The 57,671-nt window shown below is 42.9% G+C and carries 57 protein-coding genes and 1 other RNA gene (2 of these 58 running past the window's edge); 26 read left to right on the top strand and 32 right to left on the bottom strand.

The features are described from left to right. From J1N51_RS12075 to rsmI, 4 genes are all read right to left on the bottom strand, one after another. Positions 1 to 476 carry the 5' portion of a TraB/GumN family protein gene (locus J1N51_RS12075; protein WP_208831515.1) on the bottom strand. Its footprint begins 415 nt before the window's first position, so only the first 476 of its 891 coding nucleotides appear in the window; its start codon is at positions 474 to 476; its stop codon lies off the left edge, out of view. A 38-nt stretch (positions 477 to 514) separates the two neighbouring features. After that, a complete protein-coding gene (locus J1N51_RS12070) occupies positions 515 to 6,028 on the bottom strand; it encodes a PQQ-like beta-propeller repeat protein (RefSeq protein WP_208831514.1) in 5,514 nt (1,837 codons plus the stop codon). A 130-nt stretch (positions 6,029 to 6,158) separates the two neighbouring features. After that, positions 6,159 to 6,573, bottom strand: an RNA gene (rnpB, locus tag J1N51_RS12065) — RNase P RNA component class A. A 55-nt stretch (positions 6,574 to 6,628) separates the two neighbouring features. Beyond that, positions 6,629 to 7,465: a 16S rRNA (cytidine(1402)-2'-O)-methyltransferase gene (gene rsmI / locus J1N51_RS12060; RefSeq protein WP_208833420.1), complete on the bottom strand. Its 837-nt coding sequence runs from the start codon at positions 7,463 to 7,465 to the stop codon at positions 6,629 to 6,631. Positions 7,466 to 7,586: 121 nt separating this feature from the next. Between rsmI and J1N51_RS12055 the strand changes: the two genes are divergently transcribed. Genes J1N51_RS12055 through dolP form a run of 4 tightly spaced genes read left to right on the top strand, consistent with a single transcriptional unit; the run spans position 7,587 to position 10,941 of the window. After that, positions 7,587 to 9,434 (top strand): penicillin-binding protein activator, encoded by a 1,848-nt coding sequence (locus J1N51_RS12055; protein ID WP_208831513.1) that lies wholly within the window; start codon positions 7,587 to 7,589, stop codon positions 9,432 to 9,434. Beyond that, a complete protein-coding gene (locus J1N51_RS12050; RefSeq protein ID WP_208831512.1) occupies positions 9,406 to 9,783 on the top strand; it encodes a YraN family protein in 378 nt (125 codons plus the stop codon). Before J1N51_RS12055 ends, J1N51_RS12050 begins: the two co-directional genes overlap by 29 nt. Then, positions 9,780 to 10,367 carry a D-sedoheptulose-7-phosphate isomerase gene (locus J1N51_RS12045; protein ID WP_208831511.1) on the top strand — a complete coding sequence of 196 codons (588 nt, stop codon included), beginning with the start codon at positions 9,780 to 9,782 and terminating at the stop codon, positions 10,365 to 10,367. The genes J1N51_RS12050 and J1N51_RS12045 overlap by 4 nt, the downstream gene beginning before the upstream one ends. Positions 10,368 to 10,380: 13 nt before the next feature. Further along, complete coding sequence (dolP, locus tag J1N51_RS12040) at positions 10,381 to 10,941, top strand: division/outer membrane stress-associated lipid-binding lipoprotein (protein ID WP_208831510.1); 561 nt, start codon at positions 10,381 to 10,383, stop codon at positions 10,939 to 10,941. A 66-nt stretch (positions 10,942 to 11,007) separates the two neighbouring features. On the opposite strand, the gene J1N51_RS12035 is transcribed toward dolP, so the two are convergent. The 8 genes from J1N51_RS12035 to zapE all read right to left on the bottom strand — a co-directional run bounded on the left by J1N51_RS12035 (position 11,008) and on the right by zapE (position 17,215). Further along, positions 11,008 to 11,496, bottom strand: coding sequence for a ClpXP protease specificity-enhancing factor (locus J1N51_RS12035; RefSeq protein ID WP_208831509.1), 489 nt, complete (start codon positions 11,494 to 11,496; stop codon positions 11,008 to 11,010). Positions 11,497 to 11,513: 17 nt separating this feature from the next. Beyond that, positions 11,514 to 12,137 carry a stringent starvation protein SspA gene (sspA, locus tag J1N51_RS12030; protein WP_208831508.1) on the bottom strand — a complete coding sequence of 208 codons (624 nt, stop codon included), beginning with the start codon at positions 12,135 to 12,137 and terminating at the stop codon, positions 11,514 to 11,516. 131 nt (positions 12,138 to 12,268) lie between these two features. Next, positions 12,269 to 13,018: a cytochrome c1 gene (locus tag J1N51_RS12025; RefSeq protein ID WP_208831507.1), complete on the bottom strand. Its 750-nt coding sequence runs from the start codon at positions 13,016 to 13,018 to the stop codon at positions 12,269 to 12,271. Beyond that, the gene (locus J1N51_RS12020) at positions 13,018 to 14,286 is read right to left on the bottom strand and encodes a cytochrome b (protein ID WP_208831506.1); all 1,269 of its coding nucleotides are present in this window, start codon (positions 14,284 to 14,286) and stop codon (positions 13,018 to 13,020) included. The genes J1N51_RS12025 and J1N51_RS12020 overlap by 1 nt, the downstream gene beginning before the upstream one ends. Beyond that, the gene (gene petA, locus J1N51_RS12015; RefSeq protein ID WP_208831505.1) at positions 14,286 to 14,882 is read right to left on the bottom strand and encodes a ubiquinol-cytochrome c reductase iron-sulfur subunit; all 597 of its coding nucleotides are present in this window, start codon (positions 14,880 to 14,882) and stop codon (positions 14,286 to 14,288) included. The genes J1N51_RS12020 and petA overlap by 1 nt, the downstream gene beginning before the upstream one ends. A 210-nt stretch (positions 14,883 to 15,092) precedes the next feature. After that, positions 15,093 to 15,485: a 30S ribosomal protein S9 gene (rpsI, locus tag J1N51_RS12010; RefSeq protein ID WP_208831504.1), complete on the bottom strand. Its 393-nt coding sequence runs from the start codon at positions 15,483 to 15,485 to the stop codon at positions 15,093 to 15,095. Between the two features lie 12 nt (positions 15,486 to 15,497). After that, positions 15,498 to 15,926: a 50S ribosomal protein L13 gene (gene rplM / locus J1N51_RS12005; RefSeq protein WP_208831503.1), complete on the bottom strand. Its 429-nt coding sequence runs from the start codon at positions 15,924 to 15,926 to the stop codon at positions 15,498 to 15,500. Positions 15,927 to 16,111: 185 nt separating this feature from the next. Then, positions 16,112 to 17,215 (bottom strand): cell division protein ZapE, encoded by a 1,104-nt coding sequence (gene zapE / locus J1N51_RS12000; protein ID WP_208831502.1) that lies wholly within the window; start codon positions 17,213 to 17,215, stop codon positions 16,112 to 16,114. Positions 17,216 to 17,350: 135 nt separating this feature from the next. On the opposite strand from zapE, the gene J1N51_RS11995 reads away from it, so the two are divergent. The 3 genes from J1N51_RS11995 (at position 17,351) to J1N51_RS11985 (ending at position 20,446) form a co-directional block, all read left to right on the top strand. Beyond that, positions 17,351 to 17,791 carry a ZapG family protein gene (locus tag J1N51_RS11995; RefSeq protein ID WP_208831501.1) on the top strand — a complete coding sequence of 147 codons (441 nt, stop codon included), beginning with the start codon at positions 17,351 to 17,353 and terminating at the stop codon, positions 17,789 to 17,791. 101 nt (positions 17,792 to 17,892) lie between these two features. Then, entirely contained in the window at positions 17,893 to 19,266 is a 1,374-nt protein-coding gene (locus tag J1N51_RS11990; protein ID WP_208831500.1) for a DegQ family serine endoprotease, read from the top strand. Between the two features lie 118 nt (positions 19,267 to 19,384). Next, complete coding sequence (locus J1N51_RS11985; RefSeq protein WP_232842798.1) at positions 19,385 to 20,446, top strand: trypsin-like peptidase domain-containing protein; 1,062 nt, start codon at positions 19,385 to 19,387, stop codon at positions 20,444 to 20,446. Between the two features lie 85 nt (positions 20,447 to 20,531). Here J1N51_RS11985 and J1N51_RS11980 read toward each other — a convergent pair whose 3' ends face one another. From J1N51_RS11980 to ahpC, 4 genes are all read right to left on the bottom strand, one after another. Then, the gene (locus J1N51_RS11980; protein ID WP_208831499.1) at positions 20,532 to 20,990 is read right to left on the bottom strand and encodes a hypothetical protein; all 459 of its coding nucleotides are present in this window, start codon (positions 20,988 to 20,990) and stop codon (positions 20,532 to 20,534) included. Positions 20,991 to 21,036: 46 nt separating this feature from the next. Further along, the gene (locus J1N51_RS11975; protein ID WP_208831498.1) at positions 21,037 to 21,414 is read right to left on the bottom strand and encodes a hypothetical protein; all 378 of its coding nucleotides are present in this window, start codon (positions 21,412 to 21,414) and stop codon (positions 21,037 to 21,039) included. A 235-nt stretch (positions 21,415 to 21,649) separates the two neighbouring features. Beyond that, the gene (gene ahpF, locus J1N51_RS11970) at positions 21,650 to 23,224 is read right to left on the bottom strand and encodes an alkyl hydroperoxide reductase subunit F (RefSeq protein WP_208831497.1); all 1,575 of its coding nucleotides are present in this window, start codon (positions 23,222 to 23,224) and stop codon (positions 21,650 to 21,652) included. 57 nt (positions 23,225 to 23,281) lie between these two features. Further along, a complete protein-coding gene (ahpC, locus tag J1N51_RS11965; protein ID WP_232842797.1) occupies positions 23,282 to 23,845 on the bottom strand; it encodes an alkyl hydroperoxide reductase subunit C in 564 nt (187 codons plus the stop codon). Positions 23,846 to 24,064: 219 nt separating this feature from the next. Between ahpC and J1N51_RS11960 the strand changes: the two genes are divergently transcribed. Next, the gene (locus tag J1N51_RS11960) at positions 24,065 to 24,952 is read left to right on the top strand and encodes a hydrogen peroxide-inducible genes activator (RefSeq protein ID WP_208831496.1); all 888 of its coding nucleotides are present in this window, start codon (positions 24,065 to 24,067) and stop codon (positions 24,950 to 24,952) included. Positions 24,953 to 25,053: 101 nt separating this feature from the next. Here the strand turns inward: J1N51_RS11960 and murA are convergent, their stop codons facing one another. Genes murA through mlaF form a run of 7 tightly spaced genes read right to left on the bottom strand, consistent with a single transcriptional unit; the run spans position 25,054 to position 29,608 of the window. After that, on the bottom strand, positions 25,054 to 26,313 hold the full coding sequence (murA, locus tag J1N51_RS11955) for a UDP-N-acetylglucosamine 1-carboxyvinyltransferase (protein ID WP_208831495.1): 1,260 nt from the start codon (positions 26,311 to 26,313) through the stop codon (positions 25,054 to 25,056). Between the two features lie 11 nt (positions 26,314 to 26,324). Next, positions 26,325 to 26,582: a BolA family protein gene (locus tag J1N51_RS11950; RefSeq protein ID WP_208831494.1), complete on the bottom strand. Its 258-nt coding sequence runs from the start codon at positions 26,580 to 26,582 to the stop codon at positions 26,325 to 26,327. Positions 26,583 to 26,608: 26 nt separating this feature from the next. After that, positions 26,609 to 26,902 (bottom strand): STAS domain-containing protein, encoded by a 294-nt coding sequence (locus tag J1N51_RS11945; RefSeq protein ID WP_208831493.1) that lies wholly within the window; start codon positions 26,900 to 26,902, stop codon positions 26,609 to 26,611. Positions 26,903 to 26,905: 3 nt separating this feature from the next. Further along, positions 26,906 to 27,550, bottom strand: a complete 645-nt coding sequence (mlaC, locus tag J1N51_RS11940) for a phospholipid-binding protein MlaC (RefSeq protein WP_208831492.1) — start codon at positions 27,548 to 27,550, stop codon at positions 26,906 to 26,908. Between the two features lie 3 nt (positions 27,551 to 27,553). Next, complete coding sequence (mlaD, locus tag J1N51_RS11935; protein ID WP_208831491.1) at positions 27,554 to 28,024, bottom strand: outer membrane lipid asymmetry maintenance protein MlaD; 471 nt, start codon at positions 28,022 to 28,024, stop codon at positions 27,554 to 27,556. A gap of 16 nt (positions 28,025 to 28,040) precedes the next feature. Continuing rightward, positions 28,041 to 28,817, bottom strand: coding sequence for a lipid asymmetry maintenance ABC transporter permease subunit MlaE (gene mlaE, locus J1N51_RS11930; protein WP_208831490.1), 777 nt, complete (start codon positions 28,815 to 28,817; stop codon positions 28,041 to 28,043). Further along, positions 28,814 to 29,608: a phospholipid ABC transporter ATP-binding protein MlaF gene (mlaF, locus tag J1N51_RS11925; protein ID WP_208833417.1), complete on the bottom strand. Its 795-nt coding sequence runs from the start codon at positions 29,606 to 29,608 to the stop codon at positions 28,814 to 28,816. The genes mlaE and mlaF overlap by 4 nt, the downstream gene beginning before the upstream one ends. A 278-nt stretch (positions 29,609 to 29,886) precedes the next feature. On the opposite strand from mlaF, the gene J1N51_RS11920 reads away from it, so the two are divergent. The 13 genes from J1N51_RS11920 (at position 29,887) to J1N51_RS11860 (ending at position 40,139) form a co-directional block, all read left to right on the top strand. Then, positions 29,887 to 30,849 (top strand): calcium/sodium antiporter, encoded by a 963-nt coding sequence (locus J1N51_RS11920; protein WP_208831489.1) that lies wholly within the window; start codon positions 29,887 to 29,889, stop codon positions 30,847 to 30,849. A 15-nt stretch (positions 30,850 to 30,864) separates the two neighbouring features. Next, a complete protein-coding gene (locus J1N51_RS11915; protein WP_208831488.1) occupies positions 30,865 to 31,830 on the top strand; it encodes a KpsF/GutQ family sugar-phosphate isomerase in 966 nt (321 codons plus the stop codon). Continuing rightward, positions 31,830 to 32,396 (top strand): 3-deoxy-manno-octulosonate-8-phosphatase KdsC, encoded by a 567-nt coding sequence (gene kdsC / locus J1N51_RS11910; protein WP_208831487.1) that lies wholly within the window; start codon positions 31,830 to 31,832, stop codon positions 32,394 to 32,396. The genes J1N51_RS11915 and kdsC overlap by 1 nt, the downstream gene beginning before the upstream one ends. Further along, positions 32,396 to 32,947, top strand: a complete 552-nt coding sequence (gene lptC / locus J1N51_RS11905) for an LPS export ABC transporter periplasmic protein LptC (RefSeq protein ID WP_208831486.1) — start codon at positions 32,396 to 32,398, stop codon at positions 32,945 to 32,947. Before kdsC ends, lptC begins: the two co-directional genes overlap by 1 nt. After that, positions 32,947 to 33,462, top strand: coding sequence for a lipopolysaccharide transport periplasmic protein LptA (lptA, locus tag J1N51_RS11900; protein WP_208831485.1), 516 nt, complete (start codon positions 32,947 to 32,949; stop codon positions 33,460 to 33,462). Before lptC ends, lptA begins: the two co-directional genes overlap by 1 nt. Beyond that, positions 33,462 to 34,187, top strand: a complete 726-nt coding sequence (gene lptB, locus J1N51_RS11895; protein WP_208831484.1) for an LPS export ABC transporter ATP-binding protein — start codon at positions 33,462 to 33,464, stop codon at positions 34,185 to 34,187. The genes lptA and lptB overlap by 1 nt, the downstream gene beginning before the upstream one ends. 48 nt (positions 34,188 to 34,235) lie before the next feature. After that, positions 34,236 to 35,732 (top strand): RNA polymerase factor sigma-54, encoded by a 1,497-nt coding sequence (locus tag J1N51_RS11890; RefSeq protein ID WP_208831483.1) that lies wholly within the window; start codon positions 34,236 to 34,238, stop codon positions 35,730 to 35,732. Between the two features lie 33 nt (positions 35,733 to 35,765). Further along, positions 35,766 to 36,053 (top strand): ribosome hibernation promoting factor, encoded by a 288-nt coding sequence (gene hpf, locus J1N51_RS11885; protein WP_208831482.1) that lies wholly within the window; start codon positions 35,766 to 35,768, stop codon positions 36,051 to 36,053. A gap of 95 nt (positions 36,054 to 36,148) precedes the next feature. Further along, positions 36,149 to 36,601, top strand: coding sequence for a PTS IIA-like nitrogen regulatory protein PtsN (gene ptsN / locus J1N51_RS11880; protein WP_208831481.1), 453 nt, complete (start codon positions 36,149 to 36,151; stop codon positions 36,599 to 36,601). Between the two features lies 1 nt (position 36,602). Continuing rightward, positions 36,603 to 37,463, top strand: coding sequence for an RNase adapter RapZ (gene rapZ / locus J1N51_RS11875; protein WP_208831480.1), 861 nt, complete (start codon positions 36,603 to 36,605; stop codon positions 37,461 to 37,463). A gap of 36 nt (positions 37,464 to 37,499) precedes the next feature. Next, positions 37,500 to 37,772 carry an HPr family phosphocarrier protein gene (locus J1N51_RS11870; RefSeq protein WP_208831479.1) on the top strand — a complete coding sequence of 91 codons (273 nt, stop codon included), beginning with the start codon at positions 37,500 to 37,502 and terminating at the stop codon, positions 37,770 to 37,772. Positions 37,773 to 37,896: 124 nt separating this feature from the next. Continuing rightward, entirely contained in the window at positions 37,897 to 39,252 is a 1,356-nt protein-coding gene (mgtE, locus tag J1N51_RS11865) for a magnesium transporter (RefSeq protein WP_208831478.1), read from the top strand. A 29-nt stretch (positions 39,253 to 39,281) separates the two neighbouring features. Continuing rightward, entirely contained in the window at positions 39,282 to 40,139 is an 858-nt protein-coding gene (locus tag J1N51_RS11860) for a CvfB family protein (RefSeq protein ID WP_208831477.1), read from the top strand. Between the two features lie 13 nt (positions 40,140 to 40,152). Here J1N51_RS11860 and pmbA read toward each other — a convergent pair whose 3' ends face one another. After that, complete coding sequence (gene pmbA, locus J1N51_RS11855; protein ID WP_208831476.1) at positions 40,153 to 41,496, bottom strand: metalloprotease PmbA; 1,344 nt, start codon at positions 41,494 to 41,496, stop codon at positions 40,153 to 40,155. A gap of 88 nt (positions 41,497 to 41,584) precedes the next feature. Here pmbA and yjgA point away from each other — a divergent pair, with 88 nt between their 5' ends. Then, the gene (yjgA, locus tag J1N51_RS11850; protein ID WP_208831475.1) at positions 41,585 to 42,100 is read left to right on the top strand and encodes a ribosome biogenesis factor YjgA; all 516 of its coding nucleotides are present in this window, start codon (positions 41,585 to 41,587) and stop codon (positions 42,098 to 42,100) included. Positions 42,101 to 42,113: 13 nt separating this feature from the next. Continuing rightward, a complete protein-coding gene (locus J1N51_RS11845; protein ID WP_208831474.1) occupies positions 42,114 to 44,588 on the top strand; it encodes an Ig-like domain-containing protein in 2,475 nt (824 codons plus the stop codon). A 77-nt stretch (positions 44,589 to 44,665) separates the two neighbouring features. On the opposite strand, the gene tldD is transcribed toward J1N51_RS11845, so the two are convergent. The 4 genes from tldD to J1N51_RS11825 all read right to left on the bottom strand — a co-directional run bounded on the left by tldD (position 44,666) and on the right by J1N51_RS11825 (position 52,873). Then, positions 44,666 to 46,105, bottom strand: a complete 1,440-nt coding sequence (gene tldD / locus J1N51_RS11840; protein ID WP_208831473.1) for a metalloprotease TldD — start codon at positions 46,103 to 46,105, stop codon at positions 44,666 to 44,668. A 22-nt stretch (positions 46,106 to 46,127) separates the two neighbouring features. After that, positions 46,128 to 46,985: a carbon-nitrogen hydrolase family protein gene (locus J1N51_RS11835; protein WP_208831472.1), complete on the bottom strand. Its 858-nt coding sequence runs from the start codon at positions 46,983 to 46,985 to the stop codon at positions 46,128 to 46,130. A gap of 30 nt (positions 46,986 to 47,015) precedes the next feature. After that, positions 47,016 to 51,167 (bottom strand): YhdP family protein, encoded by a 4,152-nt coding sequence (locus tag J1N51_RS11830; RefSeq protein WP_208831471.1) that lies wholly within the window; start codon positions 51,165 to 51,167, stop codon positions 47,016 to 47,018. A 104-nt stretch (positions 51,168 to 51,271) separates the two neighbouring features. After that, on the bottom strand, positions 51,272 to 52,873 hold the full coding sequence (locus J1N51_RS11825; RefSeq protein WP_208831470.1) for an NAD(P)H-hydrate dehydratase: 1,602 nt from the start codon (positions 52,871 to 52,873) through the stop codon (positions 51,272 to 51,274). A gap of 12 nt (positions 52,874 to 52,885) precedes the next feature. Here J1N51_RS11825 and queG point away from each other — a divergent pair, with 12 nt between their 5' ends. Further along, on the top strand, positions 52,886 to 54,031 hold the full coding sequence (queG, locus tag J1N51_RS11820) for a tRNA epoxyqueuosine(34) reductase QueG (protein ID WP_208831469.1): 1,146 nt from the start codon (positions 52,886 to 52,888) through the stop codon (positions 54,029 to 54,031). Positions 54,032 to 54,125: 94 nt separating this feature from the next. Here queG and cspE read toward each other — a convergent pair whose 3' ends face one another. The 3 genes from cspE to amrB all read right to left on the bottom strand — a co-directional run bounded on the left by cspE (position 54,126) and on the right by amrB (position 55,525). Continuing rightward, entirely contained in the window at positions 54,126 to 54,335 is a 210-nt protein-coding gene (gene cspE / locus J1N51_RS11815) for a transcription antiterminator/RNA stability regulator CspE (RefSeq protein ID WP_155695803.1), read from the bottom strand. A gap of 241 nt (positions 54,336 to 54,576) precedes the next feature. After that, positions 54,577 to 54,762 carry a DUF1289 domain-containing protein gene (locus J1N51_RS11810; RefSeq protein ID WP_208831468.1) on the bottom strand — a complete coding sequence of 62 codons (186 nt, stop codon included), beginning with the start codon at positions 54,760 to 54,762 and terminating at the stop codon, positions 54,577 to 54,579. A gap of 34 nt (positions 54,763 to 54,796) precedes the next feature. Continuing rightward, positions 54,797 to 55,525, bottom strand: coding sequence for an AmmeMemoRadiSam system protein B (gene amrB / locus J1N51_RS11805; protein WP_208831467.1), 729 nt, complete (start codon positions 55,523 to 55,525; stop codon positions 54,797 to 54,799). A gap of 244 nt (positions 55,526 to 55,769) precedes the next feature. Here amrB and J1N51_RS11800 point away from each other — a divergent pair, with 244 nt between their 5' ends. Beyond that, positions 55,770 to 56,033: a GrxA family glutaredoxin gene (locus tag J1N51_RS11800; protein WP_208831466.1), complete on the top strand. Its 264-nt coding sequence runs from the start codon at positions 55,770 to 55,772 to the stop codon at positions 56,031 to 56,033. 90 nt (positions 56,034 to 56,123) lie between these two features. Beyond that, positions 56,124 to 57,425, top strand: coding sequence for an inosine/guanosine kinase (locus J1N51_RS11795; RefSeq protein WP_208831465.1), 1,302 nt, complete (start codon positions 56,124 to 56,126; stop codon positions 57,423 to 57,425). Positions 57,426 to 57,549: 124 nt separating this feature from the next. On the opposite strand, the gene pckA is transcribed toward J1N51_RS11795, so the two are convergent. Beyond that, on the bottom strand, positions 57,550 to 57,671 hold the 3' end of the coding sequence (gene pckA / locus J1N51_RS11790) for a phosphoenolpyruvate carboxykinase (ATP) (RefSeq protein WP_208831464.1). The gene runs 1,489 nt beyond the window's last position; the window shows 122 of its 1,611 coding nt (coding positions 1,490-1,611); the start codon falls outside the window, past its right edge — the gene reads right to left on this strand; it ends in the stop codon at positions 57,550 to 57,552.

Raw genomic sequence — 57,671 nt, 5'->3', positions numbered from 1 at the left:
GCATCCACGCCTTGTCCTGCAATACCAGCGCGTTGTGCTTCCATCATCACAATAACAGAAGCCAATGGGCCAGGTCTAAAACCCGCCATTTGCTCAAAGTTACCGCCGATACTGGCAAAATAGTCCGTCAATCGAGCCACTGTTTCTGGGGAAATGTGCTGTTTAATGTTTTCACCATTGTTATACATCATTCCCTGCATCAACTTTAATTGTGCTTGTTGATCAGTTGGATCCGGAAGTTTAGTTTCTAAAACAACAGCATCAGCTAGTTTATATGCTGCATCAAATTGACTTGGTAGAGGGAACTCAGAAACAGGTAAGATGTGAACTGTACCACCTACCAACACAGTATCTTCACCTTTTGATACTTTCCAAACCGAGCTCTGTGTTTGTTCAGCTTGAGCGCCAAATACAGCAACACTACTAACTAGAGTTGCGCCAATAATCTTTTTAAATGTTGTGGTCATTCCGTTCATTATAATTTCCTTTTTGTTACTGCAAATTAATGAATGTTTTATTCAAAAACAATATTATCAATGTAGATAGCATCATCACTTCTAGACACGCTACCGTCTTTCTTATATTCAAACTTTATGACATTGTGTCCAGCAGAAATATTTAATTGAAAGTTTTGCCAAGCTTCATGACTAATAATATTGCTTAAAACTAAAGTGCCATTCACATATACATTTAAGTTATCGCAACATGTTTCTGTCGAAGTTCTTACATCAAATGAAAACACGCCCTCGGCAAAAACATTTGTAAATTCTACCGCTGAGGTTTGGTAATCTGTAATTACCCCTGATTTAAGGCTCGAAATACCATCAGATGCATGTGCTTGTGTTGTTGACCATGCTGCATCACTCCCTTCTGACTCTACCCAGCCTGTAACTGCAGCTTCAAAAGACTCTGCATAACTTGTCAAAGCATCTGGTAGATCGTTTGGATCGTTTGGATCGGTATTAAAGATAGTAACTTCTTGATAATCGTTAAAACCATCAGCATCGGTATCAGCCAATACAGGGTTTGTGGACCACTCTATCACTTCTTCATAGTCACTCAAGCCTTCACCATCCGAATCAGCAAGATTTGGATTTGTATTGTGAACTTGAGTTTCATCGTAATCATCCAATCCGTCGCTGTCAGTATCGCTCATGGTTGGGTTGGTATGTAAGTCCCATTCCTGCACTGCGGTTAAAGCATCTCCATCCACGTCAGACGCATCATCTGTTGAATCATGTCGATCTAGCTGATACATCACTTCCCACCAATCAGGCATCGAATCACTGTCGCTGTCTAATTCTGGGTAACCAGCTACGAACGTACCAAACACATATACATTTTCAAAGCTTTGTAAATCTGTCGTCGTTATCAATGAAGGGGCGTTGGTATAACTACCAGGCAAAAAAATCTCTCCGTCAGACCTAACCTGTATATCAGCGTAAGCGCTTGATGGAATTGAAATTCTTGATTCGATTAAGCCGTTACTGGTGTATCGGATAATTTCATAACCATTAGTAACTAAAATCAAGTCGCCATTAGCCGCTACCCCTAGATATTGCGATGACACGACCGACTTAGTGGACTCCAACGCCATCGTCTCAGCATTAAATTGACTAACCTCAGAGCCTGTTAAGGCAAATAAATTACCTTGTTGATCAACGTCAAGGCTTATAACGAGAGAATCAGTTCCATAAAAAGATGAGCTTCCATCGCGTAAATCAAACCGAATAATGCCCAAGCGCGATCCACTTTCAACAACATACAAATAGTTGTCATAGGTGGCGACGGCTGTTTCCAGAACGCTCGTCCAGTCTGAAGAACTAAGTTCCTGCCAAGTGTGATTAAGAGGTTGATACACCATTACCACTGGCTTAGTGTCATTCACTCCTATATTTGCGATTCTGCTGTCAAATGTTACGACAAAGTCGCCGCGTTGGTATCTAATATTAGGGACGGTTAAAGTCCTAATTACTTCATTATTACTGTCAATGAACAGTAACTCACTGCCGCGCATCATGAATCTTTCAGCACCAGATTCCCACAACTCAGGTGGCGCTTCAAAACGAAGATTGTCTAAGTAAGTATTGCAATAAGATTGAATCTTCATTTCGATATCATGATGACCGTATGGAATTGGCGCTGTATACGTTTTCCAGCCAGACTCTAATGACGAAGTGTAATATTGCACTCCATCTACAAATAGAGAAACGTAAGTGCCACTAACATTACAGGTTTGATTGATATCAAAACTCAGATCCGTACCCAAGAAAAATCCACTAAACATTAAAGTTGTATCAGATTGTGTTAATAAGCTGTAGGTGCCATCACTTGCATCATCAGAGCTAATACTTACATTCGTGCTTGTATCTGATAGTGCAAATCCAATAGGTAATGCTTGGTCTTCAAATGAGTAAGAAACATTTGCCAAAGCTTGAGGATAATCATTTTCATTAGTTGGGTCTGTAGACGCAATAAACTCATTGATTGCATCAACTAAATCGCCATCAGTATCCGATGTAGCATCACTCGCATCCAACGGGTCTAATCCGTAGTTAACCTCCCAAGCATCTGGTAATCCATCGTCATCAGAATCTATGAGATCAGGGCGAGTACCCAAGTTAAAGATTTCTTCATAATCACTTAAACCATCTAAATCTGAATCGACTAAAGTCGGGTCTGAGTTATTTTGGTACTCAGCTAGGTTAGTGACACCGTCTTCATCAAAATCTTCCTCAGCGTCATTAGCGGCCCAATCCAAACCATACAGTTGCTCCCACCAATCTGGCAGACCATCTTCGTCTGAGTCACCACCAACGTTGAACGCAACTACATTACCGCTACTTATATTACCTACATATAACGCACCCTCTGCCCCCAAAGCGAGATAATCTCCACCAAAGTCGGCTGACCATAACACCTGTCCGGTCGTTGAGGACAATGCATATACTTTCCAATATGTTGCAATGAAAATGTGATTAACAGTAGCGACAATATTACTTCTGATACTGTTGGAGTCTGGCTTCCAGCTCCACTGGAGGCCACCGGTTACCTCGTTTACAGAATGTAATGAACCTTGACTTACGTAATAGACACTTTGATTTCCAACGGCGGGTAGTCCCGTAATCTCTCCATGACTTGACGTCCACAAGCTAGTTTGAGTTGCGATATCAACATTTTCTAAAGTATTACCAGAAAGTAGTATATTTCCATTTGTACCAAGTACTGGAGTTGTTTCATGGCGATTTGAGCTAACAGTAAACGCTTCAGATCCATCACTTCTGTGTCTGGCAATAACTCCACTATCGGTTGGATGGAAAACATAACTATCACTAACGGCCGGTTCCCACATATCTCCAGAAGAGGCATCATCAGTCGACCAAACGTCTGCACCAGAGTTAGCTTCTTTGACTAACATGCCACCATAGTAGCCACCGTTGACATAAATGTTGCCTTGGAAAATTGTAGGGGCGCTATAATTAGGCCACTGACTTTCATGCTCTGAGCGGAATACCTGTTCACCAGTTAAAGCATTGACTGCCCAAACAGCTGTATCACCGCGACCTCCACTATGCATAAACACCATATCGTTAGAAAAGCTCGGAGCACTAGCAAAATTCAGAGTACCAAAATCATATGTCCAAATTACGTCGCCATTGCGGGCGTCCAATGCCTTTAGCTCAGCAGTCGAATGACTGCCACCATTCACTGTATAAAGTCGCCCCTTACCCGAAGCAAAACCTTTAAAGTTGTAATCACTGGCTCCTTGCCAACGCAACGAGAAGTTTGCCTCATCTAACATGACAGGCTGATAGCCATTGTGGCTTGCTCCACCCTGTAACATTCCCCAGCTCGCTATTTGAGGATGGTCTTGATTATTATTCCAGTCCGTCCCTGCTAGTACCTCGTAGTAGTTACTGTACCTATCACCATCAGTGTCTTCTGTTGCATCTTGCCCATTTAACGGGTCTAGACCTGCATTAATTTCAATTGAATCACTCAGGCCATCAGAATCACTATCAACTAACGTCGGATTCGTTTGATGCGTCATAACTTCATCGTAGTCGCTTAGGCTGTCACCATCGGTGTCTGTCAGCAATGGTGAAGTACCGTGAGTATTGACTTCATCGCCATCTAATAGACCATCACCATCCGTATCGGCTAGATTAGGCTCAGTTCCAAACTCATATTCTTCAATGGCAGTTAAACCGTCTTGATCTAAGTCTTCATCAGGCTCAAAGTTTAAGCCATAACGTCTTTCCCAATAATCCGGAATGCCATCTTCATCAATGTCACCACCAACATCGATAGCAACTAACTCATCAAAAGCTTGAACAATTAGGGCACCCTCAGCAATCATCATAGGCCCTGACTTATTTTCTAAAGTCCATACAATCTTGTTAGCCGTCACGTCGATTGCGTACGTGTTAGACGTATCACGAGCAAAAACAATGTCATCAGCAACAATGAAGTCTCCCACTAACTGTGCGAAGTCTTCCCATTGAGACACTATTTCTCCTGTTGCCAGCGAGCGTATTTCTAGAAAACGGTTGTTGATAACTATCACTTTGTCTTCCGCGATAACTGGCTGACCAACAAAACCACCTGAGACCTCCCACGCGATAGTTTCACTTGCAAGATCAAAATGAATTAGTCGATTGTTGTGGACTGCCAATACGCTATTACCTGAAACAACCGGAGCCAGTTGCATACTCCACCCATTCCACTCAAAGTTAGGGTCGGCAATATTCGCTTCAACTGCACCACTTAAACGATTGATAATTGAAAGTTGAGGGCTGTGTTCTCCTGTATAAGACAACACATAGTCTTCTGTTACAGCCGGCGTGAATAGGTCATATTGGTTTTGCTCAACCCACCATAATTCCTCACCAGTTTCAGCGTCAATGGCATACACACCACCATAATAACCACCAGCCGTGTAAATCACACCGTCATATATAGTTGGAGCATAAAAGTTACTCCATTGGTCTTGAATAGACGTTTTGAAAAGTAAATCACCTGAGACCGCATCAAAGCACCATACAAAGGCATCACTATGCCCGCCTGTTACAACATACACTCTACCGTTGTCATATGAAGGTGGATTAGATGCTGTTAGGTTTTTACTCCATAGGAGGTCGCCAGTTCTCGCAGAAAAAGCAGATAATTTATTTTGAGCAGTAGTAAATACGTACCCATCAGCTGCTGCGCCTTGCTTTGAATATGATAAATCAACATATTTACTCCAGCGCTGATTGAAGTCACTGACATTTAAAGTATTGGTGATGTAGGCATTGTGAGACTTATTCCCTTGGTACATAGACCATGCAGGGATCGGTTCACCCATTGGCGTTGCGTCAGCATTATCGCCTGTACCGTCGTTGTCTGTATCTTTTGTTTCGCTTGGATCATTAGGGAAAGCATCAGCATTATCGCCTACGCCGTCACTATCTGAGTCGGCTGATTCGGTAGCATCATTTGGGAAGACATCGGCATTGTCTCCTACTCCATCACCGTCTGTATCAGTGGTTTCAGTTGCATCATTTGGGAATGCATCAGCGTTATCGCCGACACCATCACCGTCTGAGTCAGCTGATTCAGTTGCGTCAGTTGGAAACAGATCGGAATTGTCGCCTACTCCATCACCATCAGAGTCAACAGTTTCGGTTGCGTCATTAGGAAACGCATCTGCATTGTCACCAACGCCGTCACCATCTGAGTCAAGCGTTTCTGTAGCGTCGTTAGGGAAAACGTCGGCGTTATCACCTACACCATCGCCGTCTGAATCGGTCGTTTCAGCAGCATTATTTGGAAATGCATCAGCATTATCGCCGACGCCATCACCATCTGAGTCACGGGATTCCGAAGCGTCATTTGGAAATGCATCTGAAGAATCAGCTACCCCGTCACCATCAGTGTCGATGATTTGTCTTTCTGGGCCAGGATCAGAATCGCCACCAGATCCACCACAAGAAGCCAAAGAAAATACTAAAAAACTGCACAGAAATAATCGAAGAATCCGTTCCACAGCATTCATCCCTAAATTTATTGATATGATTTTTTTAAACTTGCTAACAATACAAAAATAATTACCAGTTATAAAGTAATTAATTTTTATACAATTTTAGGGAAAACTAACAAAGAAGGACTGATTGAAGGTTGCGAGATGACCATAAGCCGGGTTCTGTGCTTTAACTAGGTTAAAGTGACAATCATTCGTCTAGGCCAACAATCGCTCGTTGGCTCAAGCTTTCTACCCGGTCCCCGCACGGGCCGTGCGTTATTCTCAAAGGAACATGGGACCCTATTTGAAATTGCTCCGAGTGGAGTTTACCGTGCCACGAACTATTACTAGCCGCGCGGTGCGCTCTTACCGCACCCTTTCACCCTTACCTGTTCTACAAAAGTAGTCATCGGCGGTTTGCTCTCTGCTGCACTGGTCGTGGACTCGCGCCCCCCAGACGTTATCTGGCACTCTGCCCAATGGAGCCCGGACTTTCCTCCCCTTCGCCCGTCTGCCACTCAGTAAACTGAGCAGCACAACGACAAAGCAGCGATTGTCTGGTCATCTCGCGGCGCGGAGTATACACCAGTTTTGACTTTGATGCTAAAAAAGTCGCAGGTAACTTTAGTCTTGCCAGGTTAGGGCTAGTTTGTACAAATCGTTCTTTTTTAAGCCGTGAATATTGGCCGTAATAGCTGCGGCTTTTTTGGTTGGAAGTTCTTCCATTAAAGCCTTCATCAGTTGTTCTGCTTCGATTGATAGTGCCGACTCTTCTTTGTTCGGGGCCAACATCACAACCATCTCACCTTGTTGGCGATCCTTGTCTTCCTTAAACCAAGAGATGATCTCAGCTGGTGTGCCTTTGACAAAAGATTCAAAGTGTTTTGTTAACTCTTTGGCAACCACGACCTCTTTTTCTGCCCCAAGGCTTTCTTCGATGTACTCAAGCGTATCGATTATTCGGCGAGGACTTTCATAAAAGACCACTGTGAAGTCAGCGTTTTTATATTCAGCTAAGGTCGACAAACGCGCTTGCTGTTTTACCGGTAAAAAACCCGCAAACAAAAACTTATCCGTTGGCAGACCAGCCGCACATAAAGCCGTGATCACTGCGCTTGGACCTGGAATTGGAGTAACTTGGACACCTTGCTCTCTCGCTAGGTTAACTAAGTTATATCCAGGATCTGAAATAAGTGGAGTACCTGCATCGCTGATTAACGCAATGGACGCTCCCTGGTTTATTTGATCCAGCAATGATTGAGCTTTTTGTTTTTCGTTGTGGTCATGCAACGCAAAGGTTTTGGTCTTAATGCCAAAGTGACTCAAAAGTTTACCACTGTGTCGCGTGTCCTCAGCAGCAATAAGATCTACAGAATTGAGTACAGAAATCGCCCTTTCTGTAATATCCGAAAGGTTACCGATAGGTGTAGCGACTATGTATAAAGTACCGGGATTCGACATTGAGACCTCTTCTAAGCCGTTGTTTAAAGCAGTGTTCACTTGTATGATACCTTTTTACGCCAAGAACATATAATTTTTTGTGCACTGCTAATTAACCAAAACCTTTGATAAGGAAGCCCCTGTGACGCGTTTGATTGTTGTTTTTATTATGTTGTTCTTCTTGATTTCCTGTTCATCCGGGCCATCAAATCAACCTCAAACAATCCAAAAAGATCAAACAGACACAGTTCGTGAACGGGTCGACAAAAACAGTGACTATTACCTTCAGCAAGCGCAATTAGCCAATTCTAATCAGGACCGCCGCAGTCTTTATATTTTGGCCGCCAAACAGGCCATTTCAGAAGGCCAGTCGACGATTACTATCACAGCCATTTTAAACGCAGTTGATGAGACCCAATACAACTCAGTGGGATTAGATATAGAGCTCGCCAAGGCGTTGTTGTTTGTGGGTCAAACCGAACGTGCCAAAAACGTCATCACCAGAGTACAACAAGGAGCCCCATCACAGCGATTCGACCAAGCATTGAGAATATTAGGCGTCCAACTTAATGCTCAGCAGGGGTTTTCGCTTGAAGTCGTCAGAGAAACGTTTCAATTACAGTCCTTGTATCAAGGCCGTATCTCATCTTCAGATACTAGATTACTTTACACCCTATTATGGGAACATATTATGTCGGTACCCGTCTCGACCTTGAGACGATTCCAATACGACTTTGGCGAAGGTGCACAAGCATGGGTTGAATTGGTAGCAGTCATCAAAACCAATCTAGCAAATGCCACAGCACTTCCTCGTGAGCTCAACCGTTGGAAAAACTTATTTCCCAATACACTGGATTACCAGCTATTACCGCAGCAAGTTCAAAGCTTATTAAACGTAGAGCCATACGCTCCGCAGCGCTTTGCATTACTGTTGCCGCTATCCGGTAAACTTTCTAAGCAGGCAATGGCTATCCGAGATGGCTTCTTGTCAGCGATAGATTTTAATAACAGTTCAGACGTTTTGGTATTAGATACGGTACTATTAAACGTTGAAGAAATAGAACAACAAATCACCGAAAACCAAGTCGACTTTATCGTCGGACCATTAGAAAAAGAAACCATCATTGAATATGAAAACAGTGATGTACTGCGTACCCTACCTAGACTCAATTTAAATATTCCGGAAATCATGCCAACTTATGCAGGGCAAGAAGTATTACCTGCATATTACTACTCTTTGGCGCCAGAGGATGAGATTGAGCAAGCAATTGAGTATTTCTTAGAGCTGGGGGTTGATCGCCCTGCGGTGATTTATGCGGATAACACCCTGGGTCGCCGCCTATACGAGCGCTTCAATCAAGCTTGGTCACTAGCCACTGAAGAGCCTGTAGAAGCCATAGCCTTTAGAAACCGCTCAAAGCTTGGTGATGCTGTACAAGATTTGCTTGACGTTTCTGCCAGCGAGGCGCGCATTGCCGAAATGAAAAAGCTATTTGGCAATCAATTGGAAACCGAAGCTCGCAGTCGTACCGATATCGATGCGGTATATGTCATTGCCAACTCACAGCAAACACGACTCATAAAACCGTTTTTTGATGTGAGCATTAGCGCCTTTGGCAAACGCCTACCTATCTACGCATCTTCGCGCAGTTATTTAGTAGACGAAAGCGTATCTCAAAAGCGCGACCTCAATGGTCTAGTTTTTACTGAAATGCCGTGGTTAGTTCGTAATTCTGATCCTCAACTACACGACTTGTATGACAAAATTGGTGAACAACAAACCCAACTTAAAAAGTTGTTCGCGTTTGGCTACGATGCACACAAATTGGTGTTTGCGCTGAAGCAGCTAACAATTTTACAAGACCAACATATCCTTGGTCTTACTGGCGCATTGAGCGTGAATAGCAACAACACCATCAAACGACGCTTGAGTTGGTCTAAATACCAACAAGGAGCAATCGTTGAGCAATCCACACCACAACAAAATTAAAGACATCCACAAAAAGCGACTTGGCTCAGAATATGAACAACGGGCCAAGTCTCATCTGATTTCCTCAGGACTTGTCTTTATCGAGCAAAACTTTCGCTGTAAACTAGGCGAAATCGACTTAATTTTTTACGATGAAAAACAAGCAAGTTACGTCTTTGTAGAGGTTCGTTATCGCAATTCGATTCTATATGGTGGCGCGGCAGCCTCTGTCGACCACAAAAAGCAGCAAAAAGTAAAAAAATCAGCGATTTTTTATCTTCACAGACGTAATATAGTCGCCAACATTCGTTTTGATGTCGTGGCATTCGAACGCAATACACTTAACTGGATTGAAAGTGCTTTTTCATGAATGACAATAAGATAAAACAGCTTTATACCTCTAACATCCAAAACTTTATTGCCTCCGGCGAACAAAACGCCGACAACTTAGCATTGTCAGCGGCACTCATTGCTCAGACATTGTTGTCAGGTAACAAAGTTCTATGCTGTGCTGACAGCATGGCCAAAATGATGTCAGAGCATTTTGCTGGGATCTTAGTTAACTTTTATGAAATAGAGCGTCCATGTTTACCGGCAATTGCACTGACCGACTCGGTCCAACATTGTTCACCAGACAACATTGACTCCAATAGCTTTCACGACCGGTTTGCTCGACAAATTAGAGCCATTGGCAACGAGCAAGATATCCTAGTGGTTTTTTCCCTTAACAACAGGGAACCTTCTATCAAAGCCGCAGTCGAAGCTGCATTGACCCGGGACATTAAAGTGGTTGCATTTACTTCTGACGACGGCGGTGAAATCGCAGGATTGTTAGGTGATAACGACATCGAAATTAGATTGCCAACAAACAAACCGAGTCGCACCTTAGAAATTCAGTTATTTACGACTCATGTATTGTCAGAGCTCATTGATGAAGTCATTTTTTCAATGTAAGGAATAAAAACAAATGAAAAAAATCAGTCTTATCTTACTTACGATGTTTTCTTTGCAAGGCTGTATAGAGACGGCAATCGTCGCTAGTGCAGTGACGGCGGTTAGCTCTGCGAATGACCCTCGTTCTGTCGGCTCGCAAATAGACGACAACAATATTGAGCTTAAAGCTATGGTAAAGCTGATGAAAGACAATGAGATCAGTGACCAAACCAATATCAATGTCATTAGTTATAACGGTCATGTACTCGTTGTAGGCCAGGCTCCAACTCAAGTCTTGATCGACCGTATAGAATCTCAATTAAACGAGATCCCTAACATCACCAAAATTCACAACCAAATTAAAATTGGTCCAAAAGCCGGTGTTGGTAGCAAAGCCAAAGATGTATGGATCACAACAAAGGTCAAAACTGAATTACTTACAGACGACACAATCAAGGGCAATAGCATCAAGGTCGTGACTGAAAACAAAGAAGTTTACCTTATGGGTCTCGTTAGCCCAGAACAGGCAAATAAGGCTGCCATATTAGCTTCGAAGATTTCGGGGGTAGAACGAGTTATCAAAGTGTTTCAATAACACAAGACTGAAGTAATTTTCAGATATAAAAAAAACCAGCTCATAGCTGGTTTTTTATTATTTTGACTATTTCACCACAGATAGGTGACTGCCTTTTTTGGGCTTTTCACTTTCTGCTGATGCTTTTTCATCGTCCGAGCTTTTATCTGCTGGGCTCTCGTTGTTTACAACAGAAAAAGGCCCCGTCTTGGCGTCATCTGAACCAGAGGTATCAGTACTTTCTAACTCAGTTTCATCTACTTCGATTTCTTCTGGTGGGAACATTGTCCCTGCACCATTTTCTCGAGCGTAAATTGCACTGATCGCATACATAGGGATATAAACTTCAAATGGCACACCACCAAACCGAGCAGAAAAGGTGATTTGCTCATTGGTGATTTCCAACATATGTACTGCGGTTGGACTGATGTTTAATACAACTTGACCGTCTTTGACCGTTTGAGGTGGCACATGCACATGTGGTAAATCAGCTTCGACCACTATGTACGGTGTCATCTCATTATCAAGTATCCAGTCATTAAACGCCCGTAATAAATACGGGCGATTTGAAGTCATGTTATCCATGATATCTATTAGTATTGGCTTCTGATGTCTTTCTCAACATCAGTTAATGATGCTTGGAATGACTCACGCTCAAATACTCGTAGCATGTAAGACTTGATGTCTTTTGCCGCAGGGCCAGTAAGTTCGATTCCCCATGACGGTAAACGCCATAACAGAGGAGCTAAGTAACAATCTACTAAGCTGAACTCTTCACTCATGAAGTATGGTTCTTCAGCGAAGATAGGCGCAACCGCTAAGATGCTTTCTTTTAGCTCTTGACGCGCTGATTCATCACCAGCTTCAATTTTACGAGTTAGTGAGTACCAATCGTTTTCGATACGGTCCATCATTAAACGACAACGACCACGTGCAACTGGGTACACAGGCATTAGTGGTGGATGTGGAAAACGCTCATCAAGGTATTCATTAATGATATTGGCGCGATATAAACCCAACTCACGGTCGATTAACGTTGGTACGTTGCCATATGGGTTAACTTCGTATAGATCTTCAGGCATGTTATCTGAGCTTACGTAGTGAATGTCTACGTTGACGCCCTTTTCAGCTAGAACGATACGCACCTGATGACTATACATGTCATTGGCACCTGAAAATAAAGTCATTACTGCACGTTTGTTTGCAGACACAGCCATTGAATTCTCCAAAAATCTTTCTCAATCTCAAACTGCAACACGCAATTTGAATAATATTTCATCTACCAAAAAAGGGGCAAACACCCCTTTTTATTTTAAGAACTACGGTAAGGGTTTATTTTCCTTAACGATTACTTCTTAATATCTCTCCAGTATTCTTTCTTAAGCAACACTGCGAACACCCAGAAGATAAAGCAGTAAATTAATGCTTTCCAACCGATGCTCTCACGCTCAAGAATCATAGGCTCACCAACGTAAACCATGAAGTTAGTCAGATCTAGCATAGCGCGATCGTACTCGTCTTCACTTAGTTCACCAGAACCATCTGACTTGATACCAACGTATTCTTTGACCATTTCGCCGTCAATCATACGCTCTTCGTATACTTTGCTTGGCACACCTTGAAGCTCTTGAAGAACATGAGGCATACCTACGTCTTTAAATACTGTGTTGTTCACGCCAAATGGACGCGAAGGGTCAACATAGAAAGACTTTAAGTAGCTGTAAATCCAGTCTGGACCACGAAGACGAGCTTCAAGCGTTAAATCTGGTGGCGGAGCACCAAACCATTGTGCCGCTGAATCAGCTGGCATTGAGTTTTTGATATGGTCGCCCACTTTTGTGTCACGAGTGAAAACCAAGTTTTCCATACCCGCTTCTAGTGGAATACCTAAATCGTTGAAAGTACGCTCATAACGTTGGAACTGCATTTGGTGACAACCCAAGCAGTAGTTCATGAACAACTTAGCTCCGCGTTGTAGTGACGCTTTGTCCGTCAAATCAACGTCTGCTTTGTAAGGCAGCTCAACGCTGCCCGCACTCATTGCTAGTGGACTAGTTAAACCAGCAATTAACCCTAGAGTAATTAGTATCTTTCTCATTATTTAGTCACTCGCTCTGGTAATGGCTTAGTTTTTTCGTTTTTACTGTATAACCACAACAACACGAAGAAGCCGAAGTACATAACAGTAAATACCTTAGCAATCATTTCTTTGAATGGTGTACCCGGTGTACCACCTAAGTAACCCAAGATAATGAATACAATCGCAAATACGATTAGGTTGATTTTGTGTAGGCCACAACGGTAGCGCCAAGAGCGAACTTTACCGCGGTCAATCCAAGGCAATAGTGCCAATAAGATAATCGCACCAAACATCGCTAATACACCACCAAACGGGTTAGGTACCGCTTTAAGAATCGCGTAGAACGGCGTGAAGTACCAAACCGGGAATACGTGTTCAGGTGTTTTCAGGTTGTTTGCCATTTCAAAGTTAGGGTGTTCGATGAACTTACCGTACATGTCCGGGTTAAAGAACATTACGTAACAGAACAAGAAGATGAATACACCAAACGCCATTAGGTCTTTAAGAACCATGTGTGGGAAGAATGGTACAACGTCATCTAAGATGTCTTTTTTAGACGTGTAGTATTCGTGGAACTCAAACTTTGTTTTTTCTTCGTCAGAAAGCGAGCCTTTAGGACGCTTAACGTCAACACCATCTGGGTTGTTAGAACCCACTTCGTGAAGAGCAACGATGTGTAAGAACACTAAGATAACGATGATTAATGGCAATGCAATAACGTGTAATGCGAAGAAACGGTTAAGAGTCGCACCAGATACAACGTAGTCACCACGAATCCATAACGCTAAGTCTTCACCAATAACAGGAATCGTACCGAATAGACCTATGATTACCTGTGCACCCCAGTAAGACATTTGTCCCCAAGGCAGTAGATAACCCATGAAGGCTTCAGCCATTAGCGCTAAGTAGATGAACATACCGAATAACCACAGAAGTTCACGTGGTTTCTGGTAAGAACCGTACATCATGCCGCGGAACATGTGCAGATATACAACAACGAAGAACGCCGATGCACCTGTAGAGTGCATGTAACGAATTACCCAGCCGTATTCAACATCACGCATAATGTATTCAACAGACGCGAATGCACCTGCTGCAGAAGGTTCGTAACTCATTGTTAACCAAATACCAGTTACGATTTGGTTTACTAGTACGATAGTCGCCAAAAAGCCGAATACGTACCAGAAGTTCATGTTAATTGGTGCTGGGTATTGTGCCATGTGCATGTTGTACACACGTGACATCGGAATACGAGCATCAATCCAATCGACTAGATTTTTAAACATTATGCTGCTCCTTCCTGATCTTCACCAACCAGGATAGTGTTGTCGTCAACAAAGTAGTGCGGCGGTACTTGAAGGTTTGCACCTGCCGGCACACCACTGAATACACGACCGGCCATATCAAACTTAGAACCGTGACAAGGACAGTAAAAACCAGAGTTTACGCCTTCAACAACTTCTTCATAGCCTTCAGCAAAATAGGTAGGAGAGCACCCTAAGTGCGTACAGATACCAACGGCAACAAAAATTTCAGGTCGTTTAGAGCGCAGAAGGTTTTTAGCGTATTCAGGTTGCTGTTCAGCTTCTGAATTAGCGTCTTTTAAATCACCTTCAGCGATACTTTCGATCGTCTTAATCATTTCTGGTGTACGATAAATAACCCAAACTGGCTTACTTCGCCACTCAACTCGAATCAATTGACCCGGTTCGATTTTTGTAATGTCGACTTCTACAGGAGCACCAGCCGATTTAGCTCGGGCACTTGGGTTCCAAGAAGCAATAAATGGCACAGCCGCTGCAACCGCTCCCGCACCACCGATAACACCGGTTGCTACAGTTAGGAAACGACGACGACTATTGTCTACAGGCGCATTGCTCATCCAATATTCTCCGCGATTAGGATTAATAAGCGTCTTAAGTCTCACACATAAAAACGAGGCGAGTCTTAAAATTTTGGTAATGTATGGGATTCTACCGAAAAAGCCCTATGCAAAACAAGGCAATATAGAAATATAGAAGAGAATTTTCAGATTGAAATAAAAAAGCCCGTAAAATACGGGCTTTTTGTACAGAAAAGTTGCAAGGCAATCTTAACGTTTTGAGAACTGTGTCTTCTTACGTGCTTTCTTAAGACCAACTTTCTTACGTTCAACGCGACGTGCGTCACGAGTAACGAAGCCAGCTTGGCGAAGAGATGAACGTAAAGAATCGTCGTACTCCATAAGAGCGCGTGTGATGCCGTGACGGATCGCACCAGCTTGACCAGTAGTACCACCACCAGAAACAGTGATGTATAGGTCAAACTTCTCTAGAAGTTCAACTAGCTCTAGAGGTTGACGAACAACCATACGAGCAGTTTCACGACTGAAGAATTCTTCAATTGAACGCTTGTTGATTACGATGTTGCCTGTACCTGGACGTAAGAATACACGAGCAGTAGAGCTCTTACGACGACCAGTTCCGTAGTATTGAGTATCAGCCATTTTTTATGCTCCTTAAATATCTAATACTTGAGGTTGCTGTGCAGCGTGATTGTGTTCAGCGCCAGCATACACTTTAAGTTTACGGAACATTGCACGGCCAAGAGGACCACGTGGCAACATGCCTTTAACTGCTTTTTCAATGATCATTTCAGGCTTTTTAGCTTGAAGATCGTTGAAGTTAATTTCTTTGATACCACCTGGGTAACCAGAGTGCGAGTAGTACATTTTACCTTGGCCTTTGTTGCCAGTAACTGTAACTTTGTCCGCGTTAACAACGATGATGTAATCACCAGTATCCATGTGCGGAGTGTACTCAGGCTTATGCTTGCCGCGTAAACGACGAGCGATTTCAGTTGCGATGCGACCAAGAGTTTTGCCCTCGGCATCAACAACATACCAATCACGAGTGATGGTAGATGGTGTTGCAGTAAAGGTTTTCATTATATCTATAACCTAATAAAATATAGTTTTAAGCCAGTAGCTAAACTGTTGTTTAACTACACCATTTCATCGCACCCCTTCGAGTGCACAACCGACTGCAGGCTAATACAACCGATTAGTAACGGTGGGTAGGCGCGGCATTATACAGAAAACGCAGAAAAGATCATCACCTTAAAGCAACTTTTTTACGGAATATGTGGTTCTGCCAAATACTCGTGACTTTGCATTTCTTGAAGGCGGCTTACGCATCGCTTAAATTCGAACTCTAAGCCACCGGAGCCATACAATTCTTCGAGTTTAACTTGGGCCGAAATGATCAATTTGACCTTGCGTTCATAAAACTCATCTATCATTGAGATAAAACGTCGTGCCGCATCGTCGTTTTCTTTGCCCATCTGTTCGACATTCGACAGTAGCACTGTGTGATAAATACGACTGATTTCAATGTAGTCCAATTGCGACCGAGCAGTTTTGCATATCGCTTTAAAATCAAACCACACTACGCCATCCGCGACCCAATTAGTAGTGATGTTGCGACCTTCAATCTCAATCGACTGGTTGGCGTTACCCTCTTCTGGCGCAAGCTGCTTGAAGTACTTAGCTAAGTTTTCTTCAGCACTTTGCTCAAGCGGATAGTGATAAATCTCTGCTTGTTCTAACGTACGTAAACGATAATCGACACCAGAGTCCACGTTAACGACGTCACAGTGTTTGTTAAGCAAGGCAATAGCAGGTAAAAAGCGAGCGCGTTGCAAGCCATTGCGATACAACTCATCAGGAACAATGTTCGAGGTCGTCACAAAAACAACGCCAAGCTTAAACAATTCATCCAGTAAGGTCCCTAAGATCATTGCATCTGTAATATCCGATACAAAAAACTCATCGAAGCAAATGACTCTGGCCTCTTCAGCAAGATTTTTTGCCACGATCTTTAGTGGATCTTCCTGGCCTTGAAGTGCTTTCATTTGATCGTGTACTTTGTGCATAAAGCGATGGAAGTGAATTCGCAACTTACGATCAAACGGCAAACAGTGATAAAAGGTATCCACTAGGTAAGTTTTACCGCGTCCTACCCCACCCCAAAAATAAATACCTTGGACTGGCTCGGGCTTTTTACCCGTTAGTTTTTGCCACAAGCTTTGCTTAGTAGGGGCGGCTGTAAGGTCTTCATACAGTCTTTGCAGGTGTTTTACCGCGTTCTCTTGAGCACTATCGTGTTGAAAATCAGATCGTTGTAAATCACTCTGATATTGTTGCCAAGGTGTATTATTTGTGTGGTTCTCTGACATTTGACTTATAATTCTTCTAAATCGCTTGATTAAAACATTGAAACAAAAACATGAGATAAAATACTAACACGCTCACCTCATTGTAAGACATAATGAGATAATAAATCCCGATGTAAATTTAAAAAAGGCTTAGGAATGGAATTTATCAACGCATTCATTATTTTTCTTGTAGGTATTATCGTTGGCATCGCAATTGTCATTGCGCGTAATAAGTTTTTTCAAAATTCATCTTCCACCAAAGAGCAACTTGCTCAATGTCAGCAAGAGCAGGCATTGCTCAAGCAAGAGTGGCAAGATCAGCTGGCTAACTACAAAACCCTAGCGAGCCAACTAGAGGGTATTACTAATGCCATTAACAATAACATTGCCGATGCTGAGCACTTAATGCAAAAAGCAGAGAGCGCACCGGCATTTCCGTTTTTCTCAGAAGAAGCAACTGAGTTTTTAAAAACGAACCCTCAACAGCCGCGAAAGAAATCGGAAACCGAAAACCAACCGTTAGATTATTCAGCGACCGCCTCTGGTGTATTTAAAGGCGTAGCCCCAGAAAAAGACGTTGAAAAAGCCAAACCTTAACCCTACTTAAGCGTAAAGAAAGGTAAAAGGTAAATAAGTTAGGAACTTAGACTTTCATCTTCTGTCTGATTTTGTAATTCATATAAAGGAGTACACCATTTATGGCAGTTTTGGTTAAATCTAATGTTTTAAAATTAACGGCAGTGGCGGCGATGTTCGCGTCTGCACTGTCGTTGTCCGCACCCGCTCAGGCGGCATTCCCGTTCTCTATGCTCAAAGATGAAGTTCCTTCTTTGGCGCCTATGGTTGAACAAGTCACGCCTGCCGTCGTCAATATTTCGGTTGCCGGTAGCAAAGAAGTCCGTGCCGGTATGGACCCATTTCAATACTTCTTTGGTAATCGACGCGGCCCACAAGTTCAAGAGCGACCGTTTAAAGGGTTAGGCTCTGGTGTCATCATCGACAAAGACAAAGGCTACATCGTCACCAACAACCACGTTATCGACGATGCAGATGAAATCATCGTCACTTTAAAAGACGGCCGTCAGTTCGAAGCCAAAAAAATCGGTAGCGATGCCGAAAGTGACGTTGCTCTGTTAAAAATCGAACCGAAAAACCTGACAGAAGTAAAAATTGCAAATTCAGACAAACTACGAGTTGGTGATTTTGTTGTGGCCATAGGTAATCCTTTTGGTCTGGGCCAAACAGTAACGTCGGGTATTGTCAGTGCCAAAGGCCGCAGTGGTCTGGCTAATCAATCCCTTGAAGATTACATTCAAACTGATGCCGCGATTAACAGCGGTAACTCAGGCGGTGCTTTGGTTAACTTAAAAGGCGAACTGGTCGGCATCAACACTGCCATTATTGCCCCAAGCGGCGGTAACGTAGGTATTGGGTTTGCAATCCCTTCTGTGATGATGCAGAACTTGGTCGATCAACTCATCGAGTTTGGTGAAGTTAAGCGCGGTGTGTTGGGTATTACAGGTCGTGACCTCGACGCCGAAATTGCCAAGTCATTTGACTTAGACATCGCACAAGGTGCATTTGTATTGCAGGTAATGGAAGACTCATCGGCGGATAAAGGTGGCTTAGAATCGGGGGATGTTATTACCCACGTAGACGGCGTAAAAATCCGCTCGTTTAACGAACTTCGCAGTAAAGTCAGCACCAAAGGCGCAGGAAGCGAACTTGAGTTAACGGTTGAGCGCAAAGGCAAAACGATTAAGCTCGATGTTGTTCTTGGCGCTGCAGATAAGCCAGCTGTCACAGCGGGAACGATTCATCCATCACTCAAAGGTGCAACCTTTGCTTCAGGCCAAACCAATAAAGGTGCCGAGGGTGTTGAAGTGACGGAAGTAGAAGAGCGTTCTCCAGCAGCAATGCTAGGGCTTGAAACCAACGACGTCATTGTCGGCGTGAACCGAACTCGCATCACCAGTGTCGGTGAATTAAGAGATGCCCTCGAAAACGCCAAAGGCGTCATGGCACTAAATGTCGTACGCGGTAATAGCTCACTGTATATTTTGATACGTTAACTTATCGCCACTAAGGCTAGACATTACTTGATACAAAAAAGCCCCTAATATTAATTTATTAGGGGCTTTTTTAATATTAAAATAGTAACGTATACAAAAAGGAAACTTGGAGCGTCTCGTGATCGGTAAAATAAAGTTTGTGTTAAATGCTGTTGCATATGGTTTAGCAGCCGCATTAGTGATCATTTTATTAAGCCCCGATCTTCGCAACAAACTAGGCCTTAACACCCTCACAGAAAATGTCATTCGTCCACAAGCCATGTCATTTTCTTATGCCGTAAAAGAAGCCGCGCCAGCTGTGGTAAATATTTACTCAGTTGCATCTATGCGACCTGGCACTAATACCCCAGAAGTATTTGATGATCTAGGCTCTGGTGTGATTATGACCAGTAATGGTCACATTTTAACGAATTACCACGTTGTTGACCGCGCTGAATCGATTTTGGTGGATTTACAAGATGGCCGCCAATTTAATGCTGAAGTTATCGGCTTAGACAAGGTAACAGACCTGGCGTTATTAAAAATAGACGCGGTCAATTTACCCACTATTCCACAACAGGCAGATTTAGAACCACAAGTCGGTGACATAGTGCTTGCCATTGGTAACCCTTTAAACTTTGGCCAAACCATTACGCAAGGGATCATCAGTGCCACCAGCAAAAAGCGCCCAGGATCGTCTTATGTCGACTTTATTCAGATGGACGCAGCAATCAATATTGGTAACTCAGGCGGCGCATTGGTTAATTCTCAAGGCAAGCTAGTCGGAATCAATACCGCAGCTCAAGGTTCGTTAGGCGTACAAGGGATTTTCTTTGCCATTCCTTATAAATTAGCCAAATCCGTCATGGATAAACTCATGGCTTACGGCGAAGTAACCCGTGGTTATTTAGGTATCAGCGGCGAACAGATCAATCAATACGGACAACCAGTCCGAACCCAAATAGAGCCAGTTGCAGGCGTACTTATTACTGAAGTTGATCCATTTGGCCCCGGCTGGGCAGGTGGCTTACGCCGTGGAGACATAGTATTAGCACTCAATGGCAAACAAGTTGTCAGTATCATGCACATGTCAGCCATGGTCGAAAATATGGAACCAGGCACACAAATCACCTTGGACGTATCGCGCAACAAACGCGTTCAGCAATTTACTGTGACAATAGGAAAGTTAGGCGAAGAATAATTTAACTTGCCTTCTACCTAACTTCCAATTTGTTATACACCATGAGTTGTTTTAACAGTAACATAACTGAGTCGAATTATTTTTATTATGCCGCGCAAGTTGCAGGAACTTTTGTTTCTATCTTTTTTGTTTTGAAGTAAGGCTTAAGTTTAAACTCTGTTATGTTTGAAACTGGTTCATTTGTTTGATCGTTTACTAACCAAACTTTAGCATCAGCACCGTTTACCTCAAGACCATAACTGTATCTATCTCCTGGGGTTACCTCTACGTTGTCAATTTGAACAATAGCACTTCTTATTGCCCCCTCAACAACAGTAGATTTTTCAACTACAACGACGTGAAACCCATTACTAATCTCGCTAACCTCATACTTCTTAGTCGAAGGTGCTAGGTTTGGATGAATATAACTTCCGTAACAACCGGTCACCACCACTTGTTCAGTACTTACTGCCCGAAATGAATTACCTTCAATTATCACTTTGTTCTCCTCAGCATGGAGATTAAAGAATAAAAGAAGAATTACTACGCATATTAAACTTTTCATTTTCCTTTTCCTTTTCCTTTTCCTTTTCCTTTTCCTTTTCCTTTAATTAAAACAAAGGGTTTTCTTGTTCACATCTACCAGTAATACTGTCCCAATGAGTCGCATCGACAATCTCCACTATTTCATATCGCTTAGTGTCACTATTCCACCTCGAAACAAGTTCTTTTACTCCATCAAAGTCTGACGCGAGACAACTACCTCTTCTATTTCCAGACATACCTAATCTAGTACAATCCCAACCGTGCATTGCTGGATCATTTTGTACATATCCTTCTTTTTTGCCCCAAGAAACGCTAAATGATAAATAACAACTCTGATACCAATACCCTATAAGCTCCTGCTTGGCAGCTGTTCTGTAGTAGTACTTACTAATTATTGTATCGGGAGCTGCTACAGCGGTATTGACCAAACAAAAAACTGACAACAGGGCCGTCATTAATTTAGTTGAATTTGATTTGATCTGATTTGATTTGATTTGATTTGATTTTCATAATAATTCCCTTTTAAAAGTTTCAACCGTCTAGAGTGATTACACGGATCACTTCATTAAAATTAGCCTAAGGAAAAAGTTTGTCAAGTAACACCAAACGACTTGTTTTAACAAAACAAAAAAGCCCGCAAAGCGGGCTTTTGTTAGGATTTCGGAAAGGTTATTGAGCTTATAGGCCGTTTCGAATCAGGTAATCGAATGCCGATAGTGACGCTTTGGCACCTTCGCCCATCGAAATTACGATTTGCTTGTAAGGTACTGTTGTTACGTCACCACAAGCAAAGATGCCTGGTTCTGACGTTTGGCCTTTTTCATCGATAATGATTTCACCAAATTGTGTACGCTCTACTACGCCATCGATAAAGTCACTGTTAGGTAACAAACCAATTTGAACAAACACACCTGACAATTCTTTTTCTAGTGTTTCGTTTGTAGCACGGTCTACGTATTTAATGCTGCTAACTTTACCGTTTGTTGCGACGATTTCTGAGGTTGCCGCGTTTTTTATCACGGTTACGTTGCTGCGCTCGTACAACTTATCGACTAACACTTGGTCCGCTTTAAGTTCTGGTAAAAACTCAAACACTGTTACATGTTTAACCATACCCGCTAAATCCAGTGCAGCTTCAACACCCGAGTTACCGCCACCGATAACCGCAACATCTTTACCTTTAAAGAATGGGCCATCACAGTGTGGACAGTAAGCTACGCCGTTACCTATGTTTTCTTTTTCACCAGGAACACCCAGCTCACGCCACTTTGCACCTGTTGCGATGATTAAGGTCTTGGTCTCAATAATCTCACCTGAGCTCAAGTGCACCTTTTTAATCTTGTTGGCGCTGTCTTGGCTCTTCTCGATTTTGGCAACACGTAAGTGCTCTTTACGTGTTATCTCATAATCGTTCATGTGAGCAATCATGTTGTTGGTTAGCTCGGTACCTGTCGTTTTGTTCACCGAAATCAGGTTTTCGATATCGACAGTATCTTTGACCTGTCCACCAATTCTGTCAGCAACCATAGTGACTTTAAGGCCCTTACGAGCGCTGTAAATTGCTGCAGCGACACCTGCCGGACCACCACCAATGACCGTTACGTCTTGTAATGGTAGCGCATCTTCTTCACTGGCCTCTACCGTCACAGGAAACTTGGTGATCAGTTTATCAACCAGCTGTGCCGTATCAATTTTACCGTTGGCAAACACTTCACCGTTAAGATAAACGCTTGGTACGCCTTGGATGTTTCTTGATTCAATCAAGTCTTGGAACAAACCACCGTCGATCATTTCTGTAGTGATATTGTCATTTAATAACGCAAACTGGTTGAGAGCCTGGACTACATCAGGGCAGTTGTGACAACTTAAGCTGATAAATACTTCGAATTTAATCGGCTTGTCGATACCTTGAATCAAGCGCATCAGCTGCTTGTCTAACTTAAGCTCTGTTCCAGCAGATTGCAAAATCGCCAAAATCAGTGAGTTAAATTCGTGACCACTCGGAATGCCTGAAAATACAATACCATTAAATTGGCCATCAACTTCTAACCCAAACGTAATTGGGCTTCTCAACATTTCCGACTCGTCACGCTCTTCTAGCGTCAACTGATCCGAAACTGAACAAATCTGCGATAAAAACTCGACTAACTCCGCTCTTTTTGGGTGCTCACCTGTCTGTAGCACTAAATTCACACGGTTAGTCATATCTTCTGTATATGATTTTAATGCCGCTAAAATGTCATTGCTTAACATTTCAAACCTCCTTAAAAATGGGGCACCCTAAGGTGCCCTTTTACTACTGGCGCCGGATTAAATTTTGCCAACTAAATCTAAGCTTGGAGTAAGTGTTTGTTGACCTTGCTCCCATGCAGCTGGACATACTTCACCGTCGTTATCACGAACGTACTGAGCGGCTTTAACTTTACGTACCATGTCTTTTGCAGAGCGGCCGATACCACCAGCGTGAATTTCTGCAACTTGGATGATACCGTCAGGGTCTACTAAGAACGTACCGCGGTCAGCCATGTGGTCTTCTTCAATCATTACGTCGAAACCGCGAGTGATGTGGCCAGTTTGGTCACCTAACATTGGGAACTTGATTTTGCCAATAGCGTCGCTTGAGTCGTGCCATGCTTTGTGCGAGAAGTGCGTATCAGTTGATACTGCATAAACCTCAACACCTAAGCCTTGTAGTTCTTCGTATTGGTTAGCCATATCTTCTAACTCAGTAGGACAAACAAACGTGAAATCCGCTGGGTAGAACAAAAAGATACCCCACTTACCTTTCACATCTTCTGATGTTACTTCTACAAATTCACCATTGTGGAATGCTTGTGCTTTGAAGTCTGGAATTGATTTACCGATTAAAGACATATTAATTTTCCTCTTTTGTAGCAGCGTCAGAACTGCCGTTCATTTTTGATTTTAAGTTTGGAGCACTTGCTCCGTTTCGATGGAACTAATATTAGGGTCTTTACTTGATTAAGAAAAATTGATTAAACTGAACACTGTGTTCTAAATTTTTGAACAAGAATCGTTCATTAAAGAACGTTTGCGTCAAAATGAGTTACCTAAGATGTTAACGGAGACTTCATGATTTCACTCAAGCAGCTAACATACGCACTAGCCGTACAACAAACGATGCACTTTAAAAAAGCCGCTGACGCTTGCAACGTCTCTCAGTCGGCACTGAGTACAGCAATCACAGAATTAGAAAAGCAGCTGGGGATTCAGGTATTCGAACGAAATAACAAGCAGGTATTGGTCACGCCTGCAGGCGAGCTGTTATTAAAGAAAGCACAGGATATTAAACTTCAAGTCGACGAGCTTTATCAATTATCTCAAATCAACAAGGCACCACTGACCGCACCGATGAGCATTGGCGTTATCCCAACTATTGGTCCGTATTTGTTACCCAAAGTGTTACCTGCAGTTCGCGAAAACCACCCTAAACTACAGCTTCATTTAGTCGAAGATCAATCACACGTATTGGTTGATATGGTCAGAAAAGGTGATTTGGATTGTGCGATTTTGGCATTGCCTTATGACATTGAAGGGTTGATGGCGTTTGAGTTTTGGCAAGAAGACTTTTATTGGGTGTCGCACAAAGACGAATGTCCTCGTAACTTAAAAGAGATCACCAGCAAAGAAATGGAAATTGAGCGGTTAATGTTGTTAAAAGACGGACACTGCTTAAAAGATCATGCCCTGGCCGCTTGTTCGATGCACCAGACAAAGAGCAACTCGCCATTTGACTCAACGAGTTTAACGACCATTATTCAAATGGTGGCCGGAAAAATGGGGACAACTCTCGTACCAGAAATGGCCCTTGATCAACTCATCACCAAACAATCAGAGCTGCGAGCTATTCACTTAGGTGAGCCTGGTCCGCACCGTCGAATTGCCTTTATTATTCGTCCAAATTACATTGGCACGCCAAACATCGAAGCGCTTATCAAGCTGTTTAAGCAACACCTGTAACAGGTTTGTTAGCGGTTAAATAAAAAGGCAGCTTAATCGCTGCCTTTTAGTGAATACCATGTGTGTTTCAGTGTTAATCAGTATTTATCAGTGCACCGAAGTTAATCGTCGACGCGTGTAATATCCGCACCTAACGCAACAAACTTTTGTTCTATGTTTTCGTAGCCTCGGTCAATATGAAACACTTCATCAAGTTGCGTAGTGCCTTCGGCTATCAAGCCTGCAATAACCAAACTCGCCGAAGCGCGAAGGTCCGTCGATACAACTTGAGCACCTGTCAGACGGCTCGACTCTGGACAAATTGCCGTATTGCCTTCTAGTTGGATATTGGCTCCCATACGACGTAATTCAGGAACGTGCATAAAGCGGTTTTCAAAAATTGTTTCGGTAATGGTACCAACTCCATTTGCCACCACATTCAAAATAGTGAACTGCGCCTGCATATCCGTTGGAAAGCCTGGGTGAGGCAAAGTTTTTATGTTTACAGCTTTGAGCTCACGTCCACGCATATCGATGGTGATGCTATCCTCATCCCAACTCACTAATGCGTTGGCATCTCTTAGCTTTTCAATCACTGGCTCTACTAAACGATAGTCAGTGTTTTTACAAACTACATGACCGCCCGTTACTGCCGCCGCCACTAAGAACGTACCTGTTTCGATTCTGTCTGGTAACACTGTGTGCTCACAGCCTGTTAGTGACTCAACACCTTCAATAACAATATTATTACTACCTGCGCCTGTGATCTTCGCACCCATTTTGTTTAGGCAAACTGCCAAATCAACAATTTCTGGTTCACGTGCGGCGTTTTCTAAAATCGTTGTACCTTCGGCAAGTACTGCAGCCATCATTAGGTTTTCTGTGGCACCAACGCTGATTGTACTCATGTAAATACGAGCGCCTTTTAAACGACCGTCTACTTTGGCGTTAACATAACCGGCTTCGACGGTAATTTCTGCACCGAGTTTTTTCAAACCTTCAATGTGAAGATCTACAGGTCGTGCACCGATAGCACAGCCACCTGGTAACGAAACTTCTGCATGACCAAATCGCGCCAACAATGGCCCTAATACAAGGATTGACGCACGCATTCTGTGTACTAGCTCATAAGGCGCATGGGTAGAGTTAATTGGCCCTGCGTCAATGTGGATCTCTTTGCCTTTGTTTTCGACTTTGGTGCCGAATTGCTCTAATAGCTGGCAAGTAAAAGTGATATCACGTAAATCAGGTACATTTTTGAATACGCAAGGCTCAGACGAAAGAATAGAGCTGATAAGAATAGGTAGCGCTGCATTTTTGGCGCCTGAGATAGTGACTTCTCCCATTAAAGGGTTGCCACCTTTGATAAGCAATTTTTCCATATGGATTGGTTCTACAGCAGTGATTGAAGTTTTTTGTCTTTTTCCCACGCTTGAGGCGTGTACGTTTTAATACTAACAGCATGCATGCTACCGTCAGCGATACTCGCAAGTAAAGGTTTGTATACTAGCTGTTGTTGTTTTACACGAGAAAGAGATTCAAAACAATCACCTACGGCAGTGATTTGATAGTGAGAACCATCTGATTTTACGATAACTTCGGTTAACTCTAACTGCTCAGTTAACACCTGTTTGATTTTATCTATATCCATCACGAATCCAAATTTAAACGACGAGTTTAAGAATTCTTCAATGGTAACAAATTTAATGCGTTGCTAATACTAGCCAATGCAATTAATTGCTGTGGCTCGTTGCTAATAAGAACGGCTTGCTGTCTGCTTTTATAAAAGCCAACAAGCTTTAAGACCCAAGCTAGGCCTGCTGTGTCTACGCTCGTCACTTTGGCCAAGTCGACCGTGACATCACCTGACACGGCCGGAAATTGGTAATGTTTGGTGTTACCCAATACAAACCGATCTAGGTCTCCAGTCACTGTTAACACCTGACCTTGGACAGACATCGACATGGTCATAAACTAGACCCCTAATTCTTTCTTTTCAATTGGCTTTTCGGCTTTTTCTAGCAGTAAAGCCGTCACAGAATCTAACCCTTGCTGGCGAATTAAACCCTGAAGCTCTGCGCGTTTGCTGTCCAAAACTGAAATACCTTCAGCGACCATATCGTAGGCACTCCACTCATCGGTTTTGGAGTTTTTACGAAGTTTAAAGTCGATTCGGATGTCAGGTTTGCCTTCGTCCAACACGCGAGTTTTTACTACCACGATCTTTTGGCCATCAATTGCGTAAGCCGGTTCAAATACCACTTGTTGATCGTCATACAAGGTTAAAATCCCTGCATAGGTAGCAATTAAGTATTTTTGAAACGCATCGTAATATTTTTCGCGTTGCTCTTCCGTCGTATCGTTGCGATAACGGCCCAGTACCATGGCGGCAGCATACTTGTGGTTTATCGATGGTGCCAACTCCTCAGCGACGATCGTACGCAAGACTTCTGGGTTTTGTTTTATTTGAGCTTGTTCATTGGCAATACGACTAAACAATCCGTCGGCAACTTCACGAACCAATTTAAATGGGTCATTGGCATTGTGATCAGCGACTGCTGCTGGTGATAAAAAACCAGCTAAAACAATAAATAACGCGGCAATACTAATACGTTTCATGGGTTAATCATCGCTCCCTTGATTAAATAAGAATTGACCAATTAGCTCTTCGAGTACTAAAGCTGACTTGGTGTCTTCAATGTAATCACCATCTTTTAAGATTTCGACGGTTTCATCAATAAAACCAGGTACTAAGCCGAGGTACTGCTCGCCTAATAAACCTGAAGTTAAAATAGCAACCGAGCTGGTATCTGGAAAATTATCGTATTTGGCATCAATGGCCAAGGTCGCTACTGGCGCATAATCGACTGGGTCTAACTCGATTGACTCAACACGGCCAACGACAACACCACCTACTTTTACGGCAGAGCGTACTTTAAGCCCACCTATGTTGCTGAACTTAGCTTTGAGTTGATAGGTTTCGCCCGAGCCTGTCACACCTTGACTCGCTACATTTAGGGCCAAAAACAGCACTGCGGCAATTCCCAGCGCAACAAAAAATCCAACTAATATTTCTACTTTACGAGATGTCATTTTTATAATCCTTTCGTTAAGCGCCAAACATAAGGGCAGTTAACACAAAATCTAAACCCAAAACGGCTAATGAAGACTGAACCACGGTACGAGTTGTTGCTTGACTGATCCCTTCTGAAGTAGGAATTGCATCATAACCTCGATATAACGCTATCCAGGTAACAACAAACGCAAACACAACACTTTTGATCACACCGTTTAAAATATCTTTAGTGAAGTCGACATTAGCTTGCATAATTGACCAGAAGCTTCCATGGTCAACGCCAAGCCATTCAACACCCACGATGTGACCACCTAAAATACCGACTGACGAAAATAATAAAGCCAATATTGGCATACTAAACACACCAGCCCAAAAACGCGGAGCGACCACTCGTTTAATCGGGTCAACAGCCATCATCTCCAGTGACGTCAGCTGTTCTGTCGCTTTCATCAAGCCAATTTCTGCGGTCAGAGCTGAACCCGCTCGACCCGCAAATAGCAGCGCGGTAACCACTGGCCCTAATTCTCTTAATAACGCCAACGAAACCATTGGCCCTAAACTTTCTTCTGCACCGTAATCGATAAGTACAGTGTAACCTTGAAGCGCTAATACCATACCGATAAATAGGCCTGATACTAGAATGATGATAAGAGACAAAACGCCAACAACATAAACCTGTTTTAAAAACAGCGGAAACGCACGAATCGGATTAAAACGTCCAAAAATAGCGCCTGATAGCATCATAGCAGCCCGCCCCATCGAAGCGGTTCTGTCTATGGTTTTTCTTCCTAATGATTGAAATACTCTCATTTGACTTCCATCATAACGTCTTGTGCTAGTGGCTCAGCGGCATAATGAAACGGCACAGGTCCGTCAGCTTCGCCCTTCAAGAATTGTTTTACTAACTCAGAATCACTATTTAACAACTCATCACGTGAACCGTGACCGATAACCCGTTTGTCCGCCATGATGAATATATAGTCGGCGATGTCCATAACTTCTTTTACGTCATGAGAAACAATAATACTGGTAAGATTGAGCGTAGTGTTAAGGTCGCGAATCAATCGCACCAACACGCCCATAGAAATGGGGTCCTGTCCGACAAAAGGCTCATCGTACATGATTAAATTAGGATCTAAAGCGATAGACCGAGCGAGTGCCGCGCGACGTGCCATGCCACCTGATAGCTCTGCAGGCATTAAATCACGAGCACCGCGCAAACCAACTGCCTCTAACTTCAATAACACCATAGAGCGAACTATGTCTTCAGGAAGATTTGTATGTTCGCGGATCGGAAACGCAACATTGTCAAAAACGGACATGTCAGTAAACAATGCACCACTTTGAAATAGCATGCTCATTTTTTCACGAGCTTTGTACAATTGAGAACGGTTGAGTTTTGGAATGTTTTGGCCGTCGACAAATATGTCCCCAGAATCGGGTGAGAGCTGTCCGCCGATTAAGCGTAACATGGTGGTTTTGCCGATTCCGCTTGGCCCCATGATTGCGGTGATCTTACCTTTGGGCACTGACAAACTTACATTGTCGTAGATAACGCGGTCGCCACGAGAAAATGTCACATTTTTGATCTCTACCAGCATCTCTTGTTCAGATGCCGTGTTGCTTGACTGATTACTCACTCATCCCTCGCACACTCTGTGACATTAAAAATTCAAGGTTGGTATTGTATTGATTAAATAGCAATTTAGCTATGCCCCAAATGTTAAAATTTGTTAAACCTACAAATAAGTTTATCCCTTGTTTGCAATTGCTCAACTTTTGAATAGATATCGTTAAAAACCACCAATTTACTTTGCTTTCTTAGCTCACAAACGCCACAATAACGGCAATATTTCTAGATACGTAAAGTAAATTTCTTATGCTAATCGCTTCAGTAATACTGATCATTTCTTTCGCTGTGTTGGTATGGAGCGCCGACAAATTTGTTTATGGAGCCTCTGGTTTTGCTCGAAATTTAGGTATTTCGCCTATGATCATCGGTTTAACCATAGTAGCAATGGGCTCTTCTGCACCTGAAATTATGGTTTCAGCTAATGCTGCCTTAAAAGGCGCTACAGATACGTCTGTAGGTAATGCAATTGGCTCCAATATTACCAACATACTACTTGTTCTTGGTTTGACCACATTAGTAAGGCCAATTTTGGTATCTTCAACCACGTTAAAACGCGAAATGCCAATTTTACTTGGTTTTACTTTACTCGCATGGTGGGTGTTAAGCGATAACTACCTTTCTTTTAATGAAGGTCTACTACTCTTTATTCTGTTTTTTGGATTTATTGGCTTTTTAATTTATTTGTCCAAACGTCCAAGCCAAGAGCCAGACCCACTCATTGCCGATAGCGAAGACGACATTCCTGAGGGACTACCGACATCTCACGCTGTATTTTGGGTTGTTGCAGGTTTAATTTTATTACCGTTAAGTGCCCACTTTTTAGTCGACGCCGCGGTAGAAATTGCTCAGTACTTTGGCATTAGTGAGTTGGTTATTGGTTTAACAATTATTGCATTAGGGACCAGCTTGCCTGAGCTTGCAGCAAGTGTTGCAGGTGTTTTGAAAGGCGAAGATGACATGGCAATTGGTAATGTGATCGGCTCTAACATCTTCAATATTTTAGCCGTTTTATCCGCCGGTGCGCTTATTCATCCAAGTGCGATTGATCCTGCCGCTGCCTCTCGTGACGTTTTTGTAATGATAGGTGCAACACTACTATTGCTTGTTATGGCAATGAGTTTTGGCAAGCGTACTCGCCGTATTAATCGCATCGAAGGCGGCATTTTGTTTATCGCTTTCCTAGGCTATCAATACCTACTGTTTAGTTAATCATTGGAATATTCTATGACGGATTTCATTCAATCAGCATTGCGCGTTATTGATATTGAAAAACAGGCTATTGAAGGATTGGTTCAGTCTTGTGACCAACATTTTTCAGAAGCTTGCGAGACAATCTTAAAAGGCCAAGGGCGGGTTGTTGTAACCGGCATGGGCAAGTCAGGTCATATCGCCAATAAAATTGCCGCGACCCTCGCCAGTACCGGCAGTCCGGCATTTTATGTACACCCTGGTGAAGCCAGTCATGGCGACTTAGGTATGTTTACCAAGCAAGATGTTGTTTTGGCATTGTCGAACAGCGGTGAAACAGCCGAGTTAGTTTCTCTACTGCCCGTCCTCAAGCGAATCGGCTGTAGCATCATCTCTATGACCGGAAACCCCAATTCAACCCTAGCGAAAAACAGCGACATTCACCTTTATGCAGGTGTCGAAAAAGAAGCGTGTCCACTAGGCCTAGCGCCAACAGCTTCAACAACCGCTAGTTTAGTACTCGGTGATGCGTTAGCAGTAAGTTTATTAGAAGCTCGTGGCTTTACTGCCGAAGATTTTGCCTTAAGTCACCCTGGTGGGTCTCTGGGCCGTAAGTTATTACTTACCAACTCAGATATTATGCACAGCGACGAACGCTTACCTCTCGTCACTCAGCAGGCCACAGTAAAAGAAGCCGTATTCGAAATGTCCGCCAAAGGCTTAGGTATGACAGGTGTTGTAGACCAACAAGGCATTTTAGTTGGCATCTTTACCGATGGTGACCTTCGACGTTGGATGGATAAAGATCAAGTAAATCTCAGCACTGTAATAACTGAGGTAATGACCAAAAACTCAGTAACAAGTAAACCCGCTACTTTAGCTGCAGAAACACTATCCTTAATGGAACAAAAGAAGATCAGTGCTTTATTTATTGTCGATGCTCAACACAAGCCTCTCGGCGCATTAAACATGCACGACATGCTAAAAGCAGGGGTTATCTAATGGAATTATTTGGACAGTGGTATCAGCCCGTCACTACAGAAGTGATCAACAAAGCCAAACAATTAAAACTCCTGATATGTGATATTGATGGTATTTTTTCTGATGGCTCTGTGTATATGGGCAATAGCGGTGAAGAAATCAAAGCCTTTAACACTAAAGATGGCTTTGGGCTCAAAGCTCTAATGAACTCTGGCGTTGAAGTTGCAGTTATAACAGGCAGAAAATCTGAAATTGTCGCCCGCCGTATGGCAAGTTTAGGCGTTAAATACGTCTACCAAGGCATGGAAACCAAACTGATTGGCTACCAAGAATTGTGCAAAGACCTCAACGTCAGCGCTGAACAAGTAGGCTTTATCGGCGATGACTTTCCGGATTTACCTGTGATGCGAAAAGTAGGTTTGTCGGTATCTGTTAGCGACGGTCACCCATACGTCAAACAAGTTGCCGATTACGTTACGGTAACAGGCGGTGGTAAAGGCGCTGTCCGAGAATTAACGGACCTTATTATCATGGCACAACAAGGCGAGCATTACCTAACCTCCACTGTTGCAGGAACCAGCAGCTAATGCCAAAGAAATTACTCGTCCTTCTTATTTTTATCGGGATCAGTATTTATCTGTGGTATCCCGCTTTTAATACAACGGAACAAGCGGCCAGTAATACGGACCCTGTGTTAGTGCCAGATTTTACTGCAAAGCTTCTACATCAGGAGTTGTTTGATCACACTGGCAATTTAAAACAAGAAGTCTTCTCGCAAAAGATGGAGCATTTTGCCGATTTAGATCTAACCTACTTTGAACAACCCGAATTTATTATTTACCAAAACGACAGTCCCTATTGGCGACTGTCTGCCAAAGTCGGCAACATGCAAGATGGTAAATTGACCTTGGATGAAAACGTCCAAATGTTACAGTTAGACAACAACGAGCTGGTTAATTCTATCGAAACCAGTTTTCTAGAAATCGATTTAAATTCACAATTCGTCACAACCGATAAAATGTTTGTTATTAAAGGACAAAGAACAACCATTACCGGATATGGACTCAATGCTGATTTGAAAGAAGGCAGAGTTAAAATGACGAAACACGTACAAACCATTCTGAAAGGAAATCAATAATGACGATAAAACAATTTGCTATAGCCCTGGGTTTGACTCTGTTATCTACTTTTAATGCATTGGCGTCAGATGACCTGACTATCGATGCACAAGAGCAAGACTTAAACTTTAAAAAGAACACTATGTTTTTCAAAGGTAATGTTCAGATCAACCAAGGTTCGATGAAAATCAAAGCGGATGAGCTATATGTCATCACAAAAGACGGTGCCGCCGAAAAATTGATCGCAAAAGGCAGTCCAGCTACCTTTTCACAGAGCAGTTCAGAAGGCGATGAACTAGAAGCGAACGCGACAGAAGTCATCTATTTGGTCAACGAGCGAATTCTTGAATTGAGAGGCTCTGCAAAGTATCGTCAAGGCGGTTCTGTGGTTGATAGTGCAAACGGTAACATTACATTCGATTTAGAAAACAAACGCGTTAAAGCAGTTGGTGGCACCGAGAACAATGGTCGTGTTACAACAACCATCAAAATCAAGCCAAAAACAAATAACGAAAAAGATTCAGGTAACGATTAATGACAAAGTTAGTCGCTCAACATTTAGCGAAGTCATATAAAAGTCGACAGGTCGTCAAAGACGTTAGCTTGTCAGTAGAAGCCGGCCAGGTCGTAGGCTTATTAGGCCCCAATGGTGCTGGCAAAACGACAACTTTTTACATGATTGTTGGCCTTGTACCAAATGATAAAGGTTTGATTCAGCTCGACGACATAGACTTGAGTCACGAACCTATGCACGTTCGAGCTCGAAAAGGAATCGGCTACCTGCCGCAAGAGTCTTCTATCTTCAGAAAATTAACGGTTTCACAAAACATCATGTCAGTTTTGCAAATGCGTAAAGACATTGACGCAAACCAGCAAGCTGATTTACTGGATGATTTAATCGCCGAATTTCATATTGACCACATTCGAGATAGCCAGGGTATGGCGCTATCCGGTGGTGAGCGACGTCGAGTCGAAATTGCCCGAGCACTTGCAGCAGACCCTAAAATTATCTTGCTTGATGAACCATTTGCTGGTGTTGATCCTATCTCAGTGATCGATATCAAAAAAATTATTCAACAACTCACGGCAAAGGGCATTGGCGTGTTAATTACAGATCATAATGTCCGTGAAACACTTGATGTCTGTGAAAAAGCCTATATCGTTAGTCATGGGGAGCTAATTGCCGAAGGCACCCCAGCGGAAGTTTTAGAAAGTGAGATCGTTAAGCAAGTTTATCTTGGTGACCAGTTCAAACTTTGATAATTTATAAAGAGATAATCTTAATTAAGTCAGTAAGTTCCGGATAAGATGAGACCTACACTCCAACTCAAAATGGGTCAGCAGTTAACAATGACCCCGCAATTGCAACAAGCGATTAGACTGTTGCAACTGTCGTCTTTGGAATTGCAACAAGAAATCCAAGAAGCCTTGGATAGCAATCCTTTATTGGAGTCCGATGACTTTGATAACTACGATGGCCAAGAAGCCTCGGAAGTTACTCAAATCGACACTCATCAAGAAAGCCAAGAAAACGGCGCGAGTAACGATGACGAAATCGAATGGACCAAGGACGAGATAAGCACTAACGAAGCACTGCAAGATCAAACCATGGGAGATGAGCTTCCTACAGACTCTACATGGGATGATTACATGAGCGCAGCCCCTGCTAGTTCTGGGCCGGCTTATGAAGGTGAAGACACTGTCTATCAAGGTGAGACTACAACCAACATCCAAGATCATTTACGTTGGCAGCTTAATCTATCCCCTTTTTCTGAACATGATCTGGCAATTGCCACGGCTATCATTGATGCCATAGACGAAAAAGGCTTTTTAACTGTTTCAACTGAAGACATTGTAGAGGCAGTTGATATTGAAGACGTTGAAATAGAAGAAGTTGAAGCCGTCTTAAAACGCGTCCAAAACTTCGACCCTATCGGTGTCGCATGCCGAGGATTGCAAGAGTGTATGGTTGTGCAGTTACGTCAATACAGCGACGACACACCTTGGAAAAAAGAGGCCATTGACCTCATTCAAGAACACATAGATTTATTGGGTAACCGTGATTACCGCACGATTATCCGCAAAACCAAACTCAAAGAACACGAGCTCAAAGAAACACTAGAGCTGATTCAAACCCTCAACCCTAACCCTGCAAGCATAGTGATTAAAGACGAAATTGATTACGTCATCCCTGATGTGAGCGTGGTTAAGAAAAAAGGTCGTTGGATAGTTGAGCTAAATCCGAATTCTATGCCTAAAATTAAAGTGAACGAACAATACGCTTCACTGTCTAAAACGGCAAAGAACAATTCTGACGCGCAGTTTGTTCGTTCTCACTTACAAGAAGCTAAGTGGTTTATTAAGAGTTTGGAAAGTAGAAACGACACATTGTTAAAAGTATCAAATTGTATTGTGCAACAGCAGCAAGCCTTTTTCGAATATGGGCCGGAAGCGATGAAGCCGATGGTATTGAATGATGTAGCGGAAATGGTCGATATGCATGAGTCAACAATCTCACGTGTGACGACTCAAAAGTACATGCACACACCAAGAGGAATATTTGAACTCAAATACTTCTTCTCAAGTCACGTCAGTACTGAAAATGGCGGTGAATGTTCATCTACCGCTATCCGCGCCTTAATCAAAAAGCTAGTTGCTGCAGAAAACCAAGCTAAACCGCTAAGTGACAGTAAGATTGCTGATATCCTGGCCGAACAGGGCATCCAAGTAGCCAGGAGAACTATCGCAAAATACCGGGAATCGTTAAACATTCCCCCTTCAAACCAAAGAAAACGATTGGTGTAGTTTCACCAATCAAATCAAAAGAAGGAAGAGCATATGCAAATTAACCTAACTTGTCGTCACGTCGAGCCTACTGAGTCATTAAAAGACTATGTAGATACGAAATTTGCAAAATTAGAACGTCATTTCGATCATATTAACAACGTCCATGTGATTTTAGACGTCGAAAAACTGATACAACGCGCAGAAGCGACTATGCATGTTAATGGTGGTGAACTTTTTGCCACATCTGAACATAGTGATATGTACGCAGCCATTGATTCTTTAATTGATAAACTTGACCGTCAGGTCAAAAAACACAAAGAAAAATTAACTCGGCACTAAAGGTTAATTTTAAGTAATACTAGAGGCGCTAAGGACGGCGCCTTTTAACTCATCTTTTGAGACGAAAATCAAAAGACCCAAGCAGTAAAAATGCCATGAAATTAAAAGTACTTCTGCAGCCTGAATGCACCAAAGTGTTATCAGACTGCCAAAGCAAAAAGAAAATCCTAGAACATATTGCAGAGATTGCTAGTAGCCAGTTACCGGATTTGAACTGCTCTGAAGTGTTAGCGAGTTTGATGAACCGTGAAAAACTAGGAAGCACAGGAATTGGCAACGGGGTTGCTATTCCACACGGCAAAATCAAACCAGAGGGCAACAAGGTCGTTGCGGTTCTTCTTGTAAGCCACCCTGCAGTTGATTACGACGCAATTGATAATCGCCCTGTCGATGTTTTTTGTGCCTTAATCGTGCCAGAAGACCAATGTGAAACGCATTTACAAACGCTTGCGAATATTGCCGAAATCTTTGACAACAAAGAGATTTTACGTAAGATTCGAGGAGCGAAAACGGATAACGATCTCTACAACATAATTGAAGCCGCATAATATGCATATTTTTATCGTAAGTGGCCGTTCTGGCTCAGGGAAGACAGTCGTACTTAGGGTTTTGGAAGACCTTGGGTATTATTGCGTTGATAATTTACCAGTAAATCTATTACCTGCGCTATCTCACTCGCTCGCAACCAATTATCCTCAGGTTGCGGTCAGCATTGATGTGCGCAACTTACCCAGCTCAGAACAAGAGTTACTCGATAACTTAGACTTTTTACCAAAGGGCGTTAAAACGACCGTTCTGTACATTGATGCAAAAGACGATGTATTGATCCGTCGCTACAGCGAAACACGTCGCTTGCACCCTTTGTCCAAAGGTGAAAATTCTCTACCAGATGCAATTATAGAAGAACGTAAGTTGCTCGATGCACTTGCCTCTCGAGCGGACTTGTACATAGACACTTCAGATTTAAATGTTCATCAGCTGACCGAAATGATCCGAGAAAAGATCATGGGTAAATCTGATAAAGACTTAGTGATCACCTTTGAATCATTTGGTTTTAAATACGGTGTTCCAAACGATATCGACTTTGTTTTTGATGCGCGCTTTTTGCCTAACCCACACTGGGAACCAGACCTACGAGCTCTAACCGGTCTTGATTTACCTGTTAAAGACTTCTTTGCTGCCCAACCCTTAGTGAATAAGTTTGTATTTCAAATCAATAACTTTATGTCCACTTGGTTACCTCACCTAGAGCGAAACAACCGTTCGTACTTAACCATTGCTATTGGCTGTACTGGAGGCAAACACCGTTCAGTTTATATTGCAGAAACCTTGGCAGAGCAGTTCCGTTCTCGTGGAAAAAATGTTAAAACTCGCCATCGAGAAATGAGTAAGTACCTACAAGAGCTATAATAAGAGCTCTGTACTCTGATAAACAACAATAAAAATATGACTCTATCAAGAACGGTAACCATTCAAAATAAATTGGGACTGCACGCCCGTGCAGCTACCAAGCTTGCACAATTGTCTCAACAGTTCGATGCTGATGTCGAAATCCACCAAGGTGAAAAAAAGGCAAACGCTGATTCTGTGATGGCTTTATTAATGTTGGCAAGTAACCAAGGCAAACAAGTCAAAGTAGCAGCTTCTGGTCAACAAGCAGAAGAAGCGCTTGATGCTATTTGCCAGTTGATTTCGAACAAATTCGACGAATCTGAATAGCCGTTAAGTCCTACCAAAAAACAATCAGTTACTATCAAAAAAACTGCTTATGCGTTAGACTAGTCTGTAACTTTTGATGTAGCCCTTGCCGATCTCATGTCGGCAACTCGATAAAGAAGTCACTATGTCTGAGCTGTTAGAACAAGAATATACAATTCCTATTGATGAATTTAATGCCGCGATTAGTGACGGCATGTTTGTTCGCGTTCGAAATATGCTCGATGGTATGGCAGCAAATGATATTGCCATGCTACTCCACGCCTCGACACCAAAAACCCGTGCTATTGTTTGGCAGCTGATCGACAGCAGTATTCAGGGTGAAGTTTTAGAAGATCTATCCGAGGAAGTTCGTAACTCTATTTTACGAACTATGACACCTGAAAGCGTAGCAGAAGCAGCCGTAAATCTCGATGACGATGACTTTTCTGAAGTACTGAGAAGTATGCCTGACAAGGTGTACCGCAAAGTACTGAAGAGCATGGATAAACAAGACCAAGCTCGTGCAGAACGCGTGATGTCCTACGAAGAGGACACTGCGGCGGCTCTAATGAACACCGATACCATTACGGTTCGCCCTGATGTCACTGTCGATGTCATTTTGCGTTATCTAAGACTAAAAGAGTCGTTACCAGAGGCCACTGATTACCTCTACGTCGTCGACAAACAAGACCATTTTATTGGTGAAGTATCATTAGCGGCGTTGGTAACCTCTAGTCCAACCAAACTTATCTCGGAAGTCATGGAAACCGACTTTGAAGTTATTCCTGCATCGATGCACGAATCTGAAGTCGCCAGCCTGTTTGAACGATACGATTGGCTTACTGCACCAGTTATTGATGAGGAAGGTGTTTTACTCGGGCGTATAACCATCGATGACGTGGTTGATATCATTCGTGAAGACGCAGAACACTCGATGATGAGTATGGCTGGTCTTGACGATGAAGCCGATACCTTCGCGCCCGTTATTGACAGTACTCGCAAACGTTCCTTGTGGTTAGGTGTTAACTTATTTACCGCTTTACTCGCAGCTTTTGTGTCGTCTTTGTTCGAGTCAACTTTAGATGAGTTGGCATTTTTAGCCGTTTTGAACACCATAGTACCGAGTATGGGTGGTGTCGCTGGTAGTCAAACTCTCACCCTGGTTATACGTGGTATGGCCGTTGGTCACGTAAACGAGGCCAACTCTCGTTGGCTGTTGGGTAAAGAGCTAGCGATCGGCTTTTTAAATGGTCTTATATGGGCTGTGTTAATCGCTGGTGTGGTCGCCCTTTGGAAACAAGACTTAATGCTTGGCGGCGTGCTTGCGTTTGCCATGCTGATGAATTTGATTTCAGCTGGTTTAGCCGGTGTATTGATTCCACTGATGCTAAAACGCATGAATATCGACCCAGCACTGGCTGGTAGTGTTATACTTACCACCGTCACCGACATCGTCGGCATTTTTGCATTCTTGGGTACGGCAACTTGGTTGTTGTTGTAAGCCCTCTTAACCCTTTCTAGGTAACACACATGATTGAAGTTGGCAAAACCAACACCCTTACTGTAACTAAAATGATGGATTTTGGCGCGTATTTAGATGGCGAAAATCTCGGTGAGATTTTATTGCCGCGTAAGCATGAGCCAGACAATATTGACGTTGGTGATGAGCTTGAAGTCTTTGTCTATCTGGACTCGGAAGATCGCCCGGTAGCTACGACACAAAAGCCGAAAGTCGAAGTCGGTCAATTTGCTTACTTAGAAGTGAAAGATACCAACCGTGTTGGGGCGTTTTTGGACTGGGGTTTGGACAAGGACCTAATGGTCCCCTACGGCGAACAACACCGCCCATTAGAAGTCGGTAAAAAAGTATTAGTCTATGTCTACTTAGACAAAATCGATCAACGTCCGACGGCATCTTCAAAAGTGGATAAGTTCTTACAAGACGAGAACCAAGGTACGTTTAAGCCAAATCAAGCGGTATCACTGATTATCGCCAATAGTACAGACTTGGGCTACAAAGCAATCATCAACCACAGCCACTATGGTTTGTTGTTTAAACAAGACGTATTCCGCCGTCTGTCATTTGGTCAATCTATTAAAGGTTTCATCAAGCGCATCCGCCAAGACGGTCGCATTGATTTAACACTTGAAGGCGGTAAAGTTACCCGAGATAAAGACGCCGAGGTCATCAAGCGATTTTTAGAAAAAGAAGGTGGGTTTGCTGCAGTTCATGACAAGTCTGATCCGGAGCTGATCAAAAAGCTATTTGGAATGAGTAAAGGCGCCTTTAAGAAGACCATTGGCGCCATGTACAAAAGTGGCGATATCACAATTGAAAAGACAGGTATTCGCCTGACCACAGAGAAAGGCACTGCCACTAGAGACTAAATTAAGTTGCCGGTTAATTACCGGCAATTTTCATATTTTCAATTAGAACCGACCCCGTCTGTACCGCACCACGGCGCTCGACATCACCACCAATTGCGACCATTTGTTGGAACATGGTCTTTAGGTTACCTGCAATGGTAACTTCAGATACTGGGAATTGAATTTCACCGTTTTCTACCCAAAAGCCAGCAGCGCCACGACTGTAATCACCCGTCACAGTATTTACGCCCTGCCCCATCAATTCAGTGACCAATAGACCTTTGTCCATTTTTTTGAGCATTGCAGCTAAATCTGGGTCGGTGTGATTGACTATCCAATTGTGTATCCCGCCAGCATGACCGGTTGTCTGCATACCGAGCTTGCGAGAAGAATAACCCGTTAACAAGTAAGTCGTTAAAGTACCCGCTTCAATTATATTGCGATCTTTAGTCTCGACTCCTTCTGAATCGAACGGGCTACTTGCCAAGCCTCTCAGTAAGTGAGGGCGCTCTTTGATAGTCACAAACTCAGGTAAAACTTGAGTGCCCAAGCTGTCCATCAAAAACGAAGAGTTTCGATACAAGCTGCCACCACTGATGGCAGAGACTAAATGACCAAACAACGTTGAAGCGACTTCGGCATGGAACAAGACAGGCACCTGACAAGTATCAATTTTTCTTGCATTAAGACGTTCTACTGCAGCTTTGGCGGCTTTTTGACCTACTGAGTGAGCCGAGTCCATTTCGGTAAAGACACGGTCTACGGTATAAGCGTAATCACGCTGCATGTCGTCATTTTCTTGAGCAATGACAGAGCAGCTAATGTTGTGTCGACTACTTGGATAGCCCTGAATAAAACCATGACTGTTGCCGTATACTTTAAAACCCTGATAGGCAGAAAGCGATGCTCCGTCTGAATTCACTATGCGCGAGTCAAAGTCAAATGCGGCTTTTTCGGCTTCTAAACAGTGTTTAATCGCCTCTTCTGGCTGAATGTCATATGGGTGATATAAGTCAAGATCAGGGATGTCTGTCGCCATTAAATCTTTGTCTACCAGACCAGCATAACTGTCTTCTGAGGTATATTTAGCAATATCTATCGCAGCTTTTACGGTTCGTTCTAACGCCGCATGGCTAATATCGGCTGTCGATGCAGACCCCTTATGTTGACCAACATAGACGGTTATACCCAACGCGCCTTCTTCATTAAACTCGATATTTTCCAACTCTTGGCAACGGCTCGAAACCGAAATACCTTTTGACTTACTAATCACAGCTTCCGCTGACGTCGCACCATAACGCTTACTCATATCGAGTAAATCCGCTATTGCCGTTTTCACTTCACTGATTTGTTGAAAAATATCGCTGTTATTGGTCATAAACACTCAAAAATACTGGTTAAATTACTCACTAGAGCATACCATAATTGATACGAATCTTTTATCAAAATAGATTGACCCTCGATATATGACAAAACCTTATTACTTAATGCCTGATGATGAAAATTACATCAGCAAAACCGACCTAAAAAAAGAGCAACGAGAACTACAAGTTTTTGCGACAGATTTGTGCAAACTGTCTAAATCTCAACGTCAAAAGCTCACGGCCAGTGAAGAACTTCAAGATGCGTTTAAACTCGCCGACAAAATAGCCAGCAAACCAGACGCATTACGACGTCATTTGCAGTTTATGGCTAAGTTGCTTCGCGACGAAGCTCTTGATACTTTAAAGCTTGAGTATCAAAAACTTACTTCTCCTGGACAAGAGAATGATGCCTTGATGCACAAGTTAGAGACTACCCGTACCGACTTGTTAGAAAACGGCGACGATGCAATCAACTCTTTGTTAGAGTCAGCACCAACGCTTGAGCGTCAAAAGCTTCGTCAACTTGTTCGCCAAGCGAAAAAAGAAGTCGCTAGCGAAAAGCCAGGTAAGAATTACAAAGAATTATTTCAGTACATCAAAAATGGGCTAAGCAGTTAATTAGGAGCTTGCGGTGAAATATATAACTAGAATAAATACACTGTTTGTAAAATCATGGACCGCATTCGTCTTGTTAAGTAGCTTGCTACTGGCAGGGTGTAATGGTCACACAGACGAAGACACAGGTACTGTCGTCGGTGACAAGGCGCAAATCGATATCTCTATTGCTGACGCCAACGGCAATGAAACAAATAGTATCACGGTCGGCAATCAACTTACCGTGTCGGTTATTATTTCAGACGTAGCTGGAACTCCTTTAGCCAATCAAAATGTTGGTTTTAGTGCACCAACAGGAGCACTTTCGGCGAGTTCAAAATTAACCTCGTCTAACGGTACTGCGAGCATTACATTCGACTCTACGGACGTTGCAGCTGGTGTAGTCGCTATAAGCGCAACCACAACTTATCAAGGCGAAACACTGACAGCCGCAATAGAATTTGAAGTACTAGCAACCGCTGTTGTCGATGTCGAGTCACCGCAACTCACTATTACTTTGAAAAAAGACGGTATCGCTACCAACCGCATCAAAGCCGGCGAGTCAGGTCAATTAGGCGCGCAATTACTTGATGCCAATGGTGACCCTATCGTTGATAAAATTGTTACCTTCAGTGCGGAGATTGGAATTTTAAGTGCTAACACAGCCTTGACGAATTCTAATGGCATCGCTGAAGTTAGCTTAACAGGTGACGAAAACAATCTTGGTGCTGCTATTGCTACTGCCTCTGTTTCAGTCAATGATATCAACTACGCACAAACCACCCCATATGAAGTTGTAGCAGCAGATGCCTTGGACGAGTCAACTGCAGTGCTCATTGGTCACTTTGATGCCGACGGTAACTTTGTTGATGGTGAAATCGGTGTTGATGTAGACACTATTAGTGCCGGTGCGACTGCGGGTTTGAGTGTGGTGTTGGTAGATCAAGACTTAAATCGCATCACTTCACCAACGACAGTTAACTTTAATTCTTCATGTGCTTTGGCAAATAAGGCAGTCGTTGATAGTTCGGTTATCACTAGTAACGGTGAAGCTTTTGCAACGTATCAAGACATCAATTGTGCTGGTCCAAATGGAAATACTGACACTATCGTTGCAACCGTTGTTGTCAATTCGGCCGATTTAACCGCAACCCGTGATTTAACTTTACAATCAGAAGCTCTGGGCTCAATAGAATTTGTTTCAGCTAGTCCTGAGTCAATTGTGTTAAAAGGTACAGGCGGGCAAGGTAAACAAGAAACCTCAACTGTCACCTTTTTGGTAAAAGGTGAGCTGGGTAACCCAAGCCCTCAGCAGCAAGTTAACTTTAGCTTAAATACCGATGCCGGTGGTTTAACACTTGCGTCATTTGTAGGGACTACTAATTCTGAAGGCTTAGTTAGTGCAAAAGTTATCGCAGGTACCGTACCGACAGCTGTGCGCGTTCGCGCTACGATTACAGTGGATACAACAACAGTATCAACTCAGTCTGATTTACTGTCTGTTAATACTGGATTACCAGATCAAAATTCAATTACCTTATCTTTAGATACCCTAAACCCAGAAGCAAGAAGTCATGTAGGTACTACAGTACAAGTAACCGCTTACTTGGCCGATAGCTTTAACAACCCAGTTCCGGACGGTACAACCGTAAACTTCACTACTGAAGGCGGTGCTATCGAACCATCTTGTACGACAACAAATGGTAACTGTGCGGTAACATGGACTAGCCAACAACCGTTCGCAGACGATCACCGAGTAACCATCTTAGCAACCGCAGAAGGTCACGAGTACTTTGTTGATGTCAATGGTAACAACATTTACGACGACAGTGACGGTGGCTCAGTAAACAGCTCAACGACAAACATCAATGAAATTTTGAGTGGTTTTGGTCGTATTAGTGCATTCAATGGCGGTTTTATCGATATGCCAGAGGCGTGGCGTGATGATAACGAAAATGATCTTTACGATTCAGGTGAAGTGTTTATAGATAGTAATAATAACCAGACTCGTGACTCTGAGAATGGATTGTTTAACGGCCCTCAGTGCTCTGGTGCAAATTGTGCGACGTCTAAATTTATCACGATACGCAAAGCAGCCCTGTTGATCACTTCAAGCTCTTCGGCACTTTATCGCTTAGTTGATACAGCAACTGGAGACGTAATTTTAAGTAACTATGACAACACTGCCATCGGTGGCACGATTGATATTCTGCGTGGTACAGGACGTAGCTTCAGGTTAGAAATGTCTGACACTGAATTCCAAATATTACCTAAAGAAACTTCAATTGACATTAGCTCTAGCGTTGGTGAATTAGTTGGAGGCGGAAGTTTCTTAATCCCTAACTCAACTGGCTCAAGCGACCCTGCAATACCAGGAACGTCGTCTTTTAGCTTTACGATTATCAACACCTTAGGTGCAGACGATGATCCTGTTATTGGTGGTTTAGAGTTTTCTGCAACAACACCTAGAAATATTTCAACAGGTGGCAGTATAGTCGTTAACTTACTGTAACGACTGCTAAATCACATACATAAAAAAACGCCCTACTGGGCGTTTTTTTATGTCTATTGACGTGGCTAAGTTTAGGCTTATTGAGTTCCACCTACTGTCATCGCGTCTAGTTTTAACGTTGGTTGGCCAACACCGACTGGGACACTCTGCCCGTCTTTACCACATACGCCGATGCCGCGATCTATCGCTAAGTCATTACCCACCATTGACACTTGGCCCATCGCATCTGGACCATTGCCAATTAACGTTGCACCCTTAACCGGTTTGGTGATCTTGCCCTTTTCAATCAAGTACGCTTCAGACGCTGAAAATACAAATTTTCCGGAAGTGATATCTACTTGGCCACCAGCAAAATTGTTCGCGTAAATACCATAATCAACGCTTTCGATGATTTCTTCAGGTGTACTTTGACCTGGTAACATGTACGTGTTGGTCATACGAGGCATAGGCATATGAGCAAACGACTCACGACGACCGTTGCCCGTTGGTTCAACGCCCATTAGGCGCGCGTTCATTTTGTCTTGCATGTACGACTTCAATACGCCATTTTCGATCAATACATTGTATTGACTTGGCACACCTTCATCGTCCACGTTTAATGACCCACGAAGGCCACTTAATGTGCCATCATCAACAATTGTGCATAATTCTGATGCGACTTGTTGGCCAATCTTACCACTGTAATTACTACTGCCTTTACGATTAAAATCACCTTCAAGGCCGTGTCCTACAGCCTCGTGTAATAACACCCCCGGCCAACCGTTACCTAGTACGACTGGCATGGTACCGGCCGGTGCGTCGACCGCTTCTAAGTTGACCTTGGCCATGTGAATCGCTTCGTCTGCGACGCTTTGATATCTCAGCTTGCCATCGACAAGTTCCATGAAGTGTTGATAGTTGGTTCTCGCTCCAGCGCCTGCTCCACCGCGCTCACGACGACCGTCTTTTTCAAGCACGATAGAACAATTGAGGCGGATTAACGGGCGAATATCTGTTGCCCATGTGCCATCACTGGCAGCGACCAAGATCTCTTCATATACACCACTCATACTGACCACAATGTTCTTTGCATTAGGCTCTGTCGCTCTAATGTATGCGTCAACGCTTTTTAACAACTCAACCTTTTCTTGGTTGGTCATACTCTCAAGTGGCTGAGCTGGCATGTAAATGCTTCTAGACTGAGCTTTAGTAAAAGCCTGCTGTTTGCCGTGAACGCCGGCATCCGCAATACTGCGAGCCGTTTTTGCTGCTTCAACAATGGCATTCATATTGACCGAGTCAGAATAACTCAATCCGGTTTTTTCACCGTTAACGGCTCTAACCCCAACACCTTGTTCGATATTGTAACTACCGTCTTTGATGATGCCATCTTCCATCACCCAAGACTCATGAAAACTTCCTTGGAAGTAGAGATCGGCATAATCCAATTTATGCTCAAGTAAGATCCCAAGACCGTCAAAAACGTCTTGTTGGGTTAAGTCATTGGCGTCTAATATCGTTTGTTCTACTTGATTCAAAATCTTTCCTATCCACTGCGGTTTATGCTTTTTGCACAAACGTAAATTGGTTGTGATTACTTACTGGCATATTTTGTCGTATTTCTTTTATACGCGCTTTATCTAAAAACGTGCCAAACAGACCGTTTTCTCTTTTAGCATTGGTTACGACTTCACCCCAAGGCGAAATCACCATACTGTGACCAAAGGTCTCCCGGCCATTTTGATGAACGCCGTTTTGGTTACTCGCAATCATATAAATTTGGTTTTCAATGGCCCGCGCCGACAATAGTGATTGCCAGTGAGCGGCGCCCGTTTTTTCAGTAAAGGCACTTGGCAATACAATGGCGTCTACCCCTTTGGCACGCAATGCTTGAAAAAGTCCAGGGAAGCGTAAATCATAACATATCGCGACGCCAACCCGCCCCCATTCCGTATCAAAACAGACTAGGTTTTTTCCTGGTATCGTACTGTCCGACTCTCGATAACTCCCAGTATTGTCATCCACGTCCACATCAAAAAGATGAATTTTTTGATAATCGGCAATGAGATGACCATTAGGGTTAAACACCAGACAAGTAGCCATGAATTTAGCTGGGCTGTCTCCTGTACACTCACCTTCATTAGGTAACGTTGGAAACGAACCAGCAACCAAATAAATCTGATATTGATTAGCGATACGCGCAAGTTTAGATTGAACTTGGCCTTCTCCCAAATTCTCAGCAATTGCTAAATTGCTTTTATCTCTGCCTCCAAAATTTGCAAAACATTCTGGCAACACGACCAAGCTATTTACTTTTAATTGGCCTGCAGTTTGAGCTAGCTCAAGCTGTTGGTTAACAAAAGCAATGTTTTCGTCAACGTTTGGTGTGGAAGTCATCTGTAAAACAAATGCGTGCATCGAATCCTCCGTTGAGTGGCTTTAAACGAGTCACTCTATAGGTGTTTTTGGCTCACTGCCCTGAGTGCTAGATGGTTGAATAGGGGCCGAATTTTGTTGTTGCTCTAATTGACGTTTTAGCGCTTGTTCGCGCTCCTCATTTAGCTTCAGCTGATTTTCTTGTTGTTGTTTTTCTTGCTGTTGCTTTTGACGTTGCTTTTCGGCCTTTTCTTTGGCCTCTTTTGCACCTGGAATATCAATAGTCTTAGTGAATCGCTTAACTTCTTGTACATTCGGCTCGGACAACTGTCCAGTGATCTTCATTCTTACTTCCGAAACAACATCGGCTTTTTCTATGATCTTATCTATAGCAATACCAGCCAAAAACGATAACCCTGCTGTACCCGGTGCTAACCAAGCTGCTATCACTGGGATACTAGAGGTTATCTTAGGCTTAAAGGTCACGTCGTAATCTAGGGTATTTTGGTTTAAATCTGTAAAACCACGCATATTCATATTGCCCGCAACACCGTCCATAAAGATGTCTTCTGAATAAACTCGGCCGTTTTCGATTTGCATCGAGCCTTTAATATCATTATAGAAAAGGCCTTTTTGAAACACGTCGTTAAAGTCAAATTTTAGCTTTCGATAAAGTGAATTCAAACTGAACAGCGAGAAAATACGCGCGCCCTTGTCACTGACTTCACTCAAATAACCCTCACCAAGCTCAAATGTGGTATCCCCGTTTAAACTCGAGAAGGTAAATTCATGAGGGGCACCGTCCCAGCTCAATGAAAATTTAGAGTGCAAATCACTTTGCTTTATACCGGTGTTGAGTTCCCAGTCCAGCATCCATTGACCGAAGTAACGAGAATAAATTTCGCCGTTGAGATTGGTTTTACCTGCGCCTTTGTCACCTGCCCATATTCCGGTCAGTTTGACTTCATTTCGCTGATAAATCATGCTCGCGCTTTCGATAAATAAAGTGTCATCACGAGAGAAAGTATCAAACTTAATTTTGCCCAATGGCTTTTTGTTATAGGTACAGTTTTCACACAACACATGAAGATCTGGCAAGTTGCGAATTAATCCCGCAGAGTCAGTTAAAGACTCTACCTCTGAAGCACCGTTTTCGCTTGCTATTTGTTCCGAAGAAGTGTTTTCAGCAGAGCTTTCAATCGCTTTTTCTATCACTACATCGAGGCGTTTAGCGGTAATATCGATTCCATTTATTTCGATATCTTCGTGAACAAATACATCAACATTTGCCTTGTCACTATTTAACAAAAATTGCCAGCCATTTGCTTTAGGGCTTGCAGTCAGGTTTGCCTGACTCCATCGCTGACCAAAGATATCAATATAACCAAACTTACCTGCAACTCGATCTGGCGCGCTTAAAAACGGTGGGTCTATATCGATGTCTGAATCTTGTCCTTCAGCATCAAAACCATTTATATCTGAACGACTCAACGCTCCTGTATCACTCACAATTAAATTTTCAGTCGATGTTTCAGTTTGCGGCGTTTGAGTTTGAACTTCGTCATCCGGGATCGTGTCTATTAAATCCAATACGAAGCTCAAGGTTTCAGTAAATTCTGCACCCGGTAAGTCAATTTCAATATCAAAACCTTCATTAGGTAAAGACGTAAACAAAGTGGATTGATTTAGGTCTTCAGCTTGCCCGACTTGTAATAGCGCACGGCTAATGACGCCTGATGAGTTAGGCGCTTCTCCAGCAAAAAATACCCGGTCATCTAGGTTTGCATAAATGTCATTGATTTGTTCATTACCTGACACTGTCACAGAAAGTTGTGATGGGATGCCTTTTCCTTTTATCAAAGGCCCAGTTATTTTGTATTCAGCCTGAGTTAAGTCGGTTTCTGCGACGACATCATATTGGTAGCCAACATCTGACAACGTAACGTCAACCAAAACGTTATTGTTGAGTTTGCCAGTGATATACGGTGTTAATGTCTCAGGTAACTGCTTTTTAAGATCGGTTGATTTCCATATTCCGGTTAATTGACCATAAATATTGTAATCATCAGTGACTTGATTACCTGCGACCATCATCTTAACCGGCAGCTTGTTCCATGTCCCTTTGCCACTGTGAATTGTAAAGGCTTCGTTTTCAAAACTTATAAACGCATCAATATCTTCAAAATTGAGCTCTAATCTCGGCATTTCCAGTCCAGCACTGACGGTTTTAACCGTTCCTCTAGCGACGGTTTCTGGTAATACGCCATTGGCATCTAAGTTATCATCTAAAGGTAAAATAAGGTGCACATTGGCAGCCCCTTGCCCGGATAACCTAACAAAATCAAATACCTCACCGAGGATGTCTTCAAGCGGTGATGTATCTATCAGTTGATGAAAGTCATCAAACGCTAGTTGATTTGGAGTGATATCTAAAGTGAGTAATGTGTTAGGTGCCCCTAAATCAAGCTCTCCATAAACGTCATCATTAATAGTGACAGGTCCTAACTGTCCTTTTCGAGCGGCAATTCCCATAATGAGTTTGTTGACGGTTAAGGTCGCATCCATATTTTCTATAGCTGGCCAGTCTTCATCAAATTCAAACTTGCCGTCTACAAGCTCTGCTTCGACCAAAAATGTCCCTGGACTAGACTCATATGGAATGGTTGCGACAGGGCCGTCAATAACGACTCGAGTCAGTTTACCTGCCCCGGCTTGAATCGCCTTAGTCAAATACGCATGAGTATCAGGACCAATTAAATGCCGAGGCAAATAGTTTAAGATTTTTCCCTGAGTCGGCCCGATAACTTCGGCATACAAGCTTAAGTGCCCGTCATCTACAGAGCTATATTGCGCCTCAGCATCGATATTTAAATCAGCATTGTTTAAAACAAACTGTTCAAGCGACACCCAAACGCCCTGTTCTCGGACGTCCACCGCGAGATTGACCGCCAACTCGTCATAATAAAATGGCGCAATAAATGTATCTTCTGTCAGTAGTTGCCCTTTCTTGCCAACTAACTGAACCCAACCTTTATTATCCGCCCACGCTAATTGTAAACGAGTTTGCTTAACTCCAAGGTAAGCTTCATCTGCAATCGGTTCTGGTAAATAGCCAAAGCCCTCAACATCAACAAACGCTCTCATACTCCCTTGGTTAGGCCATTGAATAGACAACTGTTTAACATCGCCGGAAATGTCGGCATTGGCCAAAAACGTACTGTCTTTTGTCACTGAAAATAGAGACAACAAGTTAGCCATTGCATTAACTTCAACATCGTTGGTGTATAACTGAATGTCTGATTTGGATTTAGTTAAAACTAGATCAAATGGTTCAGGTTGGGTCGATTCGGTCTTTAATTTAATGTCAGAGGCTAATAACTGCCAATCCGAGCCTAACTGCTGCCAAGCTAATTGCGCATCATCAACAAATAAGAATTTTTCGGTCGTTTGCTTTTGCCAACGCACCCCCGTGTTTTTGATATCAACAAGCAAATCATCGACAAGACCGTCTTTGATGTTGCCCCAAACTCTGAAATTTGCCTCTGTTGAGGTTACTGCAACATGTTCGCCAATAAACTGTGTTAACCAAGGAGTTATGTCAACTTGTTGAGCTTCGACATAAATTTGGCCAAAGATTTCGCTTCTTCGCTGACCATAAAGCTCCATTTGGATGGCCAACGAGTTATTAGAGAAGCCATCAATATACACTTCACCCTGGCCACGGTGGTGATTGCCATCGTTCACCCAGGCTAAATCATCTATTTGATAGGTTTGCAGCTGACCATCGCGATGTTTTACTAAAACCTTACTGTCGATAACTGAAAATTGTTGGACTTGAGACAAGAACAAGTGACTCAAGCCTTCAAAAAGCTGAGATCCTTGAGACTGCGGGCGAACCTTAAAAAACACATCGCTGTTTATCTTGGTCTCGATTCCCTCTAGTAAAAACGCCCCCGTAACTAGACGTTGTTCTTGGATGGAACGCCAAAAGTCGATGTTCATTTCGGTTTTTTGGATACTAATATCCAGAGGTGCCTCTTCTGAAGCGGTAAGGGAGACGTCATTTAATACAACGGCAGGACCAAAAGATTGCCACGAAGCACCAATACTACCGATCGAAACCTCAGCATTAAATTCCGCTAAAATATAGGACTCAATGTCTCTTTTGTAATTATCAGCATAGGGTAAAAAAACCTTAAGCAGGCTGATAATTACGGCAAGCAAAACGACCACTGTGGCAAAAACCGCCCACAGCGTCTTAACGCTTTTCGATAAAATTTTTTTCAGCAATGCCTTTCTCACATTTAGTCTGACCGACCAAGCTGCAATTAGTTTCCTTGTACTTTGTTATTGTACTCTTGGCAGTTCCAAATAGCGGCTGGTAATGACTCTATAACATCTGTTGCTATCATACCGATTTTGGACTCTTTTGCAGTAAAATCTCCCGCTAAACCATGTAAATATGTCGCTATTTCTAATTTTTTTTGTAACGAAGTTTGGTTGAGTTGCCAAGCACAAAAACTAGCTCCGATTACACCTGAAAGAACATCTCCCATTCCAGCCGTTGCCATAGCTGGATTACCTGACATATTTATTGCAGAGTGGCCTTTGGAGGCGACGATCGAACCATTGCCTTTTAGTATCACTGCGCTGTTGGTTTTATTAACGATCCGCTGTGCGGCACCTAACCGGTCTGCTTGAACTGACTGAACTGTTTCTCCCAAAATGCGCGCCGATTCGAGAGGATGAGGCGTAAACACCCATGGCTTATCAGGGCGAGCAAAAGCATCTTGAGTCGCACCGTCTTGTTTATCTAATTTATACGCTAAGCAATTGATACCATCAGCATCGATTACTGAAGGCGTTTGGTACCAGGTCTCTTGTTTTAACAGCTCCGAAATCACTGCCAAACTCCATTTTGTCAAACCTAGTCCGGGTCCCACAACGACACTGTCGACCTTTGGTAACACTTCTGCTAGGTATCGGTCGACCTCTAACATCTCAAGTCCCGTTACCATTAATTCAGGGCAAAGCTGAGTGATCATCCCTTCGTTACCCGCTTCACACATCACATACACTTTGCCGACCCCAGAGCGCAAAGCCGCCTTTCCTGCCATAAATGCGGCACCGCCCATACCTAATGCGCCACCGATAACTAACACTGTGCCAAAACTGCCTTTGTGGACATTTTGTTTGCGCTTGGGGATAGGCACGATAGTGTCACGATGAATGAGGGACAAATCCGTTGATACGCTACTTTCAAACTCTTTTCTTAATCCCAATTCAGAATAAATAAGCTGACCACAGTGATCGGGACCATCAAGGGAAAACAAACCTGGTTTTAACGCAATAAAGGTAACTGTGTAATCTGCAATTACAGCTATAGGCAGGGGCTGACCAGTGTTGGCGTTGAGCCCCGAAGGTACATCGATAGCGATCACAGGCGCCGAGTTATGATTAATCGCTTCAATAACCTCTGCAGTCGATGCTCTCAAGGTTTGTTCGAGCCCGATACCAATCAAACCATCAACAATAACATCGACATCTAACTGTCGAATGGAGTCTAGATGTTTGTCTAAATCTAGCACCGTGCCTTGGGCCGAAACAAAGCTATGCATCGCCACCTTCGCATCGCCTTCTAAGGCTTCGCCTTTATTTTTCGCCAACAAGGTGACATTCATACCTGATTGAATGGCGAGTCGTGCCACTATATAGGCATCACCGCCGTTATTGCCTCCACCAGCGATAATAAGAATATGTTGAGCGGTCGGAAACCTAGCGAGTACACAATCAAAAACGGCATGACCGGCCTTTTCCATGAGTTGATAAAGGTCAATACCATTTCGGTGCGCACAATCTGCTTCATTTTGTTTAATCTGTTCGGCGCGATACAGTTTAGATGGTAATATAGACCGACATTGGCTAGACATAACAACCCTTAAATGACTGATACTTCTATTAACTATTACCAACTTGCAGAAAAGATCAAGGCCTGGGGCAAAGAGCTTGGTTTTCAGCAAGTCGGCATTAGTGATATTGACCTTTCTGATCAAGAAGCGCCATTTTTGACTTGGTTAGAAAAAGGGTTGCACGGCAATATGGAATTTATGGCACGCCATGGCCTTAAGCGCTGTCGTCCAGCGGAGTTATTACCGGGGACCCTTTCTGTCGTCTCTGTTCGAATGGACTACCTCCCCCCTAACGCAAGTTTTGCAACTAACTTATCCAACCCAGATACTGCTTATATTTCTAGATATGCATTAGGTCGTGATTATCACAAGGTCTTACGAAACCAATTAAAAAAGCTCGGTGAAAAAATTGCCGAAGAGATTGATGACCAAGATATGGTATTCCGCCCATTTGTTGACTCAGCTCCCGTTTTAGAACGCCCGCTTGCTGAAAAAGCAGGTTTGGGGTGGACCGGAAAACACTCTCTTATTCTCAATCAAGATGCGGGCAGTTGGTTTTTTCTTGGCGAATTGTTTCTGCCCATTCAATTACCTACTGATAAAAAAGTAGAAGAGCAATGTGGTTCATGCGTTGCGTGTATGACGATTTGCCCTACGCAGGCGATCACAGCGCCTTACACAGTAGACAGTAATCGATGTATTTCTTATTTAACCATCGAGTTAAAAGAAGCAATTCCCGTCGAGTTTCGTGAAGCTATGGGTAACCGTATTTATGGCTGTGATGATTGCCAACTCATTTGCCCCTGGAACCGTCACGCCGAAATTACCAAACAACCCGATTTTATGCCAAGAGATGCCCTACACAATCCAGACCTTCTGAACTTGTGGGAGTGGACGGAAGCTCAATTTTTAAAAACAACAGAAGGCTCACCAATTCGACGAATTGGATACGAGTGTTGGACTCGCAATATTGCAGTAGGTTTAGGTAACGCACCTTATAGTGTCGCCGTTGTGTCAGCTTTACAAGACAAATTAGGCCAAATTAGTCCTATGGTCGACGAACATATTGAGTGGGCTCTTACCCAACAACACAAAAAAGCCGCGGAAGCCGGTGTTGAAAACAGAAAGCTCAAGCGTTTGATAAAAGCTGTAAAGGTGGGATTACCAAGAGATGCATAAATAGCTAACCAGTACCAAAACAATAATAACCCTGAATTGCAGGCACAAAAAAAGAGCACCTAGTGCTCTTTTTTTACAAATCGTTCAGGCTAAATTAGTTAGCTTCAACGTTTGCAGCTTGTAAACCTTTTTGACCTTCTTCAACGTCAAAAGTAACAGCTTGACCTTCTTTAAGGCTCTTGAAACCTTCACCAACGATTGCACGGAAGTGAACGAATACGTCCTTGCCGCCATTGTCTTGTGTAAGGAAACCGTAACCTTTTTCTTCGTTAAACCATTTAACAGTACCAGTCGATTTAGACATAATAACCTCTAATAAATTTCAAATTAAGTGATACACATGTATCAGCTGTATCTTTGCGGAGTTTAAACAATTGCAATGTAACTTATGTAAAGATTACGTCTCTCAAAATCGACTAAAATTTGAGTGTTGCGGTATAAATTTCATCAAGCTTTCTAACAATTTTTTTAAAGTCTCGTTAAAGACACAAGCATCATAACACAATAAAAAAATAAAGCTCATTAAATGAACGTTAATTTAACATTTAATTTTTATTACAGTCATTTTGCCTCTGCCTACATAAGATAAGGACTTCGTTCCGTTTTTGTGAACTCATTTTGGTCCACGCTAATATCTCTGTCATGGTTCTGTAACATCCGATACAGACATCATTATGGTCAAGGCAACACTGTCGGATACAAGGCGACTGTCGCTTTGCTTCATCACTCATTAGTTTGACTATCTCTTTTAGCGCTCAAATTTCTTTAACGAATGATATAACTTTTGTATGTATTTGGCTGTTGCTTTTGCGCACCGTCATTAAGATGCACTTTGGAAGATTGGTCAGCGGGATTAAATGCCAACTCAAATTGAAGGTCTTGCTTTGCTAAAAACGCCTCAATGTGGTTCAGCAAAAACGCTTCTTGTGGATTAGCACAGCGATCAATATCAGCACTTACGTCAACGCTTACGATCAACAAGGTGTTTTCTTTTATTGGTAAGCTTAATAATAAGGTTCTCATGTCTATCTCATTCATCGCTCCTATTAATACTGGCAACATAGCAAAATCCAACAAACAGGTCTGTAAAAACGGCAGTTGTACTTCAATGTTCAATGCTTTGAGGTGTATTCGATCATTTCGATGCACAAAAGGTAAGAGCGATAGACTTCGAACGTGTCGAGTATTTACGTCGACATTGCCAAGAGGTGTTTTAAATTGTTGACTGATAGGAAGTACGGCACCTGTTACACCATCGTGAGCCGCCCCCAAAATGATGACATCAGAAACGGAAGGACCTAATTTGGCCAAATGACGAAACGCAGCAGCGCTAACGTCTCCGGTGGATTCAAAACTGCCATGTGGCACGACTAAGCCAAAGGGCTTAGATTCTACTGTTGGTAACGCTAATAAACGTTGTGTCACATCAATAACGAGATCATCAGCATCCATCGGATACAAAAAACCTGCGGCAATTGAGGGTCTAATGATCATACTCGTTCCTCCTACTTCAATCAGAAGTATAGAAGAGGAAAACCATCCAGCACGCTCTAAAACAACGCTACTGAGGGGTTTTGAGATAAAAAGTCTGTATATGAATCACTTGCCGCTTAAGAAAAGTTTAGAATAAAAGCTAAACTGCTAGTATCAATTAATTCTATTGTAGTCATCGCTTTTATTAAATTTACCTATTTGCTGTTCTTGGTAATCTATAACCAATTAAATTTTGGAGATAAATATGTTTACAGTTATTTTTGGTCGCCCTGGTTGTCCTTATTGTGTTCGTGCGAAAGAAGTAGCGGATCAGCTAACTGAGTCTCGTGACGACTTCAAATATCGCTATGTTGATATCCAAGCAGAAGGCATTTCAAAAGCTGACTTAGAGAAGTCTGCTGGCAAGCCAGTCGAAACTGTTCCACAAATCTTTATAGATCAGGAACATATTGGTGGTTTTACTGAGTTTGAAGCTTACGCAAAAGCAAATTTGGGCTTATATCAGTAGGACTATTCCTAAATAGAATAAAGTATTGGTTAATAATGACGCCAAAATGTCATACAATGCGCGCCAAATTTTTTTTCGTACCCAAGAGTTATGAGATTTCCTGGTAGACGCAAACATCGACATTATTTTCCAGTCGAAAAGAAAGACCCTGTAACCAACAAGATAAAGGTTGACGGTAAGCTAAAGCATCCATACGTGGTTGGTATGGACCAAACGATCGTAGATATCGAAGCCCACGTATCCCGTGAGTTGCTCGAAGAGTTCGATCTAAAAATTGGTCTTTCTCAATTAGTCACGAGTGAATTAGCAGAAAAGCTGTACGACGTTATCTCAGAGCAGGGTCTGATCATCGATCAGCACGCCGGTGGTACCATTGGTAACACCATGCACAATTATTCAGTATTGGCAGACGACCGTTCTGTTCTATACGGAGTAATGAGTGAAAACATCAAAGTCGGTAACTACGCGTACCGCTATCTGTGTAACACATCGTCTAAAGTAGACCTACAACATTTACAACCTGTTGACGGTCCTATTGGTCGAGCGTTTACCCTGATCACCGAAGATGGCGAACGTACTTTTGCGATCGATTCAGGTGTGATGAACCGCTTAACACCAGACTTCATCGATGAAGACCTGATTAAAAACGCATCTGCGTTTGTTGTAAGTGCTTACTTTACTCGCTGTTCAGGTGAAGACACGCTAGACAAAGCTGCAATGCAAGCCATTGAATACGCAAACAAACATCAGGTTCCGGTGGTTTTGACCTTAGGTACGCGATTCATGATCGAAGAAAAGCCACAATGGTGGCGTGACTTTATTCGTGATCACGTGCAAGTTCTTGCAATGAACGAAGAAGAAGCAGAGGCCTTGTTAGGCACCAGCGACCCTTTGTTAGCTGCAGAGCAAGCGCTTGAACTTGCAGATCTGGTACTTTGTACTGCTGGCCCACAAGGTCTATACATGGCAGGTTACACAGACGAAGAGCACAAGCGTAAAACCCAATACCCGCTTCTGCCAGGTAGTATCCCTGAGTTCAACCAATACGAGTTTTCACGTCCAATCTTAAAAGAAAATTGCCGTGAACCACTTAAAATCTTTTCGCATATTGCTCCATACATGGGCGGTCCCGATGAGATTAAAAACACCAACGGTGCTGGTGACGGTGCGTTAGCAGCCGTACTACATGACATTACAGCCAACGTTTTCCATAAGTTAAACGTACCAGAGTCAAGTAAACACGGTATTCCAGCAATGTCGTATTCTTCCCTAGCGCAAATCTGTAAGTACGCTAACCGAGTGAGCTTTGAAGTTTTGTCTCAGAGTTCTCCTCGTTTATCTAAGGGATTGCCTGATCGCGAAGACAGCTTAGAAAGTGCATACTGGCACTAGTCGTACATAAGCAAAGTATTGAGCAGAGATAGAACGCTTTCCGGCATCCTGTCTTCTCAAATAAAAAAGCGAACCAAATGGTTCGCTTTTTTATTTTTAGAATTTTAAACTTTTGTAATCAATCTTACGAAAGCTGTGGTCCAGCAGCTACTAGCTCTGCACCGTCTTCTAAGTCGGTGTACTGCTCAAAGTACTTGATAAAACGTTGTGCAAGGTCAGTCGCTTTGTCGTTCCATTGAGTTTCAT

Source organism: Psychrosphaera ytuae, assembly GCF_017638545.1.
GTDB lineage: Bacteria > Pseudomonadota > Gammaproteobacteria > Enterobacterales > Alteromonadaceae > Psychrosphaera > Psychrosphaera ytuae.
The sequence above is the reverse complement of the archived record's forward strand: the minus strand, read 5'-3'. Positions and strand labels throughout refer to the sequence as shown.

Coding starts and splice junctions, on each gene's coding strand:
- rsmI (WP_208833420.1), bottom strand. CDS start 7,465: ATGTCGAATCCCGGTACTTTATACATAGTCGCTACACCTATCGGTAAC.
- J1N51_RS12045 (WP_208831511.1), top strand. CDS start 9,780: ATGAATGACAATAAGATAAAACAGCTTTATACCTCTAACATCCAAAAC.
- dolP (WP_208831510.1), top strand. CDS start 10,381: ATGAAAAAAATCAGTCTTATCTTACTTACGATGTTTTCTTTGCAAGGC.
- J1N51_RS12035 (WP_208831509.1), bottom strand. CDS start 11,496: ATGACTTCAAATCGCCCGTATTTATTACGGGCGTTTAATGACTGGATA.
- sspA (WP_208831508.1), bottom strand. CDS start 12,137: ATGGCTGTGTCTGCAAACAAACGTGCAGTAATGACTTTATTTTCAGGT.
- J1N51_RS12025 (WP_208831507.1), bottom strand. CDS start 13,018: ATGAGAAAGATACTAATTACTCTAGGGTTAATTGCTGGTTTAACTAGT.
- J1N51_RS12020 (WP_208831506.1), bottom strand. CDS start 14,286: ATGTTTAAAAATCTAGTCGATTGGATTGATGCTCGTATTCCGATGTCA.
- petA (WP_208831505.1), bottom strand. CDS start 14,882: ATGAGCAATGCGCCTGTAGACAATAGTCGTCGTCGTTTCCTAACTGTA.
- rpsI (WP_208831504.1), bottom strand. CDS start 15,485: ATGGCTGATACTCAATACTACGGAACTGGTCGTCGTAAGAGCTCTACT.
- rplM (WP_208831503.1), bottom strand. CDS start 15,926: ATGAAAACCTTTACTGCAACACCATCTACCATCACTCGTGATTGGTAT.
- zapE (WP_208831502.1), bottom strand. CDS start 17,215: ATGTCAGAGAACCACACAAATAATACACCTTGGCAACAATATCAGAGT.
- J1N51_RS11995 (WP_208831501.1), top strand. CDS start 17,351: ATGGAATTTATCAACGCATTCATTATTTTTCTTGTAGGTATTATCGTT.
- J1N51_RS11990 (WP_208831500.1), top strand. CDS start 17,893: ATGGCAGTTTTGGTTAAATCTAATGTTTTAAAATTAACGGCAGTGGCG.
- J1N51_RS11980 (WP_208831499.1), bottom strand. CDS start 20,990: ATGAAAAGTTTAATATGCGTAGTAATTCTTCTTTTATTCTTTAATCTC.
- ahpF (WP_208831497.1), bottom strand. CDS start 23,224: ATGTTAAGCAATGACATTTTAGCGGCATTAAAATCATATACAGAAGAT.
- ahpC (WP_232842797.1), bottom strand. CDS start 23,845: ATGTCTTTAATCGGTAAATCAATTCCAGACTTCAAAGCACAAGCATTC.
- J1N51_RS11960 (WP_208831496.1), top strand. CDS start 24,065: ATGATTTCACTCAAGCAGCTAACATACGCACTAGCCGTACAACAAACG.
- murA (WP_208831495.1), bottom strand. CDS start 26,313: ATGGAAAAATTGCTTATCAAAGGTGGCAACCCTTTAATGGGAGAAGTC.
- J1N51_RS11950 (WP_208831494.1), bottom strand. CDS start 26,582: ATGGATATAGATAAAATCAAACAGGTGTTAACTGAGCAGTTAGAGTTA.
- J1N51_RS11945 (WP_208831493.1), bottom strand. CDS start 26,902: ATGACCATGTCGATGTCTGTCCAAGGTCAGGTGTTAACAGTGACTGGA.
- mlaC (WP_208831492.1), bottom strand. CDS start 27,550: ATGAAACGTATTAGTATTGCCGCGTTATTTATTGTTTTAGCTGGTTTT.
- mlaD (WP_208831491.1), bottom strand. CDS start 28,024: ATGACATCTCGTAAAGTAGAAATATTAGTTGGATTTTTTGTTGCGCTG.
- mlaE (WP_208831490.1), bottom strand. CDS start 28,817: ATGAGAGTATTTCAATCATTAGGAAGAAAAACCATAGACAGAACCGCT.
- mlaF (WP_208833417.1), bottom strand. CDS start 29,608: ATGCTGGTAGAGATCAAAAATGTGACATTTTCTCGTGGCGACCGCGTT.
- J1N51_RS11920 (WP_208831489.1), top strand. CDS start 29,887: ATGCTAATCGCTTCAGTAATACTGATCATTTCTTTCGCTGTGTTGGTA.
- J1N51_RS11915 (WP_208831488.1), top strand. CDS start 30,865: ATGACGGATTTCATTCAATCAGCATTGCGCGTTATTGATATTGAAAAA.
- kdsC (WP_208831487.1), top strand. CDS start 31,830: ATGGAATTATTTGGACAGTGGTATCAGCCCGTCACTACAGAAGTGATC.
- lptC (WP_208831486.1), top strand. CDS start 32,396: ATGCCAAAGAAATTACTCGTCCTTCTTATTTTTATCGGGATCAGTATT.
- lptA (WP_208831485.1), top strand. CDS start 32,947: ATGACGATAAAACAATTTGCTATAGCCCTGGGTTTGACTCTGTTATCT.
- lptB (WP_208831484.1), top strand. CDS start 33,462: ATGACAAAGTTAGTCGCTCAACATTTAGCGAAGTCATATAAAAGTCGA.
- J1N51_RS11890 (WP_208831483.1), top strand. CDS start 34,236: ATGAGACCTACACTCCAACTCAAAATGGGTCAGCAGTTAACAATGACC.
- hpf (WP_208831482.1), top strand. CDS start 35,766: ATGCAAATTAACCTAACTTGTCGTCACGTCGAGCCTACTGAGTCATTA.
- ptsN (WP_208831481.1), top strand. CDS start 36,149: ATGAAATTAAAAGTACTTCTGCAGCCTGAATGCACCAAAGTGTTATCA.
- rapZ (WP_208831480.1), top strand. CDS start 36,603: ATGCATATTTTTATCGTAAGTGGCCGTTCTGGCTCAGGGAAGACAGTC.
- J1N51_RS11870 (WP_208831479.1), top strand. CDS start 37,500: ATGACTCTATCAAGAACGGTAACCATTCAAAATAAATTGGGACTGCAC.
- mgtE (WP_208831478.1), top strand. CDS start 37,897: ATGTCTGAGCTGTTAGAACAAGAATATACAATTCCTATTGATGAATTT.
- J1N51_RS11860 (WP_208831477.1), top strand. CDS start 39,282: ATGATTGAAGTTGGCAAAACCAACACCCTTACTGTAACTAAAATGATG.
- pmbA (WP_208831476.1), bottom strand. CDS start 41,496: ATGACCAATAACAGCGATATTTTTCAACAAATCAGTGAAGTGAAAACG.
- yjgA (WP_208831475.1), top strand. CDS start 41,585: ATGACAAAACCTTATTACTTAATGCCTGATGATGAAAATTACATCAGC.
- J1N51_RS11835 (WP_208831472.1), bottom strand. CDS start 46,985: ATGCACGCATTTGTTTTACAGATGACTTCCACACCAAACGTTGACGAA.
- J1N51_RS11825 (WP_208831470.1), bottom strand. CDS start 52,873: ATGTCTAGCCAATGTCGGTCTATATTACCATCTAAACTGTATCGCGCC.
- queG (WP_208831469.1), top strand. CDS start 52,886: ATGACTGATACTTCTATTAACTATTACCAACTTGCAGAAAAGATCAAG.
- cspE (WP_155695803.1), bottom strand. CDS start 54,335: ATGTCTAAATCGACTGGTACTGTTAAATGGTTTAACGAAGAAAAAGGT.
- J1N51_RS11810 (WP_208831468.1), bottom strand. CDS start 54,762: ATGAGTGATGAAGCAAAGCGACAGTCGCCTTGTATCCGACAGTGTTGC.
- amrB (WP_208831467.1), bottom strand. CDS start 55,525: ATGATCATTAGACCCTCAATTGCCGCAGGTTTTTTGTATCCGATGGAT.
- J1N51_RS11800 (WP_208831466.1), top strand. CDS start 55,770: ATGTTTACAGTTATTTTTGGTCGCCCTGGTTGTCCTTATTGTGTTCGT.
- J1N51_RS11795 (WP_208831465.1), top strand. CDS start 56,124: ATGAGATTTCCTGGTAGACGCAAACATCGACATTATTTTCCAGTCGAA.